Below are 56702 nucleotides of genomic sequence, written 5' to 3'. Positions count from 1 at the left end.
GGCCCAGGAGCCAACGGCGACCCCATGGTCAAGGGCTATTTGGTGATGGTGGAACTGCCCGGTAATGCCGCACGGCGCTTCATCCCGGTGAGCGAGGCCGAGGTGCGCGAGGTGGTGGACGAAGCTGAGCGCCGCTTGGGTGGTCGCTGAACCGATCAAAGCCCCGCCAGTGCTGCGCCTCAATTGGTTAAGCTAAGCCTATGCCAACCGACATCAACACTCAAGCGCGCTGGGCCCAGCGCTTTCGCCACTTCGCGGCGGTGGATTGCCCGCAAGACCCGCTGTATGTCGCGCTCTGCCTGGCCATTGCCAACACGCCGGAGCTGCTCGATTTGATGAATCTGGCGCCGCCCACCCAGGCCAAGGTCAATCTGCTGCTGGCGGCCTTGCATGAGCGGGTTCTTGCGGGCGTACCGCACGCCATGGCAGCCTACTATCCCAGCGTGGGGGGCACCCGTTTGCCGGACGAGCAACTGCCTGGCCTGTTGCTGGACTTTGCCCGCTGCGAGCGCCCGACCATTGAAGCCCATCTGCACAATGGCAAGACGCAGACGAATGAGATTGGCCGCTGTGCCGTGCTGTGGCCGGCCCTGCAATATATTGCCCGGCTGCGCGACTGCGAGGCCTTGAGCCTGATCGACTTCGGCTGCAGCGCCGGCCTCAATCTGGGAGTGGAGCACTACCACTACCGTTATCGCAAACTCCATTCCCCTTTCAGCCTGGGGGCCGCCCCGGGCCCAGGCGTGCCCGAGATCGATTGCGACTGGCTGGGCGACACGGCCCCGCCGCCCGCCCAGCCCTGGCGGATGGTGCAACGCCTGGGCCTGGACCTCTCCCCCGTGGATGTTCGCGACCCAGCGGCCTTGCGCTGGCTGCGCGCCTGCCTGTGGCCCCATGACCGCGAGCGGGCGCAGCGCCTGGAGCAGGCCGTGGCATTGACCCGTGGGCATGAACCCGAGTTGCTGCAAAGCGATGACGGCCTGGGCCTGTTGGCCACCCGCCTGACGCAAGATCCCGCGGGGGCTATGCGGCGAACCCAGCCTATCTTGTTCAACAGCTGGGTGTTGTACTACTTCGAGCCCCAGGCCTTGGCAGAGCACCGCGCCCGCGTAGCTCAGCTGATATTGCGCCACGACCTGATGTGGCTGAGTGCGGAATCCGCCGCGCAATGCCCGCCGGGCCTGGACTTGCCGCCCTTGGCGGCGCACTTGCGCGCCGACGCCGCTACCTTGTGGACCCTGCAATGGGCTGAGGCCGGCCAGCTGCGCCAGCAAGCCCTGGCCTGGTCGCATCCGCATGGGCGCTGGGTGCAGTGGCTGGCGCCCGACCTCTCCGCTTGAAAGCGTCAAAGCCGACCCAAACAGGCCCAAACAGGCCCAAACAGGCCGGTGGCGCGTTGAGCGAAGAACTTACACTGACGCGGCTGCCGTTCAAGGCACCGTAGACCTCAAACGCGCCGCGCCCACCGCCGCTGCGATCTCGATCACCCTGCCTCCTCACGCCATGCGCCGCCCGCCCCTTCCCTGGCTGAAACTGAAACTGTGCCTGATCTTGGGCATCGCCACCGCACTGAGCGCCGCCCCGGCCCTGGCGGCCCGGCCGCTGGTTTACTGCGCCGACGCGAGCCCCGAGGGCTTTGATCCCGGCCTGTGGGACAGCGCCAGCACCAACACCGCGAACCGGCAGATGTTTCAGGGCCTGCTGGGCTTCAAGCGCGGCACGACCGAGCTGGTGCCCGTGTTGGCGTCGAGCTGGTCGGTCTCGGCCGACGCGAAAACCTTCACCTTCACCCTGCGCGAGGGCGTGAAGTTCCACACCACGCCGTATTTCAGCCCCACGCGCACGCTCAATGCGGACGATGTGATGTTCACCTTCGGGCGCTTCATCGACCCGCAGTCGCCGTTCAACAAAGCCTTTCCTGCCACCTTCGTCTACCCGCAAAACATGGGCCTGGCGCGCATGCTCGCCGGCATCGACCGGGTGGACGACCGCACCGTGCGCTTTCGCCTGCACAACCCCAACATCACCTTCGCCACCAATCTGGCGATGGCCTGGGCCAGCATTCAATCGGCCGAGTACGGTGCGCAACTGCTTCAGCAAGGCCGCGCCAGCCAGATCAACAACCAGCCCGTGGGCACGGGCCCGTACCGCTTCAAGTCCTACGCCAAAGACAATGTGCTGCGCCTGCAAGCCAACCCCGACTACTGGCGCGCCGGGCAAGTCTCGCCCGGGCTGATCTTCAGCATCAGCCGCGAACCCACGGTGCGGGTGCTCAAGCTGCTGGCGGGTGAATGCCAGGTGGCAGCGGCGCTGCGCGATGTGGACGTGTCGTCCTTCGACGGGCGCAGTGACGTGAACGTCATGAAGGTGCAGGCGCTCAACATCTCCTACCTGTCCTTCAATCTGAAAAAGCCGCCCACCGATCAACGCGAAGTGCGCGAGGCGCTGGACATCGCCATCGACCGCCAAGCCATCTTCAAAGCGTTGTTTCCGCGTGGCGATGCCATGCAGGCGGTAAGCGCCTTTCCGCCGGCTATTCCGGGCTACAACCACCAGCTGAAAAACGAGTACAACCCCGAGCGAGCGCGGCAATTGCTCGCTCAGGCGGGCTTCCCCAAGGGTCTGGACATCGACCTTTGGGCGCTGCCCGTGAGCCGCCCCACTAACCCCAACGGCCAGTTGATGGCGCAACTGATTCAGCAGGACTGGGCTCGCATCGGCGTCAAGGCCACCATCAAAACCTTTGAGTGGGGCGAGTACCTCAAGCGTGCCAACAAGGGCGAACACAGCGTCTACATGAGCGGCTGGTCGGGCGAGACCGGCGATGCCGACGAATTCCTAACGCCAAATCTCAGCTGCGCCTCCAACCGCAGCGGCATCAAATTCTGCAACCCGGCGTTCGAAAAGCTGATCGACGAGGCCCGCATTAGCACCGATCCCCAACGGCGCAACAAACTCTACGAAGAGGCGCAAGTGATCTTCAAACGCGAACGGCCCTGGATCACTATGGCGCACTCCACCGTCTACGTCCCGGTGCGCAAGGACGTGCACGGCTTCGTGATGTCGCCCAGCGGGAGTGTGGATTTCGAGGGCGTTTACCGGGACTGACTGAGGCAACAACGTCGGGCGCGGATCATCCCCTTTCAATCCAAGGTCTGCCGGTACCGCGCCAAGCCCAGCAAGGCTGCGGCGGCCAGAAAGGCCAGCATGGGCCACAGCTCGGGCAGTAACTCCTGCGCGCCACTGCCCTTGAGCAAAATCGCCCGCACGATGCGTAAAAAGTGCGTCAGCGGCAGCAACTCGCCCAGGTGTTGCGCCCACACCGGCATGCCCCGGAACGGGAACATAAAGCCCGACAGCAAAATGGACGGCAGAAAGAAAAAGAAGGTCATCTGCATCGCCTGCAACTGATTGCGTGCCAGCGTCGAGAAGGTGAAGCCCACGCCCAGATTGGCCAACATGAACACGCCGATCATGCCCAGCAGCAGCGGCACGCTGCCCAGCATGGGTACCTCAAACAGGGCCCAGGCCGCCAGCATGATGACGGTCAGCTGCACATAGCCGATCAGCACGTAAGGCAGGATCTTGCCCAGCATCACCTCTGCCGGGCGCACGGGCGTGGCAAGCAGGTTTTCCATGGTGCCGCGTTCACGCTCACGGGTCATGGCCAGTGAGGTGAGCATCACCAGCGTCATGGTGAGAATGGTGCCTATCAGGCCCGGCACGATGTTGTAACGCGACAGGCCCTCAGGGTTGTAGCGCTTTTGCAAGCGCAGATCAAAGGGCGCAGGCCGGGGCTGCAAGGCGGCCAGCGGGCCGACCAAGTCGTGGCTCAGTGCCGTGTCGCGCAGCTGCAAGAGGGCCGCAATCGCATTGCCAGCGGCAGCCGGATCGGTGGCATCGGCCTGCACCAGCAAGGTGGGGCGCTCACCGCGAATCAAACGGCGGGTAAAGCCCTCAGGGATAACGACGATGAACTGCACCTCGCCGCGTTCCATCAGCTCGTCCGCCTCGCGCTCGCTGGCCGGGCTTGCCACCACGTTGAAATAACCCGTTTGTTGCATGGCACCCAACACGCTGCGCCCCATCACGCCGGTGTCATGCGAGATCACGGCCATCGGCAAACTCTTGGGGTCGGTGTTGATGGCGTAGCCAAACAAGATCAGCTGGATGATGGGCACGCCTACCGCCATGGCGAAGGTCAGGCGGTCGCGCAGCATCTGCTGGAACTCCTTGACGAAGATGGCCCACACCCGCGCCCAGGAAAAGCGTTGATGGGCCGTTGAGCCTGCCCCGGCGCCCTTGAGGGCCGCATTCACCCCGCTGTTCACGCGGCCACCCCGAAGTTGTCGGCCGCACGGGCGATGAGGCTGACGAACACATCTTCCAGATTGGCCCGTGCCGGCTCACAGTGCACGCCGACCTGCTGGCGCAGCGGCCCCAGGGCCTGCATCAACAATGCTTCGTCTTGCGCGGCCACATGCAGCGCATTGCCGAAGGCGGCGACGCTGAGCACGCCGGGGGCGGCTTTCAACGCCGGCACCCATGGGGCGAGATGCGGGCCCGACAAAGACCACACATGCAGCCCGGCGTCGGCAATGATTTGCGCCTCGCTGCCACGCGCCAGAATCTTGCCGTAGGCGATGTACACCAGCTCATGGCAGCGCTCGGCCTCGTCCATATAGTGCGTGGACACCAACACGGTGATGCCCTCGTCGGCGAGCCGATGGATTTCGTCCCAAAAATCGCGGCGCGCCTTGGGGTCCACGCCCGCCGTCGGCTCGTCCAGCAGCAGCAGGCGGGGCGAATGCAGCAAGCAAGCGGCCAAAGACAGGCGTTGCTTCCAGCCCCCTGAAAGCGAGCCCGCCAGCTGGTGCGCCCGGCTTTGCAGGCCGAGCCGCTCCAGGGCTTGGTCGACGGTGTCACGGCGATCGGGCAACTCGAACAAGCGCGCCACGAAGTCGAGGTTCTCGCGGATCGACAAGTCCTCGTAGAGCCCGAACTTCTGCGTCATATAGCCCACCTGACGCTTGATCGCAGCGGCATGCTGCCGAAAGTCCAGCCCCAGGCACTGGCCCTCGCCAGCATCCGGCGTCAGCAGGCCGCAGAGCATGCGGATGGTGGTGGTCTTGCCGCTGCCGTTGGGGCCCAGAAAACCGCAGATGCGGCCCGGCGCCACTTGCAGATCAATGGCATCCACCACCGCGCGCCCGCCGTAAACCTTGCTCAGGCCGCGAACGTCGATGGCCCATTCAGCCCCGGGTGCAGCATCAAGCGCTGCGCTCATGCCGATGTTCAAGCTCATGGCTGAACGCGCACGTCCATCGGTTGGCCTGGGTGCAGGCGCTCAGCATCCTGCAACTGCACGGGCCGCGCCTCGACCATGAACACCAGCTTGGCGCGTTGCTCGTTCGAGTAGATCACCGGCGGCGTGTATTCAGCCTGTGCCGAGATGAAGCTGATTTGCGCGGCGATGGGGGCGCCGCAGCCGTCGCAGCTGAGCCTAACGGCTTGCTTCAGCGCCAGGCGGCCCAGCTGCGCTTCGGGCACGTAAAAGCGTGCCTTGCGGCGGGCGGGTGGGAGCAGCGCCAGCACGGGCTGGCCGGCAGCCACCCATTCACCAGGGCGATAGAACACGTCTTGGATCACGCCGGCCTCGGGAGCGCTCTGGCGGGTTTGCGACAAACGCCATTGGCTTTGCTCGCGCAAGCGCGCGGCGGCAAGCGCGAGTTCACGGGCGCTTTGACGCTCGTCCTCGCGGGCGGGCAGGTGGGCGGTTTTCAGGGCCGCTTCCAACTCGCCCACACGTGCCTGGGCTTGGTCGAACTTGAGCTGGGCGTCTTCCACCGCCGCCCGGGCGACGAAGTTGCGCGTCAACAATTCTTGCTGGCGTTGCAAATCGGCCTGTGCCAAGGCGCGGGCGCTGCGGGCCTGGCGCAATTGCGCCTCAGACACCGCCAATTCTTCCGGGCGGCGGCCTTTGCCAGCGTCGGCCAGCTGGGCGCGTGCGCTGTCGGCACGGGCTTGCGCTTCGGCATCAGCGGCCCGCTCCACCGCGCCTTCCAACACGAACAGCACTTGCTGCGCCACCACGGTGTCGCCCACCTGCACGGGCAACTCGGCCAGGCGCCCGGCCACCGGCGCGGCAAGATACAGCGGCTCCCCTTCAACATAGCCCGCCCAGGCCGAGGGCGGGGCTGGTTTGCAAGCGGCCAGCAGGCACAGCAGCCCGGCGCCAATCAACCCTGTGCCGATATGCGCCGATCTGCACGCCGATATCCGCTTGAATTGCACGTCATGTGTCATTGGCGCCCCACCCATTGCACGATTGCGTCCAGTACGGCACGGCCCTGGGCCGTCGCCTGTTCGTCGTTGATGATAGCCACCAGCACCCAGGGGCGGCCTTGGCTGTCATCAACAAAGCCCGCCAGGGCCGCCACGTCGCGCAAGCTGCCGGTCTTAAGGCGCGCCAAGCCTTCAGCACGCGTGCCCTTGAGGCGACGGCGCAGCGTGCCATCAACGCCCGCAACCGGCAGGCTGGCCAACAGCTCCGGCGCGTGCGGGCCGTGCCAGGCCTGTTGCAACAAGGCCGCCAACAAGGCCGGTGTGAGGCGCTCAGCTCGCGACAAGCCCGAGCCGTTGTCCAGCACCAAGCCGCGATCGTCCAACTGATGGCGGGCAAGCCACTGGCGCACCGTCCGGTCTGCGGCGGCTTGGGTGGTCGGTGCTGCGGTGGCCTCAGCACCGCTGCCCAGTTGCAAATAGATCTGCCGCGCCAGGGCGTTGTCCGACTGCTTGAGCATCTGGCGCAGGGTGTCTGCCAGCGGGCGGCTCAGGTGACTGACACGCACTTGGGCCTGGGGCGGGGTGGCCCCTTCGAGCACCGGGCCCGAGAGCGTGCCGCCCAATGCCGTCCAGATTTGGCGTACGGCCTGGGTGGTCAGCCATTGGCGGTCCACCCCATTGAGCGTGAAGCTTGCCGAGCAGCCGCGGGGAAATTCGCCCTGCAATTGAACGATGACATCGCCCGTTGACGTGCTTGCGCTGGACTCAAGCGCGGGGGGCAGCGAGCGGCGGGCGATGACCGGGCTCTGCCACCCGGCCGCCCAGTCTTCACAGGGGCGGTCGACCCGGCGCATGGCGGTGCTATCCACCTGCAGCCCGGTCCAAGCAGGGCTGGTGCGGGCCGTCAAGCGGTCGCCATCGGCCTGCAGCACCAGGTCGACCAGGTTGCCATTCAAGCCCAGGGCATCGGGGATGGCGTTGTAGGCGTACTCGGGGGTGGTGTCGAAGGGTGGCGCCCCCAGATCCGGCCGCGCGGGCTGAAATAGCGTGCGGTCCACCACCAGCCCGCCTCGGATCTCGCGCGCGCCTTGTTCGCGCAGCTGCCGCAGCATCCACCACAAAGCGCCCCAATCGAGATCTGTGTCGGCGCCGCCGCGCAGATACAGCGCCCCTGGCAAAACATCACCCTGCGGCTCAGACTCGGTCAACAAGTCGGTACGGCCCCGGGCATTGGGGCCCAGTTGATCAAGGGCCACCAACGCCGTCAACAGCTTGATGGTGGAAGCCGGGCGAAAAGCCACGTCCGCCTGAACACGCCAACCGCCTTGCTCCTGATCAAGCGGTACGGCGACCAAGCCCAGCGACTCGGCCGGCAATTGCGCTTGCTGCAGCAGCGCCGCCAGCTCGGGAGGCAGCGCGATATGCGGCGCCGAGGGCGATTGAAGCGGTGGCAGCGCACAGCCCGCCAAGGCCAAACTCAGGACGATCGCCCCCAGGCCACGCGCCATGTTCAGCCCGCCTCGCCGGTGGATTTGACGGTCGTCTTGCCGGTCGTTTTGGCGGTGGCTGGCAGCAGCGTCAGCACGGTTTCAGCAGGCCGACACAACTTCGCCCCCAGAGGCGTCTGCACCACGGGGCGGTGCATCAAGATGGGATGTTGCACGATGAAGTCGAGCAGTTGCTCGTCCGTCCAATGCACCTCGCCCAGGCCGAGTTCGGCATAGGGCGTGCCGCGCTCGCGCAGCAACTCACGCACCGTGATGCCCATATCGGTCACCAGCTGGCGCAGCGTGGCTTGGGACGGCGGGGTCTTGAGGTATTCGATCACCTGCGGCTCGTAGCCAGCTTCACGGATCAGCGCCAGCGTGTTGCGCGAGCTGCCGCAGGAGGGGTTGTGATAAATGGTGATGTTGAACATGGTGGGTCGACCCAAAATACACAAAAAATACGCTCAAAATCAAGCGCCGAGGCCGCGCGCGAAGGCCAAAATTTCAGACACCACGCGAGGCGTGGCCAAAGGCGCGTCGATGTCGCCCGCCAGCACATGCTGGCCTGGGCTCTCGCTGTAGTCGACGTCGATCAGGCGTTTGGGCACACTGCCAAAACGCGCAAACGCCCGCAGCAGCGCCGGCACATGAATCACCGTGTCGCGGCGCGAGTACATCATCAGCAAAGGCGTGTGGACCTGCTCGAAGCGCAGGGTTCGCAGCTGCGCCACCAGGGTCATCATGGGCACCAGGGCCACGGTCGGGTGGCGGGTGGTCCAGAATTTAGCCCGCGCCTCGCTGCGCGCCGGCCCGCCCATATGGCGGCCATGCACCCATTCCACCAACCAGCGGCCCAGGCGCCAGTTGAACAATTCGGCCAACGGGTCTTTGGGTCGAAAGTTGGGCGACACCATGACCCACGCCGCCACCGACAGGGCCTCGGGCGCACGCAGCGCCGCCCAGGCCGCCAGGGTGGCGCCGGTCGAGGTGCCCATCACCAGCACGCGCTCGCCCAACAGGCGGCCGATGGCCAAGGCCTCACGCACATCGTCTTTCCACTGGCGCAGGGTCATGCGCTCCATGGCGTGCGCGGGCCGGCCGTGACCGCTCAAACGGGTGTAGAACACATGGCCGCCCAGGCCCTGGGCCACCCGCTCGGGCACCGGCGCCAACTCTTGCCGGGTGGCCGTGAAGCCGTGCAGATACACCACCGCCCAGGGCGCCCTCACCTGCCCTTGCGGGCCCCAGATGATGGTCTTCTCGCAGCCGGGCCTGACATCGCCCCAACGCGCCTCGGAGTCGGCCAGATAGCCGTCCAGCTCGCTCAGGGTGCCAGGCAGCACGGGTTTCAAGCGGGCAGCGTCAATGCAGCGCTCAGGACAGCACGGCCGCCATAGCTGCGGCGGTGGCCTCGACGTTCTTGTTGTTCAGCCCCGCCACGCACATGCGACCCGAACGCACCAAATAGACGGCAAACTCGTTCTTCAAGCGGTCCACCTGCTCGGCACTCAGACCGGTGTAGCTGAACATGCCTCGCTGGGTCAGGAAGTAGTCGAAATTGCGGCCCGGCAGCTTGGCCGTCAGCACTTCATACAAGGCATTGCGCATGGCGTGAATGCGCTCGCGCATTTCCGTCACCTCGCCTTCCCACAGGCTGCGCAGGGCCGGATCGCTCAGCACGCGGGCGACGATCTGGCCGCCATGCAGAGGCGGGTTGGAGTAGTTGCGGCGGATCAAAAACTTCAGTTGGCCCAGCACATTGACGGCCTGCGCCGCGTTGGGGCACACCACGCTCAGAGCGCCACAACGCTCGCCATACAAACTCATGCTCTTGGAGAAGCTGTTGGCCACGAAGAAGGGCAGGCCGGCATCCGCCATGGCGCGAATAGCGAAGGCATCTTCTTCAATGCCGTCGCCATAGCCTTGGTAGGCCAGGTCCAGGAAGGGCAACAGTTCACGCGCTTTCAGCACCGGGATCAGCTCATCCCATTGCATGGGTGTGAGGTCGACGCCCGTGGGGTTGTGGCAGCAGGCGTGCAGCAACACCACGCTCTTGGGCGGCAGGGCGTCGATGGCGGCCAGCATGGCGGAAAAACGCACGCCGCCGGTAGCCGCGTCGTAATACGGGTAGGTTTTGACCTCCACGCCCGAACCCTCAAACACCGCACGGTGGTTGTCCCAGGTGGGATCAGACACGTAGATGGCGCTGTCCGGAAAATAGCGCTTGATGAAATCGGCGCCCACCTTGAGGCCGCCGCTGGAGCCCACGCTCTGGATGGTCACGGTGCGCTCACGCACGGGGTTATCTTCGCCGAACAACAAGCCTTGCACCGCGGCGCGGAAATTGGCCGCGCCTTCCATTGGCAGGTAGGGACGCGCACCCGCCTCAGCCACCACGGCCAGTTCAGCCTGGCGCACGGAATCGAGCATGGGGATGCGGCCATCGTCATCAAAGTAGATGCCGATGGACAGATTGATCTTGCCCGGACGCGGGTCTTTCTGGAAGGCCTCGTTGAGGCTCAGGATCGGATCGCCGGCGTAGGGTTCGACGTGTTGGAACATGGCTTGGACTCCAGGTGCGAAAGTTTGTGGACGATTATCAGCCGTGCTGCACCTCAGCGGCAGTGCGCTGCAGCAGCATCGCATCCCCGTAGCTGAAGAAGCGGTACTGCCCGGCGATGGCATGGCGGTACAGCGCCATGATGGCCTCATAACCCGCAAACGCACTGACCAGCATCATCAGCGTGCTTTTGGGCAGATGAAAGTTGGTGACCAGCACGTCCACCACGCGGAAATCAAAGCCCGGCGTGATGAAGATGGCCGTCTCACGCGCGCCCGCCTGCAGCGTGCCGCCCTGCGCGGCGGACTCCAGCGCCCGCAAGGTGGTGGTACCCACCGCCACCACACGGCCGCCGCGGGCCTTGCAGGCGGCGATGGCGGCCACGGTCTCGGGGGGCACCTCGAACCATTCGCTGTGCATCTTGTGCTCGCTCAGGGTGTCAACCCGCACCGGCTGAAACGTGCCCGCGCCCACGTGCAGCGTGACATGGGCGGTAGCCACGCCGCGCGCCCCCAGGCGTGCCAGCAAGGCGTCGTCAAAATGCAAGGCCGCCGTGGGCGCGGCCACCGCGCCGGGTTCGCGGGCGAATACGGTTTGGTAACGCCTGACGTCATCGGCTTCGTCCGCATGCTCGATATACGGCGGCAAGGGCACATGGCCATGCTGCTCCAGCAAAGCGAAGGGATCACTGGGAAAGCGCAAATGGAACATGCCGTCGTCCGGCCCGCAGCGGCCCAACACCTCGGCATCGAAGGCATTGGTGAAACGCACCCAACTGCCCGGCTTAGGAGATTTGCTGGCGCGCAAGTGCGCCCACACCTCATTCGTGCCGGGCAGCACGCGCTCGATCAGGCCTTCCACCGAGCCTCCCGTGGCCTTTTGGCCATAGAGCCGCGCCTTGATGACCCGGGTGTTGTTGAAGACCAGCAGGTCGCCGGGCAACAGCAAGTCGGGCAGGTCCCGAAAAATACGGTCGACGGGCGGCTGGCTGCGCCCGTCCAGCAAACGCGAGGCGCTGCGCTCGGCGGCGGGATGTTGGGCAATCAGCTCGGGCGGGAGAGCGAAATCGAAATCGCTGACAGTGAATTCACGCGGCATGTCTTGAGGGCCGAACAGACCCGTACCAATGGGAGGAGCCGCATTTTCCCATGCACGCCAAAGTTGATGTTGGTCAAGGTGCTGCCCCACAGCCGGTGCGAGCATGAACGCAAGGAGAGATGCCAACCATGAGCCTTCACCTCACACCCGGCCAACAGGCCTTGCTGGACGCTGATTTGCGCCAGCGGCAACGCGCGCTGACGCAAGAATTGCAAGACCAGATGGGTTCGCAAAACCGTGTCGAACACGCCCGCGAGCAATTGCAGCAAGAAGTTGATGGCGAGCAAGCCCATCAGGCCGACCGCGAAGTCGACTTGGCGCGCAGCGACCAACTCCTGCTTGAACTGAGTCAGGTCAATGACGCCCTGCAACGCGTGCATGCCCCCGACTTCGGCCAGTGCAGCGACTGCGGCGGCGCGATTGCCTTTGACCGGCTGCGCCTCAACCCGGCTGCCACCCGCTGCATCGGCTGCCAGGCCAAGATCGAAAGACCCAGCCGCGCAAGCAGCCTCTGAACCGACGGGGCGCTTCAGTGCCGCCCTGCTCTTTTGTTCACACCCTTCTATTCCTCTTCAACAACAAGGACACCGTTTCCATGACGACATTCCACGCCGTAGTCTGGCTTGATCATCAACAAGCCAAGGTCTTGCAATTCGACGCCGAGCACGTGCAGGCCGAAAAGATCAAATCCCACTCACACCACACCAAGCAACACGCCAGCGCCGTGCGCACCGAGCATGAGTTCTTTGGCGAGGTGGTTGACGCCCTGACCGGCATCGTCGAGGTGCTGGTGGTGGGCTCGAGCACCGCCCAGTCCGACTTCAAGCACTATGTTGAAAAGCATCGCCCGCAGGCCGCCAAGGCCATCGTCGGCTATGAAACGGTGGACCACCCCACTGAGAACCAGTTGATCGCCTTTGCCCGCAAGTACTTCGTGAAGCACGACCGCATGGCCGGCGTGCCCACGCCAACCTGAGGACAAGCCGCGGGGCCAAGGCCGCAGGCTCAGCGCGATCGGGGCGGCTCGGCCAGTTCCGCCATCAGGCTGCGCATCGCTTCCCGGTAAATGCCGGGCGCCTCTTTGTGCAGGCCGCTGTGGGAGCCCCCCGCGATTTCGACATAACGTACCGGCACCCGCCCCGCTTGCTCGGCTGCGTCGCGCAGGCGCCGGCCCAGTTGCACCGGCACCGTGTTGTCGGCATTACCATGGACGATGAGCATGGGCGCATCGACGCGGCCAATTTTGTCGATGGAATCAAACTCCAGCGTGGTGATGGCGCCGGCCAACTGGCCGATGGCGCCAATCTCACGCGCCACATCGGGCATGCGGGTAAAGGTGGACTCCAGAATCAAAGCGCCATAATCGCGTCCCCGGTGCAGGCCGCTGGCCAGCGTGACCGCGACCGAGCCGCCCATCGAATGGCCAAAAATCACCCGCCGCCCTGGGTCCGGCTGGTGCTTCACCAGTTCCGCGTAGGCCACGGCCGCATCAGCGGTGATGGTGGCTTCTGACGGGATGATGGCCGTGCTATCGCCCCAACCCCGGTAGTCCACGGCCAGAATGGCAAAACCCGCAGCACGCAAAGCCTCGATCTTGGGCAGATTGCCATACAGGCTGCGCAAGGTGCCGTGCAGATAAAGCAAGGTCGGCGCTGCGGGGTCGGCTTGAGGCAACCACCACATCGCCAATTGCCCACCGCCTGACGCCTGCGCCGGCTTGGACTCCGATGTGGATAAATTCACAAAATAACGCTGATCGCCCGGGTGCATGCCCGCGCCATCCGTGGCATATGCCTCAGGCCGGCCCGGCGAAGGGCGCAGCACCAACTCCCGCTGCTGGGCATCCAGCCAGGCGCAACCCCCCAGCGAAACCAGCCCCGCGGCCAGGGCCAGCCCGCGCAACCAGCGCCGCGTACCTAGGGGGGAGGCACGCCTGTCGCTGCGTTTAGAAACAGTGAGTTCGCCATCAGCGGCAATAATGCGCGCCATGAAATTGCCTATGTCCATCTGCCTGCACTCGTCCTGGGTGTCGAAACTGTCGCTGCTGAGTGTTCTGCGGACCGTGAGTACGGCCAGCCTGAGCGCACTGCTGCTGTCGCAAAGCCCGGCTCAGGCCGCGAATGATGCCAGCGAAACGCCACCCCCTGCCGAAATGGGCCGATTCGAGGGCCCCTCTCACTGGCGCCTGGTCGGCTCGCCCTACACCTTGCACTATCACCCCAGCCCCGAGCATCGCCACGTTTGGGCCCTGGGTGCCGAAAAGCAATGGGATGACACCCAGTGGTTGGCAGGTGCCTCTTATTTCAGCAACTCCTTCGGCCAGCCCAGCGCCTATGCCTATGTGGGCAAGCGCTACCCCGGCGCCTTCGGCTACGCCCCGCCCAACGTGTTCGTCCAATGGTCGGCCGGCCTGCTGTACGGCTACGTGGGCAAGTTCAAGGACAAAGTGCCGTTCAACCACGGCGGCTTCTCACCGGGCCTGCTGGCCACTGTGGGCTGGCAGTTTTCCCCCAAGAACGGCGTCGCTCTGCATGCCCTGGGCGATGCGGGCTTGATGCTGCAGTTCTCCCACGAGCTGGATTGAGGCGCCGTCTGGCCCTGAAAACGTGCTGACGATCTAAGTCCATGTCAGAGCCAGCCCCTGGCGCGCCCGCGCCCAAATCCCTGCCCAAGTCCCTGCCTCAAAAGGCCATGGAAAAGCTCGGGCTGCTGCGCGACATCGACCTCGCCCTGCACCTGCCGCTGCGCTACGAGGACGAAACACGCATCACGCCCATCAATGAAGCCCACGAGGGCGAGCCGGTGCAATGTGAAGGCGAGGTGACCGAATGCCGGGTTGACCTGCGCGGCCGGCGCCAACTGTTGGTGCGCTTGGAAGACGGCGGCGAGCCCTTGCTGCTGCGCTTCATCCACTTCTACCCCTCGCACCAGAAGTCATTGGCTGTAGGCAAACGCGTGCGCGTGCGGGGCGAGGTTCGACACGGCTTTTTTGGCCGGGAAATGGTGCACCCGCAGTTCAAAGCTGTCCACGAAGACACGCCCCTGGCGCAGGCGCTGACCCCCGTCTACCCCAGCAGCGCCAGCCTGCCGCAAGCCTATCTGCGCAAGGCCGTGGCCGCAGGCCTGCGGCGCGCCGACCTCCATGAGTTGCTGCCCCCAGGCGTGGTGCCCGCCAAACTGCCCACCCTGCGCGAGGCGCTGAACTTTTTGCACCACCCGCCGCCGCAGGCGCAACTCAGCACGCTGGAAGACCACAGCCACCCCGCCTGGCAACGCCTGAAGTTCGAAGAATTACTGGCTCAACAACTGAGCCAGCAGCAAGCCCAGCGCGAGCGCGCGTTGCTGCACGCCCCCGCCCTGCGCGCCCAGGCCGGCGGCGTGGTGGAGCGCCTGCTGGCGGCACTGCCCTTCTCGCTCACCAACGCACAACGCCGCGTGAGCGAAGAAATTGCACAAGACCTCGCCCTGCCCCAGCCCATGCACCGTCTGCTGCAAGGCGATGTGGGCTCGGGCAAGACGGTGGTGGCAGCACTGGCCGCCGCAGTGACCATCGACTCCGGCTGGCAGTGCGTCTTGATGGCGCCCACTGAGATTCTGGCTGAACAGCACTTCAAAAAGCTGATCGGCTGGCTGGAGCCCCTGGGCCTGCAAATCGCCTGGCTGACCGGCAGCGTCAAAGGCCGGGCACGCCAAAAAATGCTGGACGCCGCCGCCGATGGCTCAGCCCAACTGATCATCGGCACCCATGCGGTGATCGAAGACAAGGTCAAATTCGCCAAGCTGGGCCTGGCCATCATCGACGAGCAGCACCGCTTCGGCGTGGCGCAACGCTTGGCGCTACGCAAGAAGCTGGCAACAGGCTTCGCCGCCGGGCCACCCCAAGACGAAGCGCGTCCCCTCGGGGGGCAGGAGCCACAGGCGACGTGGGGGCCATCAACCCCGTTAGAGCCGCACCTGCTGATGATGAGCGCCACGCCCATCCCCCGCACGCTGGCCATGACCTACTTTGCCGACCTCGCGGTCAGCACCATTGACGAGTTACCTCCCGGGCGCAGCCCCATCATCACCAAGGTGTTTGCCGATGGCAAACGCCCCAACGTGATCGAGAAAATCCGCGACGAAGTGGCCCAGGGCGCCCAGGTCTACTGGGTGTGCCCCCTGATCGAGGAAAGCGAGGCGCTGGACCTCAACAACGCCACCGAAACCCACGCAGAATTGAGCCTCGCCCTGCCCGACAAAACGGTCGGCCTGCTGCACGGGCGCATGCCGCCTGCCGAGAAAGCGGCCGTGATGGCGCAATTCAGCGGCGGCGAGATGCAAGTGCTGGTCGCCACCACCGTGATCGAAGTCGGCGTGGACGTGCCCAACGCCAGCCTGATGGTGATCGAGCATGCCGAGCGCTTTGGCCTGAGCCAGCTGCACCAGCTGCGCGGTCGGGTGGGGCGCGGCGCCAAAGCCAGCGTCTGCGTGCTGCTGTACACCGGGCCGCTGTCGCAAACCGGCAAAGACCGCCTGCGCGCCATGGCGGAAACCAACGACGGTTTTGAGATCGCCCGCCGCGACCTGGACATTCGCGGCCCCGGCGAATTCATGGGCGCCCGCCAAAGCGGCGCCGAATTGCTGCGCTTTGCCGACCTGCAAGACGACGCCCCCCTGCTCCAAGCCGCCCGCCGCCTGGCCCCACTGCTACTGGATCAACACCCGCAAGCCGCCACCCAGCAGGTGACCCGATGGCTGGGCTCGAAGGCGGAGTTTTTGAAGGCATGATGGCGGCGAACGTCGGGCTGCCATGTACCCGCCCTTTACTCGCCCGTTACCCGCCTTCTACCCCCCAATCACCCCACACGCCATGCGCTGCCCGCCGCCGCCTGCGGGCATGGGGTGGTCGGAATGGTTGTCGCCGCCCGCATGCACCATCAGCGAGCGGCCGCGGATGTCGGCGAGCTTGAGGCGCGGGGCCAGCACGGCATAACTGGCATGTCCGCTGGCGTCCACCACCAGGCCGGGCAGGTCGCCCAGATGGCCGTCGCCCCAGGCGGCGCCATGCTGCTTGCTGCCGGCCGGGTCGTAGTGCCCCCCGGCGGCGAGGCCGGCAACGGCTTGGCCGTCTTTCATTTGAGACTCACAACTGCCGTTCTCGTGCACATGAAAACCGTGCACGCCGGGGGGCAGGCCCTGCAGGTCGGGGGTGAACACCAGGCCATAACGGGTTTCCGTGACGGTGACCGTGCCCAAAGGCTTGAGAACACCGGTCGGGTTGACTTGTGACACCGTCACCACGACGCCGGGCGCTGCAGGCATGCTCTCCGCCGCGCGGGCGTTGGCGCTCACGGCCGCCGACCCGAGCAAGGCGATGGCTGAAAACACAGCCGACTGAAAGGTACAGAAAGAGCGCTTCATGGGGTCACCTGCTGAAGTTGAGGGCGGAGCCGCCAATCTATCAGTTCATGGTGAAAGCGCCAACCACCGGTCGCCCATCTGCAGCGCCGCTGTTAAGGGACAACTTTCAGAGCAAGCGGGCCAGCAACGCGCCTTGCAGGTGAGCGGCCAGGGGCATGGACACGACCACGCCGTTGCCGGCTGCCTCGCGTACCGGCTGCTGCTCTTTACCGCGCAACTCGGTCAGCTCAATAACGAGATTGCCGCTGGGGTGAATGACCTCCAGCCGGTCGCCCACCTCGAAGCGGTTCTTGACCTCGATTTCGGCCCAACCTTCGGCACTAATGCGACGCACCTCGCCGACGTATTGGCTGCGCCTGGCCTTGGAGTGGCCGTCCAGATAGTTTTGCGTGTCCTGGCTGCGATGGCGCTGATAAAAGCCGGAGGTATAGCCGCGGTTGGAAAGGCCGTCCAGTTCAGCCAGCAAGCCCGGATCAAATGCGCGGCCGGCCACGGCGTCATCGATAGCACGGCGATAGACCTGGGCCGCACGGGAAACGTAGTAGCGACTCTTGGTACGGCCTTCAATCTTGAGCGAGTCCACACCGATTTCCACCAAGCGCTGCACATGCTCGACGGCGCGCAGATCTTTGGAGTTCATGATGTAAGTGCCATGCTCATCTTCCATGATGGGCATCAACTCGCCGGGGCGCTGCGACTCCTCGATCAGATAGACGCCTTCGGCCGCTGGGTGGCGGGTGGTGCCCCCGGCTGCAGCGAAGCTCTGGTCGGCCAACTCGGCGGCCTTGCGGAAGTCAAAATTGATCTTTTGCGCTTCCATCGCCTGCCCCGCTTCGTCCTCGAAAGCGTCGCCGAGTTTGTAGTCCCAGCGGCAGGCATTGGTGCAGGTTCCTTGATTGGCATCGCGGTGGTTGAAGTAGCCCGAGAGCAGGCAGCGGCCGGAGTAGGCAATGCACAGCGCCCCGTGCACGAACACTTCGAGCTCCATGTCGGGGCATTCCTGGCGGATTTGCGCCACTTCGTCCAGGCTCAACTCGCGGGACAGGATCACGCGCTTGAGGCCCATCTTCTGCCAGAACTTCACGCCCGCGTAGTTGACGGTGTTGGCCTGCACCGAGAGGTGGATGGGCAGGTCAGGCCAGGCTTCGCGCACCATCATGATCAAGCCGGGGTCAGCCATGATGAGCGCATCGGGCTGCATCGCCACGACCGGTGCCATATCGGCCAGATAGTTTTTGAGCTTGCCGTTGTGCGGCAGGATGTTGCTGGCCACCAGAAACTTCTTGCCACGGGCATGCGCCTCGGCGATGCCGGTGCGCAGGTTCTCCAGCTTGAAATCGTTGTTGCGGGCGCGCAGGGAGTAACGCGGTTGGCCGGCGTACACGGCGTCAGCCCCAAAGTCGAAGGCCGCACGCATGCGGTCCAGATCGCCGGCGGGCAAAAGTAGTTCAGGGGATTTCAAAGACGGCGAAGACTGCGAACTCATGGCGGCTGTGCCTCAAACAAAAAAGCAACCCAGCAGTCTAAAGTTGCCGCCTCATCCAAGGCTTGCTGCAGATCAAGGCAAGCCGTGGGCACAGCGGCCCGGCTCGCTTTCAGCCGGATTTCGGTGCCAACTTTGCAATCCCGAAATGGTCAGCGGCAAAAGAGCAAGCAAAATCCGCGCTTCGATTTGCAGATTCCTCAGCGGATTTCCATGGACATGATCAAGTCTTTCTTTCGCGTGACCACTTTGCTGCTGGCCGTCACCGGCACCGTTCATCTGGCCGGCTGCGGCGGCGGGTCGTCTGACACCAGCAGCAGCACCGACACCTCGGGTTCGTCTGCCGTCACGGCCTTGAAGATCACCGACACCGTGGTCGGCACGGGCGCGCTGGCAGGTCCGGGCAACAAGCTGACGGTGACCTACACGGGCTGGCTGTACAACGTCAATGCCACGAGTTATCACGGCACGCAGTTCGACAGCAATGTGGGCGGCACGGCCTTCACCTTCACGCTGGGTGCGGGGCAAGTGATCACCGGCTGGGATGCGGGCCTGACTGGCATGCAGGTCGGCGGCAAGCGCACGCTGATCATCCCCAGCAGCCTGGCCTATGGCGCCTCGGGCAACGGCACCATCCCCGCCAACGCGGCGCTGGTGTTTGATGTGCAACTCAACAGCATGCAGTAAGCAAACAGCTTGGGCCGGCCTGCGCCACATCAGCCTTCGATATTGTCGATCAGGCGGGTTTGGCCGAGCTTGGCCGCAGCCAGGGCCACCACGGGCTCACCCGCCACGGCGGGGCCCAGGTCATGCTGGCGGCGCAGGCACACATAGTCGGGCTGCCAGCCCTGTGCGCTGAGCGCGGCCATGGCATCAGCTTCCAGCTGCGGCAGATCGCGTTCGCCGGCCGCCCAACGCGCCAGCAGCGCCTTGAGGGTGGCGCTCAGGTGCAGCGCTTCTTGCCGCTGGGTGTCGCTGAGATAGCCGTTGCGCGACGACAGCGCCAAGCCCTCGGCACTGCGGACAGTTTCACCACCGATGATCTCGATCGGCAAGGCCATCTGCTGAACCATGCGGCGCAACACCATCAGCTGTTGGTAGTCTTTCTTGCCGAACAAGGCCAGGCCGGGCTGAACGATGTTGAACAGCTTGGCCACCACGGTGCACACGCCGACGAAAAAACCGGGACGGAAGTGGCCTTCAAGAATGTCCGCCAACTCGGCGGGCGGATGCACCTTGTAACCCTGAGGTTCAGGGTACAGCTCGGCCTCGTCAGGGGCGAACACCACATCGCAGCCCGCCGCTTGCAACAACTCGCAATCGCGCGCCAAGGTGCGGGGATAACGGTCAAAGTCCTCGTGCGGCGCAAATTGCAGGCGATTGACGAAGATGCTGGCCACCACAACGCCACCGCCGCGTGAATCCAGCGCTTGGCGCGCTTGCCGGATCAGCGCCAGATGGCCCTCGTGCAGATTGCCCATGGTGGGTACAAAAGCCCGGGCGGCCTGGAGGCTGGCAGCTAGCGTCTCACGCAGGCTGGCAATGTCGTGGATCAATTTCATGGGATCAGAGAAATCAGGTTGCGGGCGGCAAGGCCCCGCTTCAGTAGCTGTGGATGTCGTTCTGCGGGAAGGTCTTGGCCTTCACTTCCAGCACATAGCGGGCGATGGCATCCTGCACGGACACCGAACCCGCCATGAAATTTTTGACGAAACGCGGGCGCCGGCCGGGCGTCACATTCAACATATCGTGCATCACCAGCACCTGGCCCGAGCACTCGGCACCGGCGCCGATGCCGATCACCGGGATGTTCAGGGTCTGCGTCAGTTCAGCGGCCAGCGCGGCCGGGACCATTTCCAGCACCAGCATCTGGGCGCCAGCCTGGGCGAGTTCAAGCGCATGGCGCTTGAGCAGCACGGCGGCGGCGTCGTCGCGCCCCTGCACCTTGAAACCACCCAGCATGGTGACGGTCTGCGGTGTCAGGCCCAGATGCGCGCACACGGGGATGCCCCGCTCGACCAGAAAGCGCACGACCGGCGCGGTCCAGCCGCCGCCTTCGAGCTTGACCATATGAGCGCCCGCCTTGAACAAGGCAGCGGCGCTCTTCCAGGCCTCTTCGATCGAGCCGTGATAGCTGTCAAAAGGCAGGTCGGCCACGATCCAGGCGTGTTTGCGGCCCCGTGCCACACAGCGCGTGTGATACACCATGGACTCCAGGCTCACCGGCACCGTGGTGGTTTCGCCCTGGATCACATTGCCCAGCGAATCACCGACCAGCAACACATCGACCCCCGCTTCGTCCTGCAGGGTCGCAAAAGCGGCGTCGTAGCACGTCAGCATGGCGATCTTGTCACCTTGGGCGTGCATGTCGAGCAGGCGATGAAGTGTCACGGGTTTGCGGTCGGTCATGTCGGCACCTGGGCGAAAGTTGAGAGCCTGAGCGGAACAGCGATTGTCCGGGCTCAGCGGCTGGAAGTGTAGCCGTGCCGCCTTTTTCAGCGCTGCCAACCACCGCTCTCACGGGGGCGGACAATAGGAAACTTTCATCCACCGGCTTGCGAGACCCCCGCCATGACCCTGACCGAGTTGCGTTACATCGTCGCCGTAGCCCGGGAGCGCCATTTCGGCCGCGCAGCGGAAGCCTGCTTTGTCTCGCAGCCCACCTTGAGCGTGGCCATCAAGAAGCTGGAAGAAGAGCTGGACGTGAAGATCTTCGAGCGCGGCGCCAACGAGATCACCGTGACGCCACTGGGGGCAGACATCGTGCAGCAGGCCCAATCGGTGATCGAGCAGGCCAGCGCCATCAAGGAAATTGCCAAGCGCGGCAAAGACCCGCTGGCCGGCGCGCTGCGGCTGGGCATCATCTACACCATCGGCCCCTACCTGCTGCCCGAACTGGTGCGGCATGTGATTGACGACTACCCGCAGATGCCCTTGATGCTGCAAGAGAACTTCACCGTCAAGTTGCTGGACATGCTGCGCACTGGCGAGCTGGACTGCGCCATCATCGCCGAGCCCTTTCCCGACACCGGGCTGGCGGTGGCACCGCTTTATGACGAGCCCTTCAAGATCGCCGCGCCCAGCCACCATCCCTTCGCCCAGCGCGAATCGGTCAGCAGCGAAGAGCTCAAGAACGAAACCATGCTGCTGCTCGGCGCCGGCCATTGCTTCCGCGACCAGGTGCTGGAGGTGTGCCCCGAGTTTGCACGCTTCTCCAGCAACGCCGAAGGCATCCGCAAGTCCTTTGAAGGCAGCTCGCTGGAAACCATCAAGCACATGGTCGCCTCCGGCATGGGCGTGACCGTGGTGCCCGCCTTGAGCGTGCCGCAGCAGGCACAGCAGCACCTGCGCTTCATCCCCTTCACGGCCCCCGTGCCCACCCGGCGCGTGGTATTGGCCTGGCGGCGCACCTTCACCCGCTATGAGGCCATTGCCGCGCTGCGCAACGCGGTGCACGCCTGCCGTTTGCCCGAGGTGACTTTTCTGAGCTGAATCAGTTCAAGCATCAGCAGTCAAGCAACAACACGCAGCGCAAGAATCGGGTGGCCGGGGGCTGCGGCGCGGGTCAGAATTTGCCATCACACCATTCTTTATCGACCCACGGCGCAGGCCGCACCGTCCCGACCGCCATGAACACCTCCAACAGCAAGGGCTACCAAACCGTGCGCCAGGCCATTGAGGCCATCACGCGCACCGGCACTCCGCTTAGCCTTGAGCAATTGGCCCAGGCCGCGGGGCAGAGCCCGGCCCATTTCCAGCGCAGCTTTGTCAGCCTCGCGGGGGTCAGCCCCAAGGAGTTTGCCCAATCGCTGAGCCTGTCGCGCGCCAAAGCCCGCCTGCAAGACGCCGGCTCGGTGCTGGACGCAGCGCTGGAAGCGGGGCTCTCCGGGCCGTCACGTCTGCATGATCTATTTTTGAACCTCGAAGGGCTGACGCCGGGTGAATTCAAGCGCGCAGGCGCCGGCCTGCAAATCGGGTGGTCGGTGATCGACAGCCCGCTGGGCCCCGTCTGGCTGGCCGCCACCGAACGCAGCAAGGACTTGCGCGTTTTGCGTGCCGCCTTTCTCGGGCAGGGCCGCGAGCAAGATGAACTGCACGCCGCACAGGCCGAACTGCCTGAGGCGCAGTGGCAGCGCGACGACGCCACCTTGTCCCGCATCGGCGCGGAGTTGCAACGGCGCCTGTCGGGCGGTGCCCCACAGCAACGCCTGGGTTTGATGATGAACGGCACCCCGCTGAGGCTGAAGGTTTGGCAGGCACTGATGCAACTCCCCGAGGGACAATTGCTCAGCTACGGCCAGTTGGCCCAGCAAGTAGGTGCCCCCCAGGCCGTGCGCGCCGTGGCATCTTGCGTGGCGGTCAACCCGATTGCCTACCTGGTGCCCTGCCACCGAGTAATACGCGCCAGTGCCCAACTGGGGGAATATCGCTGGGGGCCTGAAACCAAGCGCGCCCTGATCGGCCTTGAACTGGCCCGCCACCCGGGGCCGCGTTGAGATCGGGGCACGTTCCCAAAGCGGCGCAGCGGTCTACGGGCCGATGTCCCCAAAGACGGTCTTGCGCGCGGTTGGCAACCATTCATCCATATTGCGGCCGGTGGCGATCAACACGGGCACCAGGATCTGCTTGGCGGGCGTGCCCCCGCTTTTGCTGGAGAGCAGGGCCTGCGCCGCATCCCGGCCCATCAAAAAGGGTTGTTGCATGCCCACTGCGGCCAGTGACTTGTTTCGCAGCAAGTCCACAAACTCGGGAATGCCGTCAAAAGACCCCACCACCAGGTCTTTGGTTTTCTTCAAGTCCTTGATGGCCTGCAAGGCGCCCAGTGTGGGTTGGTCGACTTCGACAAACAGCCCACGCATGCGCGGATACGTCTGCAGCATCTCTTTGACAAACCCGTAGGTTTCGTCCTTCGAATAGCTTTTCATCTGCCGCAGCGCCAGCACGTTATTGAATCCCGCGTCGCTCATGGCGTCGCGAAATCCTTGCGTCCGGTCCTGGCCATTCTTGCGATCGAGGGCGATGGTGCACAGGCAGTAACCTTCGCCCTGCCAACCACGCTCCCGCATGGCCCGCGCCACCACCTCGCCCACCCCGTAGGCGCCTTTGTAGTTATCGGACTTGATGTAGGAGACGTACTCGCCGCCGTTGGTGCCGATGTCAGCCACCACAGCGGGCACGTTGGCGCGCGCAGCCAACTCCAGCACATCCAGCGCCGACTTGCTGCTGGTGGGCGACAGTACCAAGCCCGCAGCGCCGCGCGCCAGCACGGCACGGGCATTCTGCAGTTGCATGTCATCGCTGTTGTGGCTGTCAAAGGCCTCGAATGCATAACCTTTGGCCTCGACGGTTGCTTGCACGCCCCGCCCCAGGGTTCGCCAAAATGGCAAATCCAAACCCGGCGTCAGGTAGGCCACCCAGGGTGCAGGCGCCGCCCACGAGGGAAGCGGGCGCAAGGTGAAGAGCGCCGAGGCTCCCGCCATTTGGCGCAAGCAGCGATGCAGATAACGACGCCGGGATGCATTTGAACTTGACATGGCACTTGCTCCTCAACACGGTCAAAGCCCTGAAAATTCACCCTCAAACAGCCCCTGCCACCGGCAAGACCCCGATCGGGTCATCCGGCGCTTCGCGCGGTACGGTGAGGGTCACCGTGGTGCCCTGATCGACTTGGCTGACAAGGCGAATCTTGCCACCCAAAACACCGGTGACGATATTGAATACGATGTGCAAACCCAGTCCCGAGCCCCCGCGGCCCAACTTTGTGGTGAAGAAGGGCTCGAACACGCGCTTTTGATTCGCCACCGGAATGCCGCAGCCGTTGTCGCTGACGGAAATCTCAACCAGGTCTGCACCCAACTTGCGTGCGCTGATTTGGATCCGGCCTTGCTCGCGCCCCTCAAAGGCATGCAGCACCGAGTTGTTGATCAGATTGGTCAGCACCTGACCCAGCGGCCCGGGAAAGCTGCTCATCTCGATGTCCTGAGGCAACTCCGCCTGCAGCAGGTACGGTGTCTTGCGCAAGGACGGTTGCAGAGTCAGGCAGATCTCGTTGACCACCTCGTGCAGCTTGAACTGACGGCGCTGTGAACTCTCCCTGTCCACCGCCACTTGCTTGAAGCTGCTGATCAAATCCCCCACCCGACTGAGGTTGCGCAACAAGATGTCGCTGGCCGCGTGCATCTCGTCGATATAAGCATTCAGGGTTGCCCGCGTCATGGCTTGCGCCAGGCGCCGCTCCAACTGGTGCGTGGCATCAGCCATGGTGCTGGCGGCCAGCAGGCTGTTGCCGACAGGGGTATTCAGCTCATGCGCCACGCCCGCCACCAATGATCCCAAGGCCGCGAGTTTTTCACTGGAAACCAGTTCAGCCTGCATTTGGCTGAGCGTGTTGACGCTGCCCTGCAAATCGGCATTGGCGCGCCGCAGCGCCTCATCGCGCTCGGTCAAGCGCTGGCGCATGAACTCCATGACGTGCAAGAGGCTGCTGCTGTCTCGGTCACCCAGTTCAATGGCGGTTTGAATATCGCCAGCCGCAATGCGGCGGGCAATGGACACCGCATACTCAGGCTCGCCGCCCAGGCTTCGCAACAAGGAACGCCGAAACAGCGCCGTCACCAGCGCGCTGAGCACCAGCGCCAAGGCCGCCATGCCAAAGATCAATTCGCGCGCGTCCACGTAGGCCTGGTTCGCCTGCTGCCCGGCGGCCAGCATTTGCGTCTCCTGGTGTCTGTTGAACTGTTCCAACAGCGCGAAATAGTCCATCTGATAGCCGTGTAGATCAACGATCAGCAGATTGCGCGCTTCACCCAGACGGCGCTGATTCAACAAGACAATGAAATCATCCTGATTGACGGTGTACGCCGAATGCACCACCCGGATGCGGCGCAGCAAATCGCGCCCGACTGCATCGTGAACTTGCGCATCCAACTGGCTCAAGGCCGCCGACATGCGAAGCGTGGCCGACGCAATCTCGGCTTCATACTGGGCCCGCGAAGACTCCGCGTTGAAGATCAAGGCGTTGCGCATCGCACGGGCCTCGATATCTAGCTGATGATTGACCTGATTGATCAACACCGTCTTGGGATATTCGACCTGTAGGGCCTCGCGAGTGGCCTCGCTGAGCGACTTGAGCTTGAGCACCGCCGCATCACTCAGGCCAATCAACGAAATGATGATGGCGCCGTAGCTCAAAGCCAGGCGATGGCCGATACCAAGCCGTGAAACCTTTCGCGACAGCCAAACCTTTGCAGGACGTCTTGTCATCAATGTGCCGTTGGGTCAGACAGTCAATACTCGCGCGCGTACGCACTTCAAGTACAGCACAGTCTAATGGTTAGGCACACCGGTTCCTACTGCTAAAAACTCGACGCCGGATCAGCGCCCGGCGCGGGTTCGCCCGCAAGAGCCACCATGGTAGCGGCCTTGGCCGGCGGGCAATCTCCCACGCCAAACCCCATTCAGCGTGTCGGCACTTGCGAGGCCGCGGCACTAGCGGCTTCTGCCTGGCGCGTGGCGGCCTTGGCCTTAGCCAGGACTTCTGCACGGCGCTGCGTGGTGAAGGGATCGACCTCATTTTCACCCGGCATGGTGCCTTCGGCGCGGGCCTTGGCCAGTTCAGCCAGCACCTCGGCGCGAGTCACTTCATGGCTCGCACTGGCGGCTGCGGCCACAGATGTTTCAGCGGCCTGGACCTGACCCAGGCTTGCCAGCGCGGCCGCCAAGACCACAGCGCTCAAGCGCAAGGTTTGAAATGTGGGATTGCGAAAAGAAGCATAGGCCATGATGATTTCCTTCAAGAAGTTACAAGCGATCCGGCTGATTCAGCCGGCTGAAAAAGCCCCCAGGGCTTCGGTGGATGAACTATCGCAACGACGCGCCGCCCTGCCCACACCCTTGCGACGAGGCCCCACGAAGCTGGCGCGAAAGCGGTCCCAGACGGCGCGAATTACGCGTAAACCCTAGTCCCATTCCATCACCCATTGACGACACGCTGATGTCCCTGACTTGAAAGAAAACGCTGAACTAAACAGTCGGAGTAAATGATTTGAGACTCCAAACAACGCGTCGCAACGGTCACAACGGTCACGAGCCCGGTGGCGCACCCAACCAAGCGCGGAGGTGGCAAGACCCTTGAGCGGATTCGCCACCGCAGAAATCCATGGCAAAACCTCTATTTTTGTAATTTACTATCGATGCAGTAAATGTAATTGTTTTGCACTATTTATCATCAAAACCTAAGCTTGCGTTCATGTCAGCCCGGCTGGCCCAGCCCGGTGAAGCAGCAAGCCCCAAGCAAGCCTGGGTGAGCGCCCAACCCCACAGGAGAAATGCGATGTCCACCGAAGCCAAGTGCCCCTTCAATCATTCCGCCGCCGCCAGCGCCAGCGCCGCCCTGGCCAAGTCCAGCCGCGACTGGTGGCCCCAACCGATGAAGCTGGGCATCCTGCATCAGCACTCCGCCCTGTCTGACCCGCTGGACCCCGGCTTCGACTACGCTCAGGCCTTCAAGCGCCTGGACCTGGCCGCCCTGAAGAAGGACCTGCTGGCCTTGATGACCGATTCGCAAGACTGGTGGCCGGCCGACTTCGGCCACTACGGCCCCCTGTTCGTGCGCATGGCCTGGCACAGCGCCGGCACCTATCGCGTGGGCGACGGCCGTGGCGGTGCAGGCGGCGGGCAACAGCGCTTTGCGCCCCTGAACAGCTGGCCCGACAACGTCAACCTCGACAAGGCGCGCCGCCTGCTCTGGCCCATCAAGCAGAAGTACGGCCAAAGCATCTCCTGGGCCGATCTGATGATCCTGACCGGCAACGTCGCGCTGGAGTCCATGGGCTTCAAGACCTTTGGCTTTGCCGGCGGCCGCGCCGACACCTGGGAGCCGCAGGAAGACGTGTACTGGGGCTCCGAGACCACCTGGCTGGCCGATGACAAGCGCTACAACAAGGCAGACGCCGGCCAGCGCGATCTGGAGAACCCCCTCGCCGCCGTGCAGATGGGGCTGATTTATGTGAATCCCGAAGGCCCCGCCGGCAACCCCGACCCGCTGGCCGCCGCCAAAGACATCCGCGATACCTTTGCCCGCATGGCCATGGACGACGAAGAAACCGTCGCCCTGATCGCTGGCGGCCACACATTCGGCAAGACCCACGGCGCGGCTGACGCCAAGCATGTGGGCGCCGAGCCCGAAGCCGCAGGCATGGAAAGCCAGGGTCTGGGCTGGCACAACAGCTTCGGCTCCGGCAAGGCTGGCGACGCCATCGGCAGCGGCCTGGAAGTAACCTGGACGACGACGCCCACGGCCTGGAGCCATAACTTCTTCGAGAACCTGTTCGCCTACGAGTGGGAGCTGACGAAGAGCCCGGCCGGTGCCCATCAATGGGTGGCCAAGAATGCGCAAGCAACGATTCCCGATGCCTTCAACTCGGGCAAGCAACACCTGCCCACCATGCTGACCACCGACCTGTCGCTGCGGGTGGATCCGGCTTACGAGAAGATCTCGCGTCGCTTCCTGGCCCACCCAGATCAATTCGCCGACGCCTTTGCCCGCGCCTGGTTCAAGCTGACCCACCGCGATATGGGCCCGCGCAGCCGCTACCTGGGCCCCGAAGTGCCGACTGAGGAGCTGATCTGGCAAGACCCCATCCCGGCCCTCAACCATGCGCTGGTGGACGCGCAAGACATCACCGGCCTCAAAGCCAAAATCGTGGCTTCCGGCTTGTCGGTTTCGCAGCTGGTCGGCACCGCCTGGGCTTCGGCCTCCACCTTCCGCAGCTCCGACAAGCGCGGTGGCGCCAACGGTGCGCGCATCCGCCTGGCGCCGCAAAAGGACTGGGCCGTCAACCAGCCCGAACAGCTGGCCCAGGTGCTGAAGGTACTCGAAGGCATTCAGGCCGAGTTCAAGCAAGCTCAGGCGGGCGGCAAAAAGTCCGTGTCGCTGGCCGACCTGATCGTGCTGGCCGGTGGCGTCGGCATTGAGCTGGCAGCGCAGAAGACGGGCCAAAGTATCCGCGTGCCCTTCACGCCGGGCCGCATGGACGCCTCGCAAGCACAGACCGATGTGGCCTCCTTCGCCGTGCTGGAGCCGGTGGCCGACGGCTTCCGCAACTATCTCAAGCCAGGCGTCAAGGTGCCGGCCGAAGCCTTCTTGATCGACAAGGCCCAGTTGCTGAGTCTCACCGCGCCCGAGATGACGGTGCTGGTCGGCGGCCTGCGGGTGTTGCATGTGGGCGTCGCCGGCTCCACGCAAGGCCTGCTCACCCAGCGGCCGGAGACGCTCAGCAATGACTTCTTCGTGAATCTGCTGGACATGGGCACGCAGTGGAAATCGACTTCGGAGACGCAAGATCTGTTCGAAGGCCGCGACCGCAAGACGGGTGCGCTGAAGTGGACGGGTACGCGGGCCGATCTGGTGTTCGGCTCCAACGCCCAGCTGCGCGCCCTGGCCGAGGTCTATGGCAGCACGGATGCGCAGACCAAGTTCGTCAATGACTTCGTGGCCGCCTGGGTCAAGGTCATGAACTTGGACCGCTTCGATCTGGCCTGATTCGTTCGCCAAGCCAGTCAACAAAGGGGGCGACCAAGGGTTCGCCCCCTTTTTCATTCAAGGATTCATCATCATGATCAAAAAAAACCTCGCCAACTTCTAGGCTTGGCCATCAACCTCAGCGGCGCCGCCCTGGGCGCGCAATTCATCGTGGACTGGATGCGGCATAGCGCGAACTGAGCTCACTCACACCCAGGCTTTCCACAGCGTCAACGCCGCCGCGACCATCAACAAAGCGCCCACGGCACGCGTCATCCAGCCCGCCCGCCGCCCTTCCCCGCCCAGCCACTGGCGAGCCCCCACGGTGGCCGCCGCCACCCCACCGTAAACCACGATTTGATTGGCCGCGATGATGCTCGCCAACAAGGTGGCCTGCGCCGCCACGCTACGCTCGGGCACCTGCAGATAGGCGGGAAACACGGCCAGCATGAAGGCGTAGGCCTTGGGATTGAGCAGGCAGTTCAGCACACCACGGCGGAACACCAGAGCGAGCGTGGGCAAGGCCGATAGCTGCGATGCCTGGGCCCCGGGCTGAGGCGCACTCGCCGCCTCCAGCGGCAATCGCCACATGCTCCAGCCTATCCAGGCCATATAGGCCGAGCCGGCCACCAGCAAGACCTGGAAGGCCCCGGGCCACAGCATCAGCAAGGCGGCCAGACCCGTCACATTGACCAGCACATGGATCAGCCCGCCCGTCACCACGCCGGCTGTGGCCGCCGCCCCGCCCTGCCAACCCCGTGCGCTGGCACTGCCGGCCACAAAAGCCATGTCCAGGCCCGGCAAGGCGATGACGCCCAGGGTCAGAGCGAAAAACATCCAGAGGCTGTTGGCGTGTTCCATGAGTTCAGATCGTCTTGTAGGTGGGCATGGATGCAGTCTAGAAGCGATATAGGACAGAATCGGTCCTGTATCGATGCACGGGACGCCGACATGGCTCATGCCACCAAACCCACCAGCCGCGTGCTGGCCCTGCTGGAGCTGTTGCAGTCAAACCGCCAGCTTTCCGGCGCCGAGCTAGCCCGCAGCATGGGAGTGGAGGTGCGCAGCGTGCGCCGCTACATCACCCATTTGCAGGAGTTAGGTGTGCCGGTGCAAGCCCAGCGCGGCCGCGACGGCGGCTACAGCCTGCGCCCCGGCCACAAGCTGCCGCCCATGATGTTCAGCAAGGACGAGACCCTGGCCTTGGCCATGGGTTTGCGCGCCGCCCGCGAGCTGGGCCTGAACGGTATCCTGCCCGCCCTGGCCAGTGCCCAGGCCAAGCTGGAGCGCGTCAGCCCCAAGGCCTTGCAACGCCGGCTGCGCGATGTGGTTGAGGCGGTGGCCCTGACGCCCGGCCAGAAGTCAATGCCAGGCAGCTTGCTGACCGAGCATCTGCCAGCCCTCAGCACGGCTGCTCGCGCCCAGCAGCGGGTGCGCCTGCGCTACCGCAGCGGCGCGCAAGAGCAGGTGACCGAGGCCCGGGAGGTGGATGTCTACGGCCTGGCTTTCCGGGGAGGCCACTGGTATGCCGTCGGGTATTGCCATCTGCGCCAGGCCTTGCGCTGTTTTCGCCTGGACCGGGTGGAGGCGGTCGAAGCCCGCCCGGCCAGCTTTTTGCGACCCGCAGGTTTTGATGTGCTGGCCCATCTGAGCCAGGCCATCGCCACCCTGCCCCGCGCCCACACAGTGCGCCTGAGCCTGCACACCAACATCAGCACGGCGCGCGCCCATCTCGCGCCCGAGCTGGGCTTGTTAGTCCCCTTGCACGAGGGCTGCCGCTTGGATGCGCAGATCGACGATCTGAGCGCCATGGCGCGTGAGATCGCGGCTTGGCCTTTTGCCTGCACCATCCACAAACCTCAGGCCTTGCGCAGCGAGTTGCTCGCCCTCGCCCAAAGCCTCCAATCCATGGCGATGAGCAGTGGGCGCCTTCCATCGCGCCCCAGAGCCAGCAGCTGAGCGCTCCCCCTAGCTAGCGTCACAAACCACGTGCGAGCTTGGTCTATGCTGCGAGGGTGAGCTCGCGCCCCGCAGGGTTCAAGCCCAGCCGGGGCCTGACACGCCCAAACCAAGCCAACGATCCTTTGGAGCAGCCCATGGCCAAGAAGTCCAGTTCCGCAAAATCCTCTGGCGCCAGCATCAATATCGGCATCTCAGAGAAGGACCGTGCCGCCATCGCCGCCGGCCTCTCGCGCCTGCTGGCCGACACCTACACGCTCTATCTGACCACGCACAATTTCCACTGGAACGTGACGGGGCCGATGTTCAACACCCTGCACACCATGTTCATGGCGCAGTACACCGAGCTGTGGAATGCGGTGGACCCCATCGCTGAGCGCATCCGCTCGCTGGGCCATGTAGCACCCGGCTCCTACGCGCAGTTCGCCCAGCTGAGCTCACTGCCCGACGCGCCCGCCACGCCCCCGAAGGCGTTGGAGATGGTGCGCATCCTGGTGGCAGGCCATGAGGCTGTGGCGCGCACCGCCCGCAGCCTGTTCCCGGCCGTAGACAAGGCTTCGGATGAGCCCAGCGCCGACCTGCTGACCCAGCGTCTGACCGTGCACGAACAAACCGCCTGGATGCTGCGCAGCTTGCTGGAAGAATAAGCCGTTGCATCGATGCGAATGTCCGGGCGGTGCGCCGGTTGTAGCGCCCTATCGCTGGGCGCTGCCGGCCTAGACACGGGGTTTCACGCGACTGGCCGCGTGGTTGGTGCACCGGCGACAGCATAAACGCAGTTAATTTTCACCAAGCATCGTCGGGACAAACCCTGTGTGTGCTGACATGCTCGCCCGTTACCCTTGAGCGATATTTACAAAAATTAACAGTTCGCACAGCGCGCTGTTTGTGGAGGAGATTCAATCACGCTCCGGCGCAGCCCGAGGCTGCGCCGCGATGCGTCATCTGCCAATTTCGCAACTTGTCGGTGCAGGCAACCCTGAACCGACGTGCTGAATTAAGCCGTCGTTGAACTCTCATCAATCAATGTCAAAACGCCTGAAACGCCATCGATATCCCATGAAAATCCAAACTGCACTCCTGATCGCCGCCGCGGTACAACTGAGCGGATGCGCCTCGATCGTCAACGGACAAAATCAATCAATCTCGGTGGACACTCAAACCGACAATGGTCCACTTGCCGGCGCCAATTGCACGCTGGTCAATAACAAGGGCACGTGGTACCTCACCACGCCCGGCAGCGCAACAGTCAACCGCAGCTTCGAAGACATGTCGATCAGCTGCAAAAAAGACTCGCTGGAGCCAGGCATATTGATCGTAAAGTCCTCAACCAAGGCCATGGCCTTCGGGAACATCCTCTTTGGCGGGGTCATTGGTGCGGGGGTCGACGTTGCCACTGGCGCGGCCTACGACTACCCACCATTGATCACGGTAATGATGGGCAAAACGAGCACGCTGACACCACCGGTCGTTCCGGCTGCGCCCGCCGCATCCGCTGCACCAGTGGACTCGGCCTCGGCACCACAAGCGACGGTAACCACCGCGTCCAAGTAAGCCGATTTCACGCAGTTCATAGCATCGCCGCCAGTCCCGCCAAGCCCAGCCCCAGGGCGGCGAGCGCATCGCCAGCGATGAGGCCGCCGCCCACCAGAGAGGTGCTGCTCATATCGTCGGGTAGCTCATCGGCATCACCCGCGGGCTTGGACGACAGGCTGTTGATGGCGCTGGAGATCACGCCGCCAGCGGCAAACCAGGCCGAAGTCGGCAGATTCACAAAACCGCCAAAGGACGAGGCGTAGGGGCTGGGCAAAAAGAGCGCGTCGAGGCAGAAATCCAGTACAAAGCCTTTGCGTCCACTGGCAACAAAACGCTGATAGGCGACCCTGCTCTTGATCAGCTTGCGCAGCACTTCGCTGCCAAAACCAATCCCCAAGCCGATCAAAATAGCCGTGGTCTGAAAGACCTTGGGCTCCGTCAGGCTGCGCAAGACACCGACGAACTTGAAGGTCATGGCCGAAGTCCATTGGGCGGGCGCCTCGCTCTCACTCATCACCGTCTGGTCCAGCCTGAGCACGGGGTAGGCGGTCATGAAAACCTTGGCTACGGCCACCGCCAATACCGCCCCCAGCAACAGGCCCGCGACCTGGAAGCGAAACTGCACGGTACGGTTCGAGCCCAGACGCCAGCCGGTGGAGCGATCTTGCTGCATATCACCCGCCACCGTGGCGGAGATGAACACCACCATGGCGGCCATCAACCCGAGCATAGGGTCTTTGAGACCCACGCTGGCCAGGATCAGCACGGTCACCACGAAAGCCGAAGAGATGGGATTGTTGTCGGTCAGCCCGAGCGAAATGCCATTAACAATCGCGAACACATAGACCAGCCCAACCGCCAGCAGCATATAGCCCAAGGGCTCGTGGAAGAACTGCATCCCAGCCATGATGGTGGCGAGTGTCCACACGCCCACCCACAGCAACAGGCGCGGCAAGCTGGCGGGCGGGCCCGTGCGTGCACCCACCTGTTCGGCAGGCACTAGCGTGGCGAATTCTGTGGCAGCTCCGGACGCCAGACTGCGCAGGCGCTGCGCCGCACGCCACAGGATCAAAGTCAGGTCGACAATGGCCGCGCCCAAAATCATGCCCAGCGCAATCAAGAAGGCAATCTTGCGAAAAGGCTCACCCGGCTTCAACCAGCCGATGCTGATGAAGTAAGGCGCCAGACCCCAGAACAATAAGCCCCCGGTGATCGCAGGGATGCCGACGCGGGCGCCCACAATCAGGCCGGCGCCAAAGGTGGACGTGGACAGCTCAATCACGCCCAAGACAGCCACCTTGGCCCCGGCAATGCCACCGATCGCACCCACGGCCATGCCGCCGAACAGCCGCGACACCGACTGACGCAACAAAACCGGATCCGTCAGGGCACGCAAGATATTGGCCACCGCCAGCCCGGAGGGAAAGGTGAGTTGCATGCGCTCGACCAAGATCGGCGTGTAAAGCATGCCAATGCCCGCCGCCATCATGCCGATGCACAGCATGTAGATGACCAACTGCCAAGTCGGCACCGGCGGCATGCCCATCCAGACCATGGCCTGGATCAAGGTGCTCATGGCCATCATGCCGGCCACAGAGGCGGCAGTGGTCTGGATGTAGTTGGCACCGTGTTTGCCTTCAACCCCATAACCAAAGGTCACTACGGAGCCCAAAATGCCCGCCAAGACCTGCCCGCCAACATAAAAGCCGATCGAAAAGTTCATGAAGGCCGCGGTGATACCGCCCAGCGGGCCCAGCACCAGCATGCCAACTGCGCCCAGCAAGGCGTAATAACTCACAGACCCCACGGGAGGTAACCAGGCCCAGCGTCGGGTGTCGTTGGGCATGCCGGCGTTGAGGGAAGTGGATGAAGCTGACATGGCGTGAATCTTTGGCTACGATGGCGCGGACTGTAGTCCCCCTTGCTACCCCGCCCCATGAGTGCTTCCACCCGCATTGCTATCCTGACCTTTGACGGTTTCAATGAGCTGGACAGCTTTATCGCGCTGGGTTTGTTGAACCGGCTGCTGCCGCATGGTTTCAGCGCCGAGTTGTGCGGACCGGGGCATGCCGTGACCTCCATGAACGGCGTGACCGTGCAGCTCCAGCGTCCGCTGGAATGGGCAAACGAGGCCGAGGTGGTGCTGTTTGGCTCAGGCATCTACACGCGGGCCATCGCCGAAAACTCTGCCTTGCTAGACCGACTGCAACTCGACCCGCTGCGTCAGTTGATCGGCTCGCAATGCTCCGGCGCACTGCTGCTGGCACGTTTGGGCCTGCTGGGCGAACACCCCGTCTGCACAGACACGATCACCAAGCCCTGGGTGATCGAGGCCGGCGCCCGTGTGCTGGACAACGAGCCTTTTCATGCCCACGGTGCCATCGCCACGGCGGGCGGATGCCTGGCTGCACAGTATCTGGCGACCTGGGTGATGCTCAAACGCGCCAATGAAGCTGCCGCCCGCGAGGGCTTGCATTACGCCGCGCCGGTGGGCGAAAAAGCGGCTTATGTGGACCGCCTGATCGCCGTCGTCAAACCCTTTTTGGACTGACGGGCTGTACCGCCTCCTGGTGCCCCAGGCCGGCTCAGTGCGCGACCTCGGCCTTTGAATCCGCCTGCAAATGCTGCGCCAGGAATTTCTCGACCCGCTGGGCCCAATCGATCTGGTTGCTCATCAGGCGCCAGCCATGCCCTTCATTGGGGTAGCTCACCCACTCGGGCGGATGGCCCGCGTCGGTCAAAGCCTCACGCAGGCGCCTGCCATGGGCGATAGGCACGCGCCGATCTGACTCACCGAAGGCCAGCAACAACGGGGCTTGAATCCGCTTAGCCTGAGCGACCGGTGACGCGGCGGTCAACATGGCGGCGTCTTTCTCGGCATCGCCAACCATGTGCTGCAAATAGTATTTTCGGCCATCACCACTGATGTCATCGTCCACCCACCAACTCCCCTGGATGAACAAAAACGGGTCCGTCACCGCCGCCCAAGCCACGCCGCAGCGGTACAGCTCGGGGTTGCGCACCAGGCCCATCAAAGTGGCGTAGCCGCCGTAGCTGGCGCCGGCAATACAGGCACGTTCCTTGTCGGCCCAGCCCTGGGCGCGCGCCCACAGCAAAGCGTCCGCCACATCGTCCTGCATGCTCTGGCCCCACTGCTTCCAGCCCGCGCGGTAATGCGCATCGCCATAGCCGGTGCTGCCGCGAAATTCCGGGCTGATCACCAAGTAACCCCGTGAAGCCAAAAACTGCTCCATGGCCTGCCACTGCCAATGCCCGATCCGCGCCCAGGGCCCGCCATGCACCAACACCACCGCCGGCGCAGGATGGCCCGGTTGGACGCCGGGCGGAATCGTCAGCCATACCGGCAAGTCGCGCCCGTCACGCGCCGTGATGCGGTGAAGGTCGACCGTCGCCATGCGGCGGGGGTCGATATCGTCCAGCACCGTGCTGATGAATTTCCAGCGCTGGTCCGCCGCCTCGTACAGGTACAAGCGCCCCGGGTCGCGGTCGGAAAAGGACCGCACCAGCACCACCATGTCGTCGGCACCGCAGCGGCGGCAGCTCAGGCGATTGACACGGCCGGGCAGCTTGTCATCGACCAGCGCCTGCAATTGCTTCATCTCGGGGTCGAACCAGATGGTTTGCTCGGCGTCGGTCTCCACCGTCACGCCCAACGCCCGGCCACCAGGGCGGTCCAGCACCAAATTACCCCTGTAGTCAAAACCCGGCGTGCTGACCAGGCCCGGCTTTTGGGGTGCGCCTTTTTCAAAATCAAACACACTCAACACCGCGTCACCCCGCGCGCCTTCTCCATAAGTGAGGTAAAGCGTTCCGGCGTCGTCCACATCAACGGGATGGAAAGGAGGGGTCAGCAGATCACTTTCGCTGATCAGGCGCCATTGAGACTCGCCCGGGGCGCGCCAATGCACACGCTGGCGGCCTTCGTCGTAGGTCACGGCCAAGCGTGGTTCGCCACGGCTGTCGAATTTCCAAGCTACCGTTTGCGAGGGCGCGCCGAACACTGCAGCGCTGTGGGTGCGGCCAGTGCGGGTGTTCAACCACATCGGGGTGATCTGGCGCACGCGCTTGTCGATGAAGTCCATATGGCCGATCAAGACTTCGTCTGATGCCACGCCGGGTTGCTGCTTGGGCGTGGCCAGCAAGATGTGATTCCACTCCAGCGTGCGATCGATGACGTTGCCATCGACAAAAAACTGTCGGCCGCGCCGCTTGACCAGCTGGCGCATCTGGCTGCCATCTGCATCCACCGCATACAAGCCGGGTGCCAAGCGGTAGTCTTCTCCGCTGCCCGCTTGCAGGTCAATCGCGCTGAACACCAGCCGCTTGTCACCCACCCAGTCAAAGTGCGTGATGTCGGCATCGGAAAAGCCGGCCACATAGCCGGCTGTGGGCGCCTCGCCGGACCCGCCCAGGGTGATCACCACCAGGCCCACCCGGTTGTTGTTGCGTGAGGTGGTCAAAGCCAGCTGGCGGCCGGAAGGTGAGAGTTTCACCTGCATCACCTTGGGCCATTGAAAAAACGCTTCCACCGGAATGGGTGCCAGCGTCACAGGCGCGGCGGCTGCGGTAGCCACTGGCACAGGCTGTGCCCAGGCCCCCATACACAAACCCATCGCCAATAAACAGGCGCTCACGCCCCATGAAAATCCGCCGCGCATGCTCATAGCTCTGGTCTGCCTCGCTGCCCAAGATGAGCGACAAAGGATAGCAAGCGCGATCGATTCCAAGGGGGGATGAAGCATGTGCGTATTCCCCAGGCCGTGCCGCTGCGATAATTCCGCCCTTCTTCTCCCCAATTCTGTTCGAACCCTGCGCGTGGGCCTGCCGCCTGATCGCGTTACACAGCCCATGTCCGCCGACCTTCCCACCCGCATTCAAACCGAAGTCAAGCGTCGTCGCACCTTCGCCATCATCTCCCACCCGGATGCGGGCAAGACCACGCTGACCGAAAAGCTGCTGCTGTTCTCGGGCGCGATCCAGATCGCCGGCTCGGTGAAGGCCCGCAAGGCCTCGCGCCATGCCACCTCGGACTGGATGGAAATCGAGAAGCAGCGCGGCATCTCGGTGGCGTCCTCGGTGATGCAGATGGAATACCGCGACTGCGTGATCAATCTGCTGGACACCCCGGGCCACCAGGACTTCTCGGAGGACACTTACCGCGTGCTCACCGCCGTTGACGCGGCGCTGATGGTGATCGACGCCGCCAACGGCGTGGAGCCGCAGACCCGCCGCCTGCTGCAGGTTTGCCGCGCGCGCAACACGCCCATCCTCACCTTTGTCAACAAGATGGACCGTGAGGTGCAAGACCCGCTGGCCCTGATGGACGAGATCGAGCGCGAGTTGGGCATGACGGTGGTGCCCTTCACCTGGCCCGTCGGCATGGGCAAGCATTTCCACGGCGTGATGGATTTGCGCCGCGAGCAGATGCGGGTGTTCTCGCCGGGTGAAGACCGCGTAGGTGGTGACGATGAAATTCTGAGCGGCCTCAGCAACCCGGCCTATGCGCAACGCTTTGGCATGCAGTACGAGCAGGCCGAGGGCGAGATTGAGTTGGTGCGCGACGCCGCCGCCGAGTTCAATCACGCAGAGTTTTTGACCGGCAAGCAGACGCCCATGTTCTTCGGCTCGGCGGTCAACAACTTCGGCGTGCAGGAGATTTTGGACGCCCTGGTCGAACTGGCCCCGGCGCCGGGCGAGCGCACCGCCATGCAACGCGTGGTGCTGCCCGAAGAGCCTAAATTCACCGGCGTGGTGTTCAAGATCCAAGCCAATATGGACCCCTCGCACCGCGACCGCATTGCCTTTTTGCGCGTGGCCTCGGGCCATTTCGAGCGCGGCATGCGGCTCAAGGTGGTGCGCTCAGGTAAAGAATTGCGGCCCAACACCGTGGTGAGCTTTTTGAGCCAGCGCCGCGAGCTGCTGGACGAAGCCTTTGGCGGCGACATCATCGGCATCCCCAACCACGGCGTCTTGCAGTTGGGTGACACCATCACCGAAGGCGAGGCCCTGCAGTTCACCGGCCTGCCCTTCTTCGCGCCGGAAATGTTCCGCAGCGTGGAAGTGGCCGACCCGCTCAAGACCAAGCAACTCAAGGCCGGCCTGACCCAGCTGGGTGAAGAGGGCGCGATCCAGGTGTTCCGCCCCGTCGCGGGTTCGGTGCTACTGCTGGGTGCCGTGGGCCAGCTGCAATTTGAAGTGGTGGCGCACCGGCTGGAGCACGAATACGGCGTCAAGGCCCGTATCACCGGCAGCCGCTTCCAGGTGGCGCGCTGGGTGACCTGCAGCCCCGAGGACGGCGGCGAACGCGAACTCAAGCGTTTCATCGATGCCAACGACCACCGCATGGCCTACGATGCGGTGGACGCCCCCACCGTGTTGGTGGAGTACGCGCCCGAATTGCGTGCCATCGAAAGCAACTGGCCGAAGATCAAGTTCCACGCCCTGCGCGAACACGCCGGCCTGGTGTTCCAAAAGCGCCTGGAAGGCTGAGGCCTTTAGCCTGACCACCGGCTTCGACGGGCTCAACCCGGACGGGTGAGGCTCAATGCCCGCAAAACGCCGGCTCTCCCAGAGCGCGCCGAAAGGCCATCTCACGCCTGCCCGTTGTTCAGGTTCAGGACACATGGGCTTGGAATGACGGGGCGGCCAGTGTTAACCCTATGGCAATGCTACGTAAAGGTTGTTCCTGTGTCCGGGCGTCACATTCCGCCCTACATTGGTGAGCTCTAATCAATCGTTAGCGCCCTGAATCGGTGCAGCACAGACGATGAGCGAACTCATTCTCGAGACCAAAAATCTGACCAAAGAGTTCAAGGGTTTCACAGCCGTGGACCAAGTGAACCTGCAGGTCGAGCGCGGACACATCCATGCGCTGCTGGGCCCCAATGGCGCCGGCAAGACGACGTGTTTCAACCTGCTGACCAAGTTCTTGGAGCCCACGCGCGGCACCATCGTCTTCAATGGCGTGGACATCACCCGCGAGAAGTCCGCTGAGATCGCCCGCCGGGGCGTGATCCGCAGCTTCCAGATATCGGCCGTCTTCCCCCACCTCACGGTGCTGGAGAACGTACGCATCGGCCTGCAACGCTTCACTGGCACCAGCTTTCATTTCTGGAAAGGGCTCACCGGGCTCAAGCAGCTCGACGCCCGCGTGCTGGCTTTGCTGGAGTTGGTGGACCTGCGCGATGCCGCCCATCTCAAGGCCGGTGATTTGCCCTATGGCCGCAAGCGCGCGCTTGAGATTGCCACCACCATGGCCATGGAGCCCACACTGATGCTTTTGGACGAGCCCACCCAGGGCATGGGCCACGAAGATGTGGACCGCATCACCGAGTTGATCAAGCGCGTGGCCGAAGGCCGCACCGTGCTGATGGTTGAACACAACATGAAGGTCGTCTCCCGCATCGCCGACCGCATCACCGTGCTGGCCCGCGGCGCCGTGCTGGCCGAGGGCGATTACGCCACCGTCTCCAAGCACCCCGCCGTGCTAGAAGCGTACATGGGCAGCGAAGCCGCCGAACTCCAGGGAGCTCATTGAGCATGAGCGAAGTCGCACTCCAAATCACCGATCTGCACGCCTGGTATGGCGAGAGCCACATCTTGCACGGCCTGAATCTGAGCGTCAAAAAGGGTCAGGTCTTGACACTGCTGGGGCGCAATGGCGCCGGGCGCACCACCACGCTGCGGGCCATTATGGGCTTGACAGGGCGGCGCAAAGGCAGCATCCGCGTGCATGGCGAAGAAACGATCGGCATGGCGACGCACCATATCGCTCACCTCGGCCTGGGCTATTGCCCGGAGGAGCGCGGCATCTTCGCCTCGCTCACCACCGAAGAGAACCTGCGCCTGCCCCCGCCGCTGAAGAACCGCCGCAGCACACCCATGAGCGAGGCGGACATCTACGCCATGTTCCCCAATCTGGCCGAGCGCAAGCACAGCCCTGGCACCCGGCTCTCGGGGGGCGAGCAGCAGATGCTGGCAGTGGCGCGCATCCTGCGCACCGGCGCCGACATCTTGCTGCTGGACGAAATCTCTGAGGGCCTGGCCCCCGTTATCGTGCAAGCGCTGGCCCGCATGATCACCGCGCTCAAGGCTCGCGGCTTCACCATCATCATGGTGGAACAGAACTTCCGCTTTGCCGCTCCGTTGGCCGACCACTTCATCGTGGTCGAGCACGGCGAGGTGGTGGAATCTTTTCCCGCCGCCGAGCTGCCCGCCAAACAGGCGGTGCTCGACGTGCTGTTGAGCGTTTGAAGCGCCACCCGAAGCGCCCACCCCCAAGCATGATCCGCCACGCTTCTTCACCCACAAACCCAGGAGACATCCTCATGACTTTCAAACGAATCGCTCTGGCCAGCCTCGCCGCGTGCGGCAGCATGCTTTGCGCTGGGGCTCAAGCCCAGGTGTCGGGTGACGTGGTGAAGATCGGCTTCATCACCGACATGTCCAGCGTGTATGCGGACATCGACGGCGCGGGTGGCGTGGAAGCCATCAAGATGGCCATCGCCGATATGAAGAGCATGGCTGCCGGAAAGAAGATCGAGTTCATCTTCGCGGACCACCAAAACAAGGCCGATGTGGCCGCCTCCAAGGCCCGCGAGTGGATCGACACCCAGGGCCTGGACCTGCTCATCGGCGGCACCAACTCAGGCGCCAACCTGGCGATGGCCACGGTGGCGGCTGAAAAGAAGCGCCCCTTCATCTCCATTGGCGCGGGCAGCTCAGCCCTCACCAATGACAAGTGCACGCCGTACACCGTCCATTACGCCTACGACACGGTGGCCCTGGCCAATGGCACGGGCGCGGCCGTGACCAAGGGCGGAGGCAAGAGCTGGTTCTTCCTGCAGGCCGATTACGCCTTCGGCCAAGCCCTGCAAGCCGACACCGCCAAGGTGGTAGCAGCCTCGGGCGGCAAGGTGGTGGGCACCGTCAAGCATCCGCTCAACGCCAGCGACTTCTCCTCCTTCTTGCTGCAAGCGCAGGGCAGCGGCGCGCAGATTCTGGGCCTGGCCAATGCAGGCGGCGACACCATCAACGCCATCAAGGCGGCGAATGAATTCGGCGTCACCAAGACCATGAAGCTGGCCGGCTTGCTGATGTTCATCAACGACATCCATTCGCTGGGCCTGAAAACCACCGAAGGCATGTACCTGACCGACAGCTGGTACTGGAACCAAAGCCCCGAGGCACGCGCCTGGAGCCGCCGCTTCTTCGAGAAGATGAAGCGCATGCCCTCGTCCTTGCAGGCCGCCGACTACTCTGCCGTCACACATTATCTGAACGCCGTGAACGCGCTCAAGACCGACGACGCCGACAAGGTGCTGGCCAAAATGAAAGATACCCCGATCAATGATTTCTACACCAAGGGCAAGATCCGCAAGGAAGACGGCCGCGGCGTGCACGACATGTTCCTGCTGCAGGTCAAGTCGCAGAAAGAATCCGTGGAACCCTGGGATTACTTCAAGGTCGTGACCCGCATCCCCGGTGAAGAGGCCTTCACCAAGTTGGCCGACAGCAAGTGCCCGCTGGTCAAGCACTGAGTCCGCACCGGGTTCTTGGCGGGAGCGGGCGGCCGGGGCTGAGCCCGCCCCCGCCATGACCGCCATCGAGAACATATTTTCCGTCTCGCGCGCCTTGGCCACCGATCAGGCCGCACCGGCCTTCACCGCTTTCTCTCGAAGATCAATGGCATGACTGAACTTTTCGGCATTCCCCTGCCCGCCCTGCTGGGCCAGCTTTTGCTAGGCCTGGTCAACGGCTCCTTCTACGCGATGTTGTCGCTGGGCCTGGCCGTGATCTTCGGCATGCTGGGTATCATCAACTTCGCCCACGGGGCGCTGTACATGATGGGCGCCTTCCTGGCCTGGATGGGACTGGAGTACCTGGGCCTCAATTACTGGGTGATGCTGCTGCTGGCACCGCTGGTGGTGGGCGTGCTGGGCATCTTGATCGAGCGCCTGCTCTTGCAGTGGCTTTACAAGTTAGACCATATCTACGGCCTGCTGCTGACCTTTGGCATCACGCTGGTGATGGAGGGGGTGTTTCGATCCTTCTACGGCGTGTCGGGCCAGCAGTACTCGGTGCCCGAGGCTTTGCAAGGGGCCACCAATCTGGGCTTCATGGTGCTGCCCAATTACCGGGCCTGGGTGGTGGTGGCTTCCATCACGGTCTGCCTCGGGGTCTGGGCCTTGATCGAGAAGACCTCGCTGGGCGCCACCCTGCGCGCCGGCACCGAAAACCCCAAGCTGGTGCAGGCCTTTGGCATCAATGTGCCACGCATGATCACCTTGACCTATGCCGGTGGTGTGGCGCTGGCGGCCTTTGCGGGCGTGCTGGCGGCGCCCATCCTGCAGGTGTCGGCGCTGATGGGCAGCAACCTCATCATCGTGGTCTTCGCCGTGGTGGTGATTGGTGGCATGGGCTCTATCCTGGGTTCGGTCATCACTGGCCTGGGCTTGGGGGTGATTGAAGGTTTGACCAAGGTGGTCTACCCGGAAGCGTCGAGCACCGTGGTGTTCGTGGTCATGGCCATCGTGCTGCTGCTGCGCCCGGCTGGTTTGTTCGGTAAAGAGAAATGAACAACAAGAATCCTCTGCTCGGCTACGGGGCGCTGTTCCTGGCCATCGCCTGCCTGCCCGCGCTGGGCGTGTATCCCATCTTCGTGATGAAGGTGTTGTGCTTCGCCTTGTTCGCCTGTGCCTTCAATCTGCTGATCGGCTTTACCGGGCTGCTCAGCTTTGGCCATGCGGCTTTCTTGGGCACGGCTGCCTACGCCACCGGCCATGCGCTGAAGGTGTGGGGCCTGCCGACGCCGCTGGGTTTGCTCTTCGGGGCGCTGGCCGCAGGCGGGGTGGGTCTGGTGTTTGGCCTGCTGGCGATTCGCCGGGTCGGCATCTACTTCTCGATGATCACGCTGGCCTTGAGCCAGATGCTGTATTTCGTGTTCTTGCAGGCGCCCTTCACCGGCGGCGAGGATGGCCTGCAGTCGGTGCCACGGGGCAGCTTCCTGGGGCTGGATCTCAGCTCGGACCTGACGCTGTACTACGTGGTGCTGGCGATTTTTATCGGCGCCTTCTGGCTGATCTACCGCACCGTGCATTCGCCCTTCGGCCAGGTGCTCACCTCCATCCGCGAGAACGAGGCCCGTGCCACTTCGCTGGGCTATGACACCGACAAGTTCAAGCTGCTGGCCTTTGTGCTGTCGGCCACGCTGGCGGGTCTGGCGGGTGCCACCAAAACCCTGGTGCTGGGCTTTGCCACTTTGACCGATGCCTTGTGGACCACCTCAGGTGCCGTCATTTTGATGACCCTGGTGGGCGGCATGGGCACCCTGGTGGGCCCGATGGTGGGCGCCTTGATCATCATCGCGCTGGAGAACAAGATTGGCGACCTCGGCAAGGCCCTGGCCGATCTGACCGGCGTGGCCTGGTTCAACGGCCTGGGTGAATCCGTCAGCCTGGTCACGGGCCTGATCTTCATCGTCTGCGTGCTGGCCTTCCGCCGCGGGGTGGTGGGGGAGGCGCATGCGCTGTGGCTGCGCTTGCGCAAGCCCTAAAAACTTGTCTGTGCCGCGAGCAGCTTGTCTTGGCGCCTGTGGATAATGCGCCGCATGGACAGTCGCGCGCTTCAAGCCCTTCAGACAGAAAACCATGCACTCCGACAGCAGCTGCAGTCCTTGCTGCATGAGGCTCGGCTGAATGAAGACAAGATGCGGCGCTTCGATCAGTTGGAGCACCAACTGATCGGCGCTGACGGCTTGCTCGACTTGGTGACGCTGCTGCTCACCGGCTACAAGCAGGCTTTTGCAATCGACCAAGTTGCCTTGACGCTGGTCGACCCCGAGCAAGAGCTTTCCCGCATCCTGAGCTTCGACTCAGGCGCTGCCCACGCCTTGGCCGGCTTGCATCTGCCGGAGTCCCCGGAAGCGCTTGAACGCGCCTACACCAGCGTCAGCCAACCCCAACTCGGCCGCTTCGATCCGCTGCGGCACGGCGCCTTGTTTGCCCCCGACAGCAGCGAGCGCATCGCGTCGGTGGCCTTGCTGCCTTTGAACCGGCACGGCCAGCTGATCGGCGGCCTGCATTTCGGCAGCCACGACGCCAGCCGCTATGAAGCCGGCACGGGCACGCAATTGCTCGAACGCCTGGGCCATGTCGTGGCGGTCTGCCTGGAAAGCGCCATCAATCAGGAGCGCCTGAAACTCAGCGGCCTGACGGATGGGCTCACCGGCGTGTACAACCGGCGCTTCTTCGAGCATCGCTGCCTGATCGAAATCGCCCAAGCCCGGCGCTACCGCCATCCACTCGCCTGCCTGTTTCTGGATGTCGACCGATTCAAAAGCATCAACGACTTGCACGGCCACCCAATGGGTGACGAGGTCTTGCGCTGCATCGGCCAATTGATCCAAGGCCAGTTGCGCGCTGGCGACACCGTGGCGCGCTACGGCGGCGAAGAATTCGTGGTGCTGCTGCCGCAGACCTCGGCCGAGTTTGCCGGTGAGATTGCCGAGCGCATCCGCAGCAGTGTGGCCGAACAACGCTTTATCTCAGCCCACCCTGGCACCGGCAATCGCCAAGAAATTGCGGTATCCAGTTCCATCGGCCTGGCCATGCTGACCGAGGGCGCCTCGGCCCACGACGCCAACGGGCTTGCCGCGCTCATGGTCGCGGCAGCCGATCAGGCGCTGTACCAGGCCAAGCAAGGCGGGCGCAACCGGGTGGTGTTTGCCCGCGCTTGAGGACTTGAGTGTTTGTGCGTTTAAACGCTTGAATCAAGCCGGCGCGGTCAGGCCAAACAGCGCGCCTTGCGGGTCCATAGCGTTGAGAATCCAGCTGCCGCCGGGCACTTGCTGAGGGCCCAACAACAGCCGCCCGCCCGTCGCCTTGACTCGCTCGGCCGCCGCTTGAATGTCGGGCACGCTGAAGTAGAACAACCAATACGGCTGAGGCGCCTCCGGCATCTTGGTCATCATGCCCCCACGGGACACGCCGTCGATCGCAAAGAGCTGGTAGATGCCCATCGGCCCCATGTCGATGGCCGCGTCTTTCGTCCAGCCAAACTGAGCGGCGTAGAAATCGAAGGCACTGACGCCATCCACCGCGTGCAACTCATGCCAGGCCACATGGCCGGGCAGCGGCTCAGTGCCCAGCGCGGGCGGCCGATCACCGGGCAGGCCATGGAACAGGGCAAACACGGCGCCTTGCGGGTCACGCATCATGGCAAAGCGCCCGACCCCCGGAATGTCTTGCGGACCGAACAACACAGCGCCGCCCGCTTGGACAAGCTGTTGAGCCGACGCGTCAACCTGCGCTGTGCCCACATAACCCACCCAGCCCGGTGGCGGCTGTTGGCCCACGCTGCTTTGCGCGCCTTCTTGCGCGGGTGGAGTCACGCACGCTGCACCGCCCATGATGCCGGCGATCGGCGCACCATCACCAACGCTGACCAAGCTATAGCGCATCTCCTTCATGCCAGCGTCCCGCAGAGTCCAACCCAGCAGCCCGGTATAAAAAGCCTCCGCGGCCTCCGGGTCGGAGGTCAGCAATTCATACCAGACGAACGGGTGTCGATTGCCATCAGTCATCACGATCTCCCCAAAAAAGGATGCACGGCGCTGGAAAATTCCAACATCTCGGATGCTGCCACAAGCAAGGTGCTTCGGGGAACGCGACAATCCACCCCATGAACGCCGCGACCGACGCCCCCGCCCGCCTTGATCTGTATTTGTCTCTGATCCGCTGGAACCGCCCGGCGGGCTGGCTCTTGCTGCTGTGGCCGACCTTGGCCGCCTTGTGGATTGCCGCCGATGGCTGGCCCGGCTGGCACCTGCTGGCCGTTTTCACTGTGGGCACCGTGCTGATGCGCTCCGCCGGTTGCTGCGTGAATGACGTGGCCGACCGCGAATTCGACAAGCATGTGAAGCGCACCGCCAACCGCCCAGTCACTAGCGGGGCGATGTCTGCCAAGGAGGCTTTAGGCCTTGGCGCGGTCTTGGCCCTGCTGGCCTTCGGTCTGGTGCTGACCACCAATGCGCCAACCATTCTGCTGTCATTCGCCGCACTGCTGGTCACCTTGCTCTACCCCTATGCCAAACGGGTGGTGAACATGCCGCAAGCGGTGTTGGGCGTGGCCTTCAGCTTTGGCATTCCGATGGCGTTCTCGGCCGCGCTGGGCGGCAATGCATGGACGCTGGCGACAGTTCAGGCGGCCGTGCCGCTCTCGGCATGGGCCTTGCTGGTGGCCAATCTGTTCTGGGTGCTGGCCTACGACACCGAGTACGCCATGGTGGACCGCGACGATGACATCCGCATCGGCATCAAGACCTCTGCCTTGACGCTGGGCCGCTTCGACGTAATCGGCGTGATGTGCTTTTACGCCGTCTACCTGGGGGCCTGGACCGCCCTGGGCCTGCGCTTTGGTTTGGGTTCGATTTTTCTGGCAGGCATGGCCGCCGCTGCCGCGCAAGTGGTCTGGCACTTCAGCCTCATCAAAGACCGCAGCCGCGAAGGCTGCTTCAAAGCCTTCCGCGAAAACCACTGGTTGGGGTTTGCCGTGTTCATGGGCACCGCACTGGATTTGGCCCTGCGCCACTGAATTTCACGAAGCGCCCGCTGGCAAGACGAACGGCTGAACACCGCACCTTGCCAAGCCGACACCCCATTGATCAAGCCACAACACACCCCGTCAGACCCCATTGCGCCTGGCGGCTGTAGATCAAGCCTTCAGGGCCGCGCGCAAGCTCTTGGCTTCACCGCGCTTGGCCTTGGTGGCGGCGCGTTGATAGGCCTCTTCCGCCTGCTCGCGCAAGGACACCGCCTTGGCCAATGCAGCTTGGTATTTTTCAGCCGTGTAGGTGTTCTCGGTGCCGATGTAGACACTGCGCCCACGTGGGGCTCCGCCAAAGCGGGGCAATGAAACCGCAAAGCTGCAATCGCGAACCCGGCTGCTCGCACGCTGCCGCACGATGGGGCCTGAAATACCAACCGGCAAGCCGCTGCCCTTGTTGCCACTGGGCCGGCGCTGCAAGCGCGAAGGCGCGGGCAACTTGGCGATGCGGCTGAGCAATTCTTTGGTGGCAAGTGCCAGCGAGGCTGCTGCGCCGCTGCCGTCCTGTGAGTGATCAGAGAACAACTTGGTGCCGCCATAACGCAATTGCCAACCATGTGTCGACTGGTGGTCGATGCGCTGAATACATTGCGGGACAGAAAACTGTTGGCCGCTGAAAATGACAATATCTCGGGTTTTCATGAGATTCCTCAACGTCGTGCTGAACCTCCCTGTGAGTCACAGTTTAGAGCGGACAAACGACCTAACGCCCAAGTTCCTCCCCCCTAGTTTGGAAGAGGATGATGCCAATTCCGGCACGAAAAGTTCCATCACGCGCAGCTCCGCACCACACCGGCGGAATACGGAATTACGTGACCACAGCATTTGAGTCGAAGGCGCTGCGCCGGTCGCCTGCAGCCATTGGCGTTGCATCGCACGGCGCGTATGGCCATGGCGAGAAAGACGCTTGGGATTCAACTCGCTGCGTTTGACCCGTGGATCGGCATAGAGCAAATTGGCCAAGGGCCGCGACCCCAACCCTTTCAGTGCGCGCCAGGGTCCCGCCAATGCCGAGGCGTGCAATGAAGACCGCGCCCAAACGAGCGCATGCCCATCAACACGAAGAATAACTTCCCGAATGAACGTACACCCATGACGCGGAAGACCCAAGGCTTTGAGCTCGGGCGCGCGCAAGGGATGCGTCCCCTGGCGAAGGACTTGAACCTCAAACGTTGAGCCCAGACGGGCCAGGCGACCGCTCAAGGAGCCGGGCGCACGCAACCAATCGCGCAATGAATTTCGACTTGCAATGCCCATCGTCAAGCCCGCTCAGGCTCCGAATTCAACCCCCATCTGCCGGGCCCGCTCTTGTGCGGCGAGCACCGCTTTGCGCACCGCGCCGGCCACGCCGTCGACCTCAAGGCTGCTGATTGCGGCGTGCGTTGTGCCCCCTTTTGAAGTGACGCGAGCTCGCAACACTTCCGGTGTTTCGGGTGATTGCAGGGCCAACTCCGCCGCGCCTGCGCAGGTGGCCAGGGCCAGGATGCGGCCTTGCTCGGCCGTCAAGCCCATGTCCACCGCGGCCGCCATCATGGCCTCGACCACGTAGAAGAAGTAGGCCGGGCCGGAGCCTGACAGGGCCGTCACCGCGTCCAGATCGACTTCTTGATCAACCCACAGCGTGCGGCCGGTCGGCGCCAGTACGGCCTCGACCCAGGCTTTGTCAGCGGCCGATACTGCGTCGCGCGCAAACAGCCCGGCCACCCCGCGGCCGATGAGCGCCGGTGTGTTGGGCATGCTGCGCACCACGCGCTCGCTGCCACTCTGGCGTGCAATGGCGTCGCTGCGAATGCCCGCCATCACCGACAGTTGCAAGGCCTGGCTCACAAAGGGTGCGCAGGGCTGGGCGGCCTCGGAGAAATACTGCGGCTTCACGGCCCACACCACCATCTGTGCCTGCGCCAGGACCGGGTCAGCCTTTTCAAAGGTATGAACGCCCCATTGCTGCTGCAAGGCCTGCCGCGTGGCTTCAAAGGGCTCAATCACCCAGATGCTTTGAGGCGAATGCCCAGCCCGAATCAGGCCGCCGATGACAGCGCTGGCCATATTGCCGCCGCCGATGAATGCAATGCAAGGGCTCATGTGTGTGTGAATCCATGGAGTGGATGGGCAGTGTAATCATGGCGTTCGAACACACGCACGCCTTGTCGTTCTTGTCGTTAGCTCGGGCAGGAAAAATTTACCGAACGTCCAGGCTCAAGGGCCACTCAGCGCGCCGTGCCCCTCCGCGGGCAACGCAGCTTCACAGATGCAGCAGCCAGATCAAAGCGGTGCCGCCAATTGCGGTCAGGATGTGCCCGAACGCTACGGTGCTTGAATAGCCGATGACGGCCACCGGGCTTTCAGCGCGCTCCTGCACCGCCGCCAAACCGGCCGTCATGGTTTGCGCGCCGGCCAAGGCCCCCATCAACAGCAAGGGGTTCAGGCCCAACACATAACGTCCCATCACCAGACCCACGACCATGGGCATGAGCGTCACCACCATGCCACCCAGAAAGACCGTGCCGCCGATTTCATGAACCGCATCGACAAACACCGGGCCCGCCTTCAGGCCGATCATGGCCACGAAAGCAGAAAGCCCGATGGACTTCATGAACTCCAGCGCGCCCGGCGGGATGTAGGCAAAAGTGGGCCGGCGTGAATTGCCCCAACCCAGCGACAAGCCCATCAACAGCACCGCCACGCTGCTGCCCAGCGCGATGTGCAGGCCGCCAACCGAGGTGCTCAAGACCATCCCCGCCAAAGCGCCCACAAAAATGGCCAGCGCCAGCGCGACGAAATCAGTGCTGATGACGGGCCGAGACACATTGCCCACCAGGGCAGCCACCCGGTCTACGGCGGGCACTAGCCCGTGGACGGTCAACAAATCGCCGCGCTGCAGCACGGTGCCCGGCGCCACCGGCAATTGCTCGGTGCCACGCTGGATGCTTTTCAGAAACACGCCCCGAATGATGGCTTCGTTTGTACGCAAAGCGGCCAAGCTGCGTCCGGCCACCTCGCGGCTGGTGACCTCGACATCGAAGCTCGCTTGTTGAATGTCCAGCAACTCACGGTCGAAGACTTCGTCGGCGCGACCTTCCACCACCCGCAGCAAGGATTCGTTAGGGCCGAACACGGCCATCACGTCGTCCAGCTGCAGCACCGTGTCGGGCGTAGGGACCATGATCTGTTCGCCGCGGCGAATGCGTTCGATGAACAGTCGCTCCGGCGCCACCGATTGTTCCGCCTGCGCCACCGTGCGCCCGATCAAGGCCTGCGTGGCATCCAAGCGGTAAGCGCGCAACTCGTACATATGCCAGGCAGAGCTGAGGCCGGGGTGGCTGCGCTCCATGCCCATCTCGCGCTCCAGGGCGATCGCTTCAGCCTTCAAATCCACCCGCATGATCCAGGGCCCGATGTAGGTGCAGAAAACAATCACCCCAAAAGTGCCAAAGATATAAGTCAGCGCGTCAGCCACTGGGATTTGCGAGATCAGCCGCGACTTTTCGTCGGCGCTGATGGGCAAGCTGCGAATAGCCTCGCTGGTGGTGCCGATCACCGGCGCCTCCGTCAAGCCACCGGACATCATGCCGGCCGCGTATCCCATGTCCAACTGCAGCCACTTCGCCATCCCATAGGCCGTCAGCAAGCCCGTGACCGGAATCGTCAGGCCCAGCACCGCCCAGCGCCAGCCGCCATCTTGGATGCCCCGCACAAAACCCGGCCCCGCTGAATAGCCGATACCGAACATGAAGAGCAGAAACAACAGCTGCTTGGCCGTTTCAGCGACCGGTACATGGAAGAAGTAACCCACCAACAGCCCGGCCAGCAAAGAGCCCGTGACGGGCCCGAAGCCAATGCCTTTGAGCTTGAACTTGCCAATCCAGTGACCCAGGCCCATGGCGACGAAAACACCCAGCTCAGGGTGTTCCGCCAGGTAGTAAGCCAGCCCATTCATAGACACCTCGACGATTTGCAGACCCGTTCCAAATGACGGCGATCCCCTGCGAGCGCCTCTGAAAATCAGGGCACCGCCTTCGCAGTGTCCATGCAGATGCGCATCGCCCAGAAAAAATCGCCTGCTGACAGTGATCAGCAGGCGATTGGGCAGCCAGCTTAGACAGCGAACCCAGGGGGCTTAGAAGTCCAATTTGGAAATCTTGCTGCCTTCAATGGTGGCCGCAGCCATCAAGCCGCCATTGGTCAGCGCAAACGCGTTCACCGCGTTGTCGTAGCTGTTGGTGTCCACCACGCCATTGGCACCCATCTTGACCAAGGCCACCGAGGCGTCTGCACCGGCCGTCCAGCCCTGGCTCTTGCGGAAGTCGTCATACGACTTCTGGGTCATGAACATCAGCACCAGCGCCTTGGACTGAGCCCCTGCCTGGAAGCCAAAGGACAGGCTCGTGGTCTTGTAATAGTCCACGGTATGGCTGCCGGCACGCAGCGCACCTTCACCGTATTCACCGCCCACGCCCAGCCCCGCGGCATAGACCTTAGGGAACACCAAGATCGCCCGCGCCTTGCCAGCCAACTCCTGCGAACCCTTCACGCTCTTGTACAGCGTGGCCAGCGTGGCGTCGTAGCCCTGGTCGATCGCGGCCTTTTGTTGCGCCGGCGTCTCCTTGGCTGTTTGATTGGTCGAGCAAGCCGACAGCAAGCCCAGCGAAACCGCCAACACGGCGGGGGCCAACATCAGTTTTCTACGCAGCATCTTGTACTCCATTCATCAAGTGGTACGGATCTTTGATCGTAGACCTCATTGCCCAAAGCTTTGATGTCGAACTCGTGCTCATCGCACAAATTACGACATCCCCCCCTAGACCATCAATGATTGACACCGCTCAAATGTGCCGGCGTGACGCTTTTCAGCGGAAGCAGTACAGCGGATACGTTATGTCCCGTGTGTCAGCGGCAAGATTGCACCAACCGACCCAAGGTTTGCACTGCCGCCCGCACTGCCTCGTCAAAGGGATGACCGCAGCCAATGCGCAAAAACCTGTCGAAGCGCATGGAGTTGGAAAACATCGCGCCTGGCGCCAAACGTATACCCTCATCCAGAGCCGCTCCAAACAGGGCCATGGAGGACAAGCCCTCGGGCAACTCCAGCCACAGATTGAAGCCGCCGTTGGGCACGCTCAGCCGCGACTCGGCGGGCAAATGGCGGGCCAGGGCCTCAGCCATGTGCTCGCGCTGCAACACCAGCCGCGCCCGCATGCCCCGCAAATGCCGCGAACCATGGCCGGCATTGAAATAGTCCGCCACCGCCAGCTGGGGCAGCGACTCATTGGGCCGCGACTGGCTGTACTTGAGCATCTCCAGCCGCTGCTGCCAGCGCCCGCCACTCAACCAGCCCAAACGCATGCCAGGCGCCAAGGTCTTGTGCAGGGAGCTGCACAGAATAACGCGGCCGCTGCGGTCAAAAGATTTGATGGCACGCAAAGGCGCCGGCCCGTCAAACAGGGCGCTGTAGCTGTCGTCCTCGATCAAGGCCAAGTCTTGTGCCTCGCACCAAGCCAACAAGGCTTGCTTGGCGGCGTCGGGCATGACCGCGCCCAAGGGGTTTTGCAGATGCGGCACCACCGCCACGGCCTTGAGCCCGGGGGTCAGCACCGCTGCCTCCTGCAGGGCGGGCAAAGACAGGCCCGTGTGCGGGCTGGTCGGTATCTCCAGCGCGCGCAGCGACAAGCTCTCAAGAATCTGCAGCAGGCCGTAGTAAGTGGGCGACTCCACGGCCACCACGTCGCCCGGCTGGGTGACAGCGCGCAGGGCCAAGGTCAACGCCTCGGTACAGCCGTGGGTGATCAGAATTTCCTCCGGGCTGAGCTGGATCTGCTGCTCCAGGGCCTGGCGGGCCAGGGCGCTGCGCAAACCAGGCTCGCCACCAGGCGGCGGCGGCGTCACCAGGCAATCGCCCCGCTGACGCAAGACGCGCTGGCTGGACTGGCGCAGACGCTCCAGCGGATACAACTCGGGCGCTGCCTGAGCGCCTGCCAAATTGACCCTCACACCCCGGGACTGGGCTCGCGCCAACACGGACGAGACCTTTTGATGCACCCCTACATAGCGCGCCTCGTCGTGCAGCGCCACCAACGCAGGCTCGGACACCGGCGGCAAAGCCCATGTCTTGTCTGCACGCACAAAGTAGCCAGCCCGGGCACGCGCCTCCAGCAAGCCCTTCGCCTCCAACCAGCGGCAGGCCTGCAGGGCCGTGGACATGCTGACCTGATGCAAGCCCATCAGTCCGCGCACCGAGGGCATGCGGGCGCCCGGCGGCAGCACACCTTTGTGAATGGCCTGACGGTAATGGCTGGCAAGCTGAAGATAAAGCGTCATGGCCGGATTGTCGGGTGCGGCGCATTGTGGCGGGCGATACAGATGGGCAGGCCAACCTGCAGAACAGCGGAAAAAAGAGCGCTGTTCTGCATAACAAAGGCGGCTTCTGTCGCTGTACCGGGGCGGCTATGGCGGCCAAACTGGACCCGTCCCATGAACGACCGCCACACGCATCATGACCTCACAATCTGCACACCAAGCGTCCAGCACGCCCCGCCCCCTTCAGCCCGGCGCGCAACAACTGTTGCAAGTCGAGGCCGGCGAGGTCTTGCATGTACACAGCGGCGCCCTGCAACTGCGCCTGCCGCTGGCGATGGCGCCGGCCCTGTGCTTGAGTGACACGGTTTGGCAGTTGAGCCACCGGCTGGCAGCGGGCGCGGTCTGGGTGGCCCAGGCGCCGACCTGGATCAGGTTGGATGGCTCATGCCAGACCTGCCTGTACACGCTGCGGCCAGCCAGCCCGGCATACCTGCCCAACCCCGCCAAGGCCCTCTGGCAAGCGCTTGTGCACCGTCTGTCACTGCGCCTGCGTCAAAAACCCAAGCTCACCCCAGCGAGAAGTGAGAAGTAAGAGCGAATTGCTGGCGCCGCTGAACTGAAGCGTCAGTGCATGCCTGCCAGCAGCGCCGCATTGCCGCCTGCCGCTGCGGTGTTAATGGTCAAGGTCTGCTCAGCGCAGAAGCGGTACTGCTGACGGGCATCCATCACCTCCTTGGCCGAAATCAAGGGGCGAATCGCGCCGGCGTCAGCCGCCATATGGCGCCACAGGGTGCGCTCAAGCAAGGCGCTTGAACCAGTCAACACGACACCCGCCAGACGCGGGTCGGCCAGCAAGGCTTTCAGGCTCCCCAGACCTCCCGACAGCAGTTGCACTGCTTGCTTGGGCAAGCCCGCCTCGTGCAGTTGTTGTTGCAAGCCCTGGGCAAGCACCAGGGAGGCTTCGTCCGCCACCAGCGCGACGCTGTTGCCCGCCACCAGAGCGGCGCACAAAGCCTGCGCCAATTCATGCGATGCCTGCGGTTGAACCGCCATCGCCGCGACCGCCATCACGCCACGGCCATGCAGGCGCAGGGCATTGCTTTCGCCGGTGGGGCCGGGCAGCGCCAGTTCCGCCAGATCCAGCGTGGCCTGATCCAAACGTGCTGACAGCGCGGCCGATGCCGCATCGCCCTCAAAAGCCCGCCGCAGCACGCTGGCACGGCCCAGCAGCGGCACCTTGCTCCAGGACTCAAAAGCGGACCCCAAGGTAGCCAGCGCGGCGGTGAGTGAGGAAGTCACCACCGCCGGGTCGGTCGGGGTCGCTGCTGCACTGCCTTCGCCCTCATTCGAGCTCACCCCCGGCAGGGCGCAGAAGCGGTACAGATAGTTCGGCCCGCCCGCCTTGGGGCCGGTGCCGGACATGCCTTCGCCGCCAAAGGGTTGAACACCGACAACCGCCCCGATCACATTCCGATTGACATAGACGTTACCGATGCGTGCCGCATCCGCCAAACGCTGTGCACGGCTGTCAATGCGGGTCTGAATGCCCAGCGTCAACCCGTAACCCAAGGCATTGATTTGTTCCAGCACTTGATCAACATCGCCGCCCCACCGCACCACATGCAGTACCGGGCCGAAGATTTCTTGCTGCAAGTCTTGAATGCGGTCGATCTCAAAGGCCACTGGCGCCACCAAGCCGGGCAGACGTTCATGCAGGCCGCACTCCGCGATCAAGCGCGCATCGCGCTTCAGCCGCGCCACATTGCGCACGATGTTGTCGTAGGCCTCGGCGTCGATGACGGGGCCGACGTCGGTGCTCAACTCGGCCGGCTGACCCACCCACAGCTCTTGCAGGGCACCGCGCAACATCTCCATCAAGCCGTCGGCAATGCTCTCGTGCACGCACAACAGACGCAAGGCGGAGCAACGCTGGCCGGCCGACCGGAAGGCGCTCTGCACCACAGCGTCTACCACCTGCTCGGGCAGCGCCGTCGAGTCCACCAGCATGGCGTTCAGCCCTCCGGTTTCAGCAATCAAGGGCAGCAACGGACCATCCTTGGCGGCGAGGCTGCGGTTGATGATCTGGGCCACCTGGGTCGATCCGGTGAAGCACACACCCGCCGTGCGCGGGTCGGCCACCAAGGCGGCACCCACGATCTCACCGGCACCGTGCAGCAAGATCAGTGCGTCGGTCGGCAACCCTGCGGCCTGCATCAATTCGACAAAACGTTGGGCGACGTACGGAGTTTGCTCCGCGGGTTTGGCCGCCACGGTATTGCCCGTCACCAGCGCTGCAGCCACTTGACCCGCAAAAATAGCCAACGGAAAGTTCCAGGGGCTGATGCACACAAACACGCCGCGGCCCTGCATCGCCACGGCATCGCTTTCTGCCTGATCGGCGTAGTAACGCAAAAAGTCGACGGCTTCGCGCACTTCCGCCACACAGTCGCCTTGCGTCTTGAAGGCTTCCTTGACCAGCAAGGCGCAGAACTCGGGCAAGCGGGCATCCAGCGCATCGGCTGAGCGGCGCAAAATCGCCCCGCGCGCGCCCACCGGCAAGGCGCTCCAGCGTGTGAAGCCAGCTTGCAAGTGAGCCATGGCGTCGGCCACGGTGCCCAGGCTGGCCATGGGCACTTCAGGCACATGAACCTCGCTCAGCGCCGTCAACAAAGGCTGGCGTTGCGCCAACTCAGTAAGATCCACGCCGCTGGAATTGCGGCGGCCACGGCCTTTTTCGTCGAGGTACAAAGCCGATGGCAAGGGCAAAGCGCTATACGTCTGCACCTGCTCCAGCGGAGAGCCCAGCAATTCGGGCACTTGAACATTGACGTCGGCAAGCTGGTGCACAAAGGACGAATTGGCGCCATTTTCCAGCAGGCGGCGCACCAGATAGGCCAGCAGATCACGGTGCTCGCCCACCGGGGCGTAGACCCGGCAAGGGATGCTGCCATCACGCAGGACCTCACGATAAACGCCCTCGCCCATGCCGTGCAGACGCTGCATTTCAAACTTGGCGTTGGCTTGGCGCGCCATCAACACGATGGCCGCGATCGTGCCAGCGTTGTGGCTGGCGAATTGCGGGTAAATCACGTCGGCGTGATCGATCAATGCCTGTGCGCAGGCCAGGTAGGACACGTCGGTGTGCTGCTTGTGGGTGAACACCGGATAGGCGCTCAAGCCCAGCTCCTGCGCACGCTTGATCTCGCCGTCCCAGTAGGCGCCCTTGACCAGCCGCACCATGAAGCGCAGGCCATGCTTGTTGGCAATGGCCGCCACGGCGTGAATCACGTCCAGCGCACGAGTCTGGTAGGCCTGCACGGCCAAGCCAAAGCCACGCCACTGAGGATAGCTGCCCTTGATGCGCGCGGCCAGGGCATCCAACACGTCCAGGGACAGCTCCAAACGGTCCACCTCCTCTGCATCGATGGTCAGATTGATATTGGCGTTAGCCGC

Annotated in this window: 51 protein-coding genes (2 of these 51 cut by a window edge); 24 read left to right on the top strand and 27 right to left on the bottom strand. The window is 63.7% G+C overall.

Translation table 11 applies throughout. The annotated features are described in order from the left end of the window. The 3 genes from PRZ01_RS15610 to PRZ01_RS15600 all read left to right on the top strand — a co-directional run. On the top strand, positions 1-150 hold the final stretch of the coding sequence (locus tag PRZ01_RS15610; protein WP_273597726.1) for a hypothetical protein. It extends 1248 nt beyond the left edge of the window; the window shows 150 of its 1398 coding nt (coding positions 1249-1398); its start codon lies off the left edge, out of view; its stop codon occupies positions 148-150. Positions 151-200: 50 nt separating this feature from the next. Continuing rightward, positions 201-1340: a DUF2332 domain-containing protein gene (locus PRZ01_RS15605; RefSeq protein WP_273597725.1), complete on the top strand. Its 1140-nt coding sequence runs from the start codon at positions 201-203 to the stop codon at positions 1338-1340. Between the two features lie 163 nt (positions 1341-1503). Then, entirely contained in the window at positions 1504-3108 is a 1605-nt protein-coding gene (locus PRZ01_RS15600) for an ABC transporter substrate-binding protein (protein WP_273597724.1), read from the top strand. Between the two features lie 35 nt (positions 3109-3143). Here PRZ01_RS15600 and PRZ01_RS15595 read toward each other — a convergent pair whose 3' ends face one another. The 8 genes from PRZ01_RS15595 to queA are packed head-to-tail and all read right to left on the bottom strand — an operon-like array spanning position 3144 to position 11430. Then, positions 3144-4331, bottom strand: coding sequence for an ABC transporter permease (locus PRZ01_RS15595; RefSeq protein ID WP_273597723.1), 1188 nt, complete (start codon positions 4329-4331; stop codon positions 3144-3146). Beyond that, positions 4328-5305 carry an ABC transporter ATP-binding protein gene (locus PRZ01_RS15590; protein WP_273597722.1) on the bottom strand — a complete coding sequence of 326 codons (978 nt, stop codon included), beginning with the start codon at positions 5303-5305 and terminating at the stop codon, positions 4328-4330. Before PRZ01_RS15590 ends, PRZ01_RS15595 begins: the two co-directional genes overlap by 4 nt. Further along, the gene (locus PRZ01_RS15585) at positions 5302-6306 is read right to left on the bottom strand and encodes an HlyD family secretion protein (RefSeq protein ID WP_273597721.1); all 1005 of its coding nucleotides are present in this window, start codon (positions 6304-6306) and stop codon (positions 5302-5304) included. Before PRZ01_RS15585 ends, PRZ01_RS15590 begins: the two co-directional genes overlap by 4 nt. Beyond that, entirely contained in the window at positions 6303-7793 is a 1491-nt protein-coding gene (gene dacB, locus PRZ01_RS15580) for a D-alanyl-D-alanine carboxypeptidase/D-alanyl-D-alanine endopeptidase (protein WP_273597720.1), read from the bottom strand. Before dacB ends, PRZ01_RS15585 begins: the two co-directional genes overlap by 4 nt. Before the next feature lie 2 nt (positions 7794-7795). Further along, positions 7796-8203 carry an arsenate reductase (glutaredoxin) gene (gene arsC / locus PRZ01_RS15575; protein WP_273597719.1) on the bottom strand — a complete coding sequence of 136 codons (408 nt, stop codon included), beginning with the start codon at positions 8201-8203 and terminating at the stop codon, positions 7796-7798. Positions 8204-8242: 39 nt separating this feature from the next. Beyond that, the gene (locus tag PRZ01_RS15570; RefSeq protein ID WP_273597762.1) at positions 8243-9115 is read right to left on the bottom strand and encodes an alpha/beta hydrolase; all 873 of its coding nucleotides are present in this window, start codon (positions 9113-9115) and stop codon (positions 8243-8245) included. A gap of 31 nt (positions 9116-9146) precedes the next feature. Further along, entirely contained in the window at positions 9147-10334 is a 1188-nt protein-coding gene (locus tag PRZ01_RS15565) for an amino acid aminotransferase (protein WP_273597718.1), read from the bottom strand. Positions 10335-10371: 37 nt separating this feature from the next. Next, entirely contained in the window at positions 10372-11430 is a 1059-nt protein-coding gene (gene queA / locus PRZ01_RS15560; protein ID WP_273597717.1) for a tRNA preQ1(34) S-adenosylmethionine ribosyltransferase-isomerase QueA, read from the bottom strand. 128 nt (positions 11431-11558) lie between these two features. On the opposite strand from queA, the gene PRZ01_RS15555 reads away from it, so the two are divergent. Both PRZ01_RS15555 and PRZ01_RS15550 read left to right on the top strand, forming a co-directional pair. Beyond that, the gene (locus tag PRZ01_RS15555; RefSeq protein ID WP_273597716.1) at positions 11559-11945 is read left to right on the top strand and encodes a TraR/DksA family transcriptional regulator; all 387 of its coding nucleotides are present in this window, start codon (positions 11559-11561) and stop codon (positions 11943-11945) included. 80 nt (positions 11946-12025) lie between these two features. Then, positions 12026-12406: a hypothetical protein gene (locus PRZ01_RS15550; RefSeq protein WP_273597715.1), complete on the top strand. Its 381-nt coding sequence runs from the start codon at positions 12026-12028 to the stop codon at positions 12404-12406. A gap of 29 nt (positions 12407-12435) precedes the next feature. On the opposite strand, the gene PRZ01_RS15545 is transcribed toward PRZ01_RS15550, so the two are convergent. Further along, the gene (locus tag PRZ01_RS15545) at positions 12436-13419 is read right to left on the bottom strand and encodes an alpha/beta hydrolase (protein ID WP_273597714.1); all 984 of its coding nucleotides are present in this window, start codon (positions 13417-13419) and stop codon (positions 12436-12438) included. Here PRZ01_RS15545 and PRZ01_RS15540 point away from each other — a divergent pair. Further along, entirely contained in the window at positions 13418-14014 is a 597-nt protein-coding gene (locus PRZ01_RS15540) for an ABC transporter ATP-binding protein (protein ID WP_273597713.1), read from the top strand. The two genes, PRZ01_RS15545 and PRZ01_RS15540, sit on opposite strands and share 2 nt — an antisense overlap. Positions 14015-14055: 41 nt before the next feature. Beyond that, positions 14056-16197 carry an ATP-dependent DNA helicase RecG gene (recG, locus tag PRZ01_RS15535; protein WP_273597712.1) on the top strand — a complete coding sequence of 714 codons (2142 nt, stop codon included), beginning with the start codon at positions 14056-14058 and terminating at the stop codon, positions 16195-16197. 57 nt (positions 16198-16254) lie between these two features. On the opposite strand, the gene sodC is transcribed toward recG, so the two are convergent. Together sodC and trhP are read right to left on the bottom strand one after the other, a co-directional pair. Next, positions 16255-16830, bottom strand: a complete 576-nt coding sequence (gene sodC / locus PRZ01_RS15530) for a superoxide dismutase [Cu-Zn] SodC (RefSeq protein ID WP_338111476.1) — start codon at positions 16828-16830, stop codon at positions 16255-16257. Between the two features lie 106 nt (positions 16831-16936). Continuing rightward, positions 16937-18316, bottom strand: coding sequence for a prephenate-dependent tRNA uridine(34) hydroxylase TrhP (gene trhP, locus PRZ01_RS15525; protein WP_409993860.1), 1380 nt, complete (start codon positions 18314-18316; stop codon positions 16937-16939). Positions 18317-18532: 216 nt separating this feature from the next. Here trhP and PRZ01_RS15520 point away from each other — a divergent pair, with 216 nt between their 5' ends. Then, the gene (locus PRZ01_RS15520) at positions 18533-19000 is read left to right on the top strand and encodes an FKBP-type peptidyl-prolyl cis-trans isomerase (RefSeq protein WP_273597711.1); all 468 of its coding nucleotides are present in this window, start codon (positions 18533-18535) and stop codon (positions 18998-19000) included. A gap of 29 nt (positions 19001-19029) precedes the next feature. On the opposite strand, the gene panC is transcribed toward PRZ01_RS15520, so the two are convergent. Together panC and panB are read right to left on the bottom strand one after the other, a co-directional pair. Continuing rightward, positions 19030-19875: a pantoate--beta-alanine ligase gene (gene panC, locus PRZ01_RS15515; RefSeq protein ID WP_273597710.1), complete on the bottom strand. Its 846-nt coding sequence runs from the start codon at positions 19873-19875 to the stop codon at positions 19030-19032. A gap of 40 nt (positions 19876-19915) precedes the next feature. Next, positions 19916-20722 (bottom strand): 3-methyl-2-oxobutanoate hydroxymethyltransferase, encoded by an 807-nt coding sequence (gene panB, locus PRZ01_RS15510; RefSeq protein ID WP_273597709.1) that lies wholly within the window; start codon positions 20720-20722, stop codon positions 19916-19918. Positions 20723-20884: 162 nt separating this feature from the next. On the opposite strand from panB, the gene PRZ01_RS15505 reads away from it, so the two are divergent. Together PRZ01_RS15505 and PRZ01_RS15500 are read left to right on the top strand one after the other, a co-directional pair. Next, positions 20885-21805 carry a LysR substrate-binding domain-containing protein gene (locus tag PRZ01_RS15505; protein ID WP_273597708.1) on the top strand — a complete coding sequence of 307 codons (921 nt, stop codon included), beginning with the start codon at positions 20885-20887 and terminating at the stop codon, positions 21803-21805. A gap of 137 nt (positions 21806-21942) precedes the next feature. Then, positions 21943-22809: a methylated-DNA--[protein]-cysteine S-methyltransferase gene (locus PRZ01_RS15500; RefSeq protein ID WP_273597707.1), complete on the top strand. Its 867-nt coding sequence runs from the start codon at positions 21943-21945 to the stop codon at positions 22807-22809. A gap of 33 nt (positions 22810-22842) precedes the next feature. On the opposite strand, the gene PRZ01_RS15495 is transcribed toward PRZ01_RS15500, so the two are convergent. The 3 genes from PRZ01_RS15495 to PRZ01_RS15485 all read right to left on the bottom strand — a co-directional run bounded on the left by PRZ01_RS15495 (position 22843) and on the right by PRZ01_RS15485 (position 26094). Next, on the bottom strand, positions 22843-23847 hold the full coding sequence (locus tag PRZ01_RS15495; protein WP_273597706.1) for a substrate-binding domain-containing protein: 1005 nt from the start codon (positions 23845-23847) through the stop codon (positions 22843-22845). A gap of 43 nt (positions 23848-23890) precedes the next feature. After that, complete coding sequence (locus tag PRZ01_RS15490) at positions 23891-25576, bottom strand: ATP-binding protein (protein WP_273597705.1); 1686 nt, start codon at positions 25574-25576, stop codon at positions 23891-23893. A 194-nt stretch (positions 25577-25770) separates the two neighbouring features. After that, on the bottom strand, positions 25771-26094 hold the full coding sequence (locus PRZ01_RS15485) for a DUF4148 domain-containing protein (protein WP_273597704.1): 324 nt from the start codon (positions 26092-26094) through the stop codon (positions 25771-25773). A 551-nt stretch (positions 26095-26645) separates the two neighbouring features. Between PRZ01_RS15485 and katG the strand changes: the two genes are divergently transcribed. Further along, entirely contained in the window at positions 26646-28856 is a 2211-nt protein-coding gene (gene katG / locus PRZ01_RS15480) for a catalase/peroxidase HPI (RefSeq protein ID WP_273597703.1), read from the top strand. Positions 28857-29042: 186 nt separating this feature from the next. Here the strand turns inward: katG and PRZ01_RS15475 are convergent, their stop codons facing one another. Then, the gene (locus PRZ01_RS15475; RefSeq protein ID WP_273597702.1) at positions 29043-29696 is read right to left on the bottom strand and encodes a LysE family translocator; all 654 of its coding nucleotides are present in this window, start codon (positions 29694-29696) and stop codon (positions 29043-29045) included. Between the two features lie 90 nt (positions 29697-29786). On the opposite strand from PRZ01_RS15475, the gene PRZ01_RS15470 reads away from it, so the two are divergent. The 3 genes from PRZ01_RS15470 to PRZ01_RS15460 all read left to right on the top strand — a co-directional run bounded on the left by PRZ01_RS15470 (position 29787) and on the right by PRZ01_RS15460 (position 32348). Next, positions 29787-30794, top strand: a complete 1008-nt coding sequence (locus PRZ01_RS15470) for a helix-turn-helix transcriptional regulator (RefSeq protein WP_273597701.1) — start codon at positions 29787-29789, stop codon at positions 30792-30794. A gap of 137 nt (positions 30795-30931) precedes the next feature. Continuing rightward, complete coding sequence (locus tag PRZ01_RS15465; protein WP_273597700.1) at positions 30932-31441, top strand: Dps family protein; 510 nt, start codon at positions 30932-30934, stop codon at positions 31439-31441. Positions 31442-31853: 412 nt separating this feature from the next. Beyond that, on the top strand, positions 31854-32348 hold the full coding sequence (locus PRZ01_RS15460) for a hypothetical protein (RefSeq protein ID WP_273597699.1): 495 nt from the start codon (positions 31854-31856) through the stop codon (positions 32346-32348). 16 nt (positions 32349-32364) lie between these two features. Here PRZ01_RS15460 and PRZ01_RS15455 read toward each other — a convergent pair whose 3' ends face one another. Further along, a complete protein-coding gene (locus tag PRZ01_RS15455) occupies positions 32365-34209 on the bottom strand; it encodes an OPT/YSL family transporter (RefSeq protein WP_273597698.1) in 1845 nt (614 codons plus the stop codon). 57 nt (positions 34210-34266) lie between these two features. Between PRZ01_RS15455 and PRZ01_RS15450 the strand changes: the two genes are divergently transcribed. Continuing rightward, a complete protein-coding gene (locus PRZ01_RS15450; RefSeq protein ID WP_273597697.1) occupies positions 34267-34881 on the top strand; it encodes a type 1 glutamine amidotransferase family protein in 615 nt (204 codons plus the stop codon). A gap of 34 nt (positions 34882-34915) precedes the next feature. Here the strand turns inward: PRZ01_RS15450 and PRZ01_RS19270 are convergent, their stop codons facing one another. Beyond that, positions 34916-36985, bottom strand: a complete 2070-nt coding sequence (locus tag PRZ01_RS19270) for an alpha/beta hydrolase family protein (protein WP_273597696.1) — start codon at positions 36983-36985, stop codon at positions 34916-34918. A gap of 214 nt (positions 36986-37199) precedes the next feature. Between PRZ01_RS19270 and PRZ01_RS15440 the strand changes: the two genes are divergently transcribed. The 7 genes from PRZ01_RS15440 to PRZ01_RS15410 all read left to right on the top strand — a co-directional run bounded on the left by PRZ01_RS15440 (position 37200) and on the right by PRZ01_RS15410 (position 45087). Further along, positions 37200-38840, top strand: coding sequence for a peptide chain release factor 3 (locus PRZ01_RS15440; RefSeq protein ID WP_273597695.1), 1641 nt, complete (start codon positions 37200-37202; stop codon positions 38838-38840). A gap of 277 nt (positions 38841-39117) precedes the next feature. Continuing rightward, entirely contained in the window at positions 39118-39888 is a 771-nt protein-coding gene (locus tag PRZ01_RS15435; RefSeq protein WP_273597694.1) for an ABC transporter ATP-binding protein, read from the top strand. Between the two features lie 2 nt (positions 39889-39890). Beyond that, positions 39891-40604: an ABC transporter ATP-binding protein gene (locus PRZ01_RS15430; protein WP_273597693.1), complete on the top strand. Its 714-nt coding sequence runs from the start codon at positions 39891-39893 to the stop codon at positions 40602-40604. Between the two features lie 74 nt (positions 40605-40678). Next, complete coding sequence (locus PRZ01_RS15425; RefSeq protein WP_273597692.1) at positions 40679-41890, top strand: ABC transporter substrate-binding protein; 1212 nt, start codon at positions 40679-40681, stop codon at positions 41888-41890. 150 nt (positions 41891-42040) lie between these two features. Next, the gene (locus PRZ01_RS15420; RefSeq protein ID WP_273597691.1) at positions 42041-42928 is read left to right on the top strand and encodes a branched-chain amino acid ABC transporter permease; all 888 of its coding nucleotides are present in this window, start codon (positions 42041-42043) and stop codon (positions 42926-42928) included. Next, the gene (locus PRZ01_RS15415; protein ID WP_273597690.1) at positions 42925-43905 is read left to right on the top strand and encodes a branched-chain amino acid ABC transporter permease; all 981 of its coding nucleotides are present in this window, start codon (positions 42925-42927) and stop codon (positions 43903-43905) included. The genes PRZ01_RS15420 and PRZ01_RS15415 overlap by 4 nt, the downstream gene beginning before the upstream one ends. 54 nt (positions 43906-43959) lie before the next feature. Next, positions 43960-45087 carry a GGDEF domain-containing protein gene (locus PRZ01_RS15410; RefSeq protein WP_273597689.1) on the top strand — a complete coding sequence of 376 codons (1128 nt, stop codon included), beginning with the start codon at positions 43960-43962 and terminating at the stop codon, positions 45085-45087. 33 nt (positions 45088-45120) lie between these two features. Here the strand turns inward: PRZ01_RS15410 and PRZ01_RS15405 are convergent, their stop codons facing one another. Beyond that, positions 45121-45933 carry a VOC family protein gene (locus tag PRZ01_RS15405; protein WP_273597688.1) on the bottom strand — a complete coding sequence of 271 codons (813 nt, stop codon included), beginning with the start codon at positions 45931-45933 and terminating at the stop codon, positions 45121-45123. Positions 45934-46031: 98 nt separating this feature from the next. On the opposite strand from PRZ01_RS15405, the gene ubiA reads away from it, so the two are divergent. Next, a complete protein-coding gene (ubiA, locus tag PRZ01_RS15400; protein ID WP_273597687.1) occupies positions 46032-46943 on the top strand; it encodes a 4-hydroxybenzoate octaprenyltransferase in 912 nt (303 codons plus the stop codon). Between the two features lie 120 nt (positions 46944-47063). Here ubiA and PRZ01_RS15395 read toward each other — a convergent pair whose 3' ends face one another. From PRZ01_RS15395 to PRZ01_RS15375, 6 genes are all read right to left on the bottom strand, one after another. Continuing rightward, positions 47064-47597: a hypothetical protein gene (locus PRZ01_RS15395; protein ID WP_273597686.1), complete on the bottom strand. Its 534-nt coding sequence runs from the start codon at positions 47595-47597 to the stop codon at positions 47064-47066. Positions 47598-47633: 36 nt separating this feature from the next. Beyond that, entirely contained in the window at positions 47634-48212 is a 579-nt protein-coding gene (locus tag PRZ01_RS19320; protein ID WP_409993863.1) for a chorismate--pyruvate lyase family protein, read from the bottom strand. Positions 48213-48224: 12 nt separating this feature from the next. Beyond that, complete coding sequence (gene proC / locus PRZ01_RS15390) at positions 48225-49037, bottom strand: pyrroline-5-carboxylate reductase (RefSeq protein ID WP_273597685.1); 813 nt, start codon at positions 49035-49037, stop codon at positions 48225-48227. 160 nt (positions 49038-49197) lie between these two features. Further along, entirely contained in the window at positions 49198-50892 is a 1695-nt protein-coding gene (locus PRZ01_RS15385) for an aspartate:alanine exchanger family transporter (protein WP_273597684.1), read from the bottom strand. 180 nt (positions 50893-51072) lie between these two features. Continuing rightward, positions 51073-51648: a BPSL1445 family SYLF domain-containing lipoprotein gene (locus tag PRZ01_RS15380; RefSeq protein WP_273597683.1), complete on the bottom strand. Its 576-nt coding sequence runs from the start codon at positions 51646-51648 to the stop codon at positions 51073-51075. A 194-nt stretch (positions 51649-51842) separates the two neighbouring features. Beyond that, on the bottom strand, positions 51843-53270 hold the full coding sequence (locus PRZ01_RS15375; RefSeq protein ID WP_273597682.1) for an aminotransferase-like domain-containing protein: 1428 nt from the start codon (positions 53268-53270) through the stop codon (positions 51843-51845). Between the two features lie 175 nt (positions 53271-53445). On the opposite strand from PRZ01_RS15375, the gene PRZ01_RS15370 reads away from it, so the two are divergent. Beyond that, the gene (locus tag PRZ01_RS15370; RefSeq protein ID WP_273597681.1) at positions 53446-53841 is read left to right on the top strand and encodes a hypothetical protein; all 396 of its coding nucleotides are present in this window, start codon (positions 53446-53448) and stop codon (positions 53839-53841) included. 32 nt (positions 53842-53873) lie between these two features. On the opposite strand, the gene PRZ01_RS15360 is transcribed toward PRZ01_RS15370, so the two are convergent. Beyond that, positions 53874-56702, bottom strand: the 3' portion of a protein-coding gene (locus PRZ01_RS15360; protein ID WP_409993859.1) for an L-glutamate gamma-semialdehyde dehydrogenase. The gene runs 843 nt beyond the window's last position; only the last 2829 of its 3672 coding nucleotides appear in the window; its start codon lies beyond the right edge, outside the window; it ends in the stop codon at positions 53874-53876.

The organism is Roseateles koreensis (assembly GCF_028595305.1).
In the GTDB taxonomy this organism is placed as follows: domain Bacteria; phylum Pseudomonadota; class Gammaproteobacteria; order Burkholderiales; family Burkholderiaceae_C; genus Paucibacter_A; species Paucibacter_A koreensis.
Note: the sequence above shows the minus strand (reverse complement) of the source record. Positions and strands in the feature narration are given on the sequence as shown.

Coding starts and splice junctions, on each gene's coding strand:
- PRZ01_RS15605 (WP_273597725.1), top strand. CDS start 201: ATGCCAACCGACATCAACACTCAAGCGCGCTGGGCCCAGCGCTTTCGC.
- PRZ01_RS15600 (WP_273597724.1), top strand. CDS start 1,504: ATGCGCCGCCCGCCCCTTCCCTGGCTGAAACTGAAACTGTGCCTGATC.
- PRZ01_RS15590 (WP_273597722.1), bottom strand. CDS start 5,305: ATGAGCTTGAACATCGGCATGAGCGCAGCGCTTGATGCTGCACCCGGG.
- PRZ01_RS15585 (WP_273597721.1), bottom strand. CDS start 6,306: ATGACACATGACGTGCAATTCAAGCGGATATCGGCGTGCAGATCGGCG.
- dacB (WP_273597720.1), bottom strand. CDS start 7,793: ATGGCGCGTGGCCTGGGGGCGATCGTCCTGAGTTTGGCCTTGGCGGGC.
- arsC (WP_273597719.1), bottom strand. CDS start 8,203: ATGTTCAACATCACCATTTATCACAACCCCTCCTGCGGCAGCTCGCGC.
- PRZ01_RS15565 (WP_273597718.1), bottom strand. CDS start 10,334: ATGTTCCAACACGTCGAACCCTACGCCGGCGATCCGATCCTGAGCCTC.
- queA (WP_273597717.1), bottom strand. CDS start 11,430: ATGCCGCGTGAATTCACTGTCAGCGATTTCGATTTCGCTCTCCCGCCC.
- PRZ01_RS15555 (WP_273597716.1), top strand. CDS start 11,559: ATGAGCCTTCACCTCACACCCGGCCAACAGGCCTTGCTGGACGCTGAT.
- PRZ01_RS15550 (WP_273597715.1), top strand. CDS start 12,026: ATGACGACATTCCACGCCGTAGTCTGGCTTGATCATCAACAAGCCAAG.
- PRZ01_RS15540 (WP_273597713.1), top strand. CDS start 13,418: ATGAAATTGCCTATGTCCATCTGCCTGCACTCGTCCTGGGTGTCGAAA.
- PRZ01_RS15545 (WP_273597714.1), bottom strand. CDS start 13,419: ATGGCGCGCATTATTGCCGCTGATGGCGAACTCACTGTTTCTAAACGC.
- recG (WP_273597712.1), top strand. CDS start 14,056: ATGTCAGAGCCAGCCCCTGGCGCGCCCGCGCCCAAATCCCTGCCCAAG.
- sodC (WP_338111476.1), bottom strand. CDS start 16,830: ATGAAGCGCTCTTTCTGTACCTTTCAGTCGGCTGTGTTTTCAGCCATC.
- trhP (WP_409993860.1), bottom strand. CDS start 18,316: ATGAGTTCGCAGTCTTCGCCGTCTTTGAAATCCCCTGAACTACTTTTG.
- PRZ01_RS15520 (WP_273597711.1), top strand. CDS start 18,533: ATGATCAAGTCTTTCTTTCGCGTGACCACTTTGCTGCTGGCCGTCACC.
- panC (WP_273597710.1), bottom strand. CDS start 19,875: ATGAAATTGATCCACGACATTGCCAGCCTGCGTGAGACGCTAGCTGCC.
- panB (WP_273597709.1), bottom strand. CDS start 20,722: ATGACCGACCGCAAACCCGTGACACTTCATCGCCTGCTCGACATGCAC.
- PRZ01_RS15505 (WP_273597708.1), top strand. CDS start 20,885: ATGACCCTGACCGAGTTGCGTTACATCGTCGCCGTAGCCCGGGAGCGC.
- PRZ01_RS15500 (WP_273597707.1), top strand. CDS start 21,943: ATGAACACCTCCAACAGCAAGGGCTACCAAACCGTGCGCCAGGCCATT.
- PRZ01_RS15495 (WP_273597706.1), bottom strand. CDS start 23,847: ATGTCAAGTTCAAATGCATCCCGGCGTCGTTATCTGCATCGCTGCTTG.
- PRZ01_RS15490 (WP_273597705.1), bottom strand. CDS start 25,576: ATGACAAGACGTCCTGCAAAGGTTTGGCTGTCGCGAAAGGTTTCACGG.
- PRZ01_RS15485 (WP_273597704.1), bottom strand. CDS start 26,094: ATGGCCTATGCTTCTTTTCGCAATCCCACATTTCAAACCTTGCGCTTG.
- katG (WP_273597703.1), top strand. CDS start 26,646: ATGTCCACCGAAGCCAAGTGCCCCTTCAATCATTCCGCCGCCGCCAGC.
- PRZ01_RS15475 (WP_273597702.1), bottom strand. CDS start 29,696: ATGGAACACGCCAACAGCCTCTGGATGTTTTTCGCTCTGACCCTGGGC.
- PRZ01_RS15470 (WP_273597701.1), top strand. CDS start 29,787: ATGGCTCATGCCACCAAACCCACCAGCCGCGTGCTGGCCCTGCTGGAG.
- PRZ01_RS15465 (WP_273597700.1), top strand. CDS start 30,932: ATGGCCAAGAAGTCCAGTTCCGCAAAATCCTCTGGCGCCAGCATCAAT.
- PRZ01_RS15460 (WP_273597699.1), top strand. CDS start 31,854: ATGAAAATCCAAACTGCACTCCTGATCGCCGCCGCGGTACAACTGAGC.
- PRZ01_RS15455 (WP_273597698.1), bottom strand. CDS start 34,209: ATGTCAGCTTCATCCACTTCCCTCAACGCCGGCATGCCCAACGACACC.
- PRZ01_RS15450 (WP_273597697.1), top strand. CDS start 34,267: ATGAGTGCTTCCACCCGCATTGCTATCCTGACCTTTGACGGTTTCAAT.
- PRZ01_RS15440 (WP_273597695.1), top strand. CDS start 37,200: ATGTCCGCCGACCTTCCCACCCGCATTCAAACCGAAGTCAAGCGTCGT.
- PRZ01_RS15435 (WP_273597694.1), top strand. CDS start 39,118: ATGAGCGAACTCATTCTCGAGACCAAAAATCTGACCAAAGAGTTCAAG.
- PRZ01_RS15430 (WP_273597693.1), top strand. CDS start 39,891: ATGAGCGAAGTCGCACTCCAAATCACCGATCTGCACGCCTGGTATGGC.
- PRZ01_RS15425 (WP_273597692.1), top strand. CDS start 40,679: ATGACTTTCAAACGAATCGCTCTGGCCAGCCTCGCCGCGTGCGGCAGC.
- PRZ01_RS15420 (WP_273597691.1), top strand. CDS start 42,041: ATGACTGAACTTTTCGGCATTCCCCTGCCCGCCCTGCTGGGCCAGCTT.
- PRZ01_RS15415 (WP_273597690.1), top strand. CDS start 42,925: ATGAACAACAAGAATCCTCTGCTCGGCTACGGGGCGCTGTTCCTGGCC.
- PRZ01_RS15410 (WP_273597689.1), top strand. CDS start 43,960: ATGGACAGTCGCGCGCTTCAAGCCCTTCAGACAGAAAACCATGCACTC.
- PRZ01_RS15405 (WP_273597688.1), bottom strand. CDS start 45,933: ATGACTGATGGCAATCGACACCCGTTCGTCTGGTATGAATTGCTGACC.
- ubiA (WP_273597687.1), top strand. CDS start 46,032: ATGAACGCCGCGACCGACGCCCCCGCCCGCCTTGATCTGTATTTGTCT.
- PRZ01_RS15395 (WP_273597686.1), bottom strand. CDS start 47,597: ATGAAAACCCGAGATATTGTCATTTTCAGCGGCCAACAGTTTTCTGTC.
- PRZ01_RS19320 (WP_409993863.1), bottom strand. CDS start 48,212: ATGGGCATTGCAAGTCGAAATTCATTGCGCGATTGGTTGCGTGCGCCC.
- proC (WP_273597685.1), bottom strand. CDS start 49,037: ATGAGCCCTTGCATTGCATTCATCGGCGGCGGCAATATGGCCAGCGCT.
- PRZ01_RS15385 (WP_273597684.1), bottom strand. CDS start 50,892: ATGAATGGGCTGGCTTACTACCTGGCGGAACACCCTGAGCTGGGTGTT.
- PRZ01_RS15380 (WP_273597683.1), bottom strand. CDS start 51,648: ATGCTGCGTAGAAAACTGATGTTGGCCCCCGCCGTGTTGGCGGTTTCG.
- PRZ01_RS15375 (WP_273597682.1), bottom strand. CDS start 53,270: ATGACGCTTTATCTTCAGCTTGCCAGCCATTACCGTCAGGCCATTCAC.
- PRZ01_RS15370 (WP_273597681.1), top strand. CDS start 53,446: ATGACCTCACAATCTGCACACCAAGCGTCCAGCACGCCCCGCCCCCTT.